Genomic DNA, 57,671 nt, shown 5'->3' on the forward strand with positions numbered 1-57,671 from the left:
ATCAGGATCGCGCGGTCCGCGCCGATCGCCAGCGCCGTGCGCAGCGTTTCCTGACATTGCGTCACGCCCGCCGACACAGCGATCACTTCCGTCGCCACGCCCGCTTCGCGCAGGCGCACGGCTTCTTCGACGGCGATTTCGTCGAATGGATTCATCGACATCTTCACATTCGCAATGTCGACGCCTGTGTTGTCCGACTTCACGCGGACCTTCACGTTGTAGTCAACCACTCTCTTGACTGGCACCAGGATTTTCATGCACACGCTCCAAAGTTACGAATACGTCAACCCGACGGACATTATAGCGACAGCGTCTGCGGCAGCCGCTCCGGGATTGCTTGGTGTTGAGGATATCGCTCCCCGACGGGATGACGGAAATAGCGAACGGTCGTGCTATTCTATATCTAAAAAAACCCGGACGCCAAGCCCGGGTTCCTACCGATTCTTCAGACAACACGGTCCAACGCACCGCCCATCGCCGCATAATGCGGCGCAACTCCGGATCACCAGGACGCGATCACCGCGCCGCCAAACTTGCTTTCGATGAACTGCTTCACTTCCGGCGAGTGGTAAGCCGCGATCAGCTTCGCCACCCACGGCTTGTTGCGGTCCGCCTCGCGGATCGCGATGACGTTCACGTACGGACCCTTCGGATCTTCGATCGCGATGGCGTCCTGCTTCGGCTTCAGACCCGCTTCCATCGCGAAGTTCGTGTTGATCGCAGCGGCATCGACGTCGCCGAGCGAGCGCGGAATCTGCGCCGCGTCGAGTTCGACGATCTTCAGCTTCTTCGGGTTCTCGACGATATCGAGCGGTGTCGCCTTCAGGCCCGCGTCGGCGCGCAGCTTGATCAAGCCCTGCTTCTGCAGCAACAGCAGCGCGCGGCCGCCGTTGGTCGGATCGTTCGGCACGGCGATCTTCGCGCCCGCCGGCAGTTCGGCCAGCGTCTTCACCTTCTTCGAATAGATACCCATCGGGAATGTGACCGTATCGGCGATCTTGATCAGCTTGTAGCCGCGATCCTTCACCTGCGCCTGCAGATACGGGTCGTGCTGGTAGCTGTTCGCGTCGAGGTCGCCGCCCGCGAGCGCCGCATTCGGCTGCACGTAATCCGAGAACTCGATGACCTTGATGTTCAGGCCGTTCTTCGCCGCGACCGACTTCACGACGTCCATCAGTTGCGCGTGCGGGCCGCCCGTCACGCCGACCTTGATCGATTCGTCGGCGAATGCGAGCGATGATGCGCCGATGAGCGATGCCGCGCCCAGCACGGCTGCGGCCTTCAGAATGAAACGACGTTGCATGACCAAACCTTTGTCTTATTGAATGTGATTATTTGTGGCTCAAACGACGCACGAGCCAATCCCCGAACGACTGCACCAGTTGCACGAAGACGATCAGGATCACGACGACCGTCACCATCACTTCCGGCAGAAAACGTTGATACCCGTAGCGGATGCCAAGGTCGCCCAGACCGCCGCCGCCAATCGCGCCCGCCATCGCCGAATAACCGACCAGCGAAACAAAGGTGATCGTCAGACCCGCGATGATGCCCGGCAGCGACTCCGGCAGCAGCACCTTGAACACGATCTGCGAGGTGGTCGCGCCCATTGCCTGCGCCGCTTCGATCAGCCCACGATCGACTTCACGCAACGCCGTCTCGACGAGCCGCGCGATGAACGGCGCGGCGGCGATCGTCAGCGGCACGACGGCCGCCGCCGTACCGATCGACGAACCGACCACGAGGCGCGTAAACGGAATCACCGCGACGAGCAGAATGATGAACGGTGTCGAGCGCACGGCATTGACGACCACGCCCATCGCGCGATTGGCGGCGATGTTCTGCAGCACGCCCTGGCGGTCGGTCAGATAGAGCAGCACGCCGAGCGGCAGGCCGACGGCCGCGCCGATCAGTCCCGAGATGCCGACCATGATCAGCGTCTCCCAGAACGACTGCACGAACATATCGAACATTTCACTCAACATACGACAACTCCTCGACCACCACGCCCTGTTCGCGCAGATACGTCAGCGCCTGCGCCACCTTCGTCGGCTCGCCGCCCGCGAGGACCGCGAGCGAGCCGAACGCCTGCCCCTGGATCTCGTCGATCTGGCCGTGCAGGATGTTGAAGTCCAGTTCGTAGCGGCGGATCGTCTCCGAGAGAATCGGCTGATCGACGCCCGAACCCGTGAACGCGAGCCGCAGCAAATGGCCGCTGCCCGTCTTCAGACGCTCGGCGACGCGCGCCTTCATCGCAGGCGGCAACTCCTGGGCGATCACGTCGCCGATCAGCGCGCGCGTGACTTCGTGGTGCGGTTGCAGGAACACGTCGATGACCTTGCCCTCTTCGACCACGCGGCCGTTGTCGAGCACGGCGACGCGGTCGCACACCTGCTTGATGACTTCCATCTGGTGCGTAATCAGCACGATGGTCAGCTTCAATTCGCGATTGATGCGCTTGAGCAGATCGAGAATCGCGCGCGTCGTTTCGGGGTCGAGCGCGGACGTTGCTTCGTCGGAGAGCAGGACTTTCGGCTTGCTCGCGAGTGCGCGGGCAATGCCGACGCGCTGCTTCTGCCCGCCGCTGATCTGCGACGGATAGCGATCCTTCTGCGCCGACAAGCCGACCAGATCGAGCAGCGGCAGCACATGCGTCTCGATCTCGGCGCGCTTCATGCCGGCCAGTTCGAGCGGCAGCGCGACGTTGTCGTACACCGTGCGCGACGACAGCAAATTGAAGTGCTGGAAGATCATGCCGATCTCGCGGCGCGCCTCGCGCAGCTGCGCGGCGGGCATGGTCGTGAGATCACGGTCGTCGATGACGACATTACCTTCCGTTGGGCGCGTCAGCAGGTTGATTGTGCGGACCAGCGTGCTCTTGCCGGCGCCGCTGCGTCCGATGATGCCGAACACCTCACCGCGAGGAATCGACAGATTGACGTTGTGCAGCGCTTCGATCCAGCCCCGTGGCCCCGGAAAACGCTGCGATAGGTTGCGTAGTTCGATCATGAAAAACGAAACGGCGGACTTGCCATCGAGCGTTGCACGCCCCGGGCACCGGCCGCCGTGACTTTTATTGGGATTTGAGCCGGCAATTTTACCGCAGCCGTGTCATATCCTTTAATAATCAATTCGTCATCTTTCATAACACAGTGGAATTAGAGGATGGCTCCGTTTCATCGGATGCGAACGGTCATGCGCATGCCGCTATGATCGAGCGCAATCTACAAACATCGGACGAATGCTCATGGAGACCTCCCAAACCGCCGCTTCCGCCGCGCGAAACCCGGAACGCACGCGGACGCTCACGCGCGACGGCCTCGAACTGCCGCTCTATCGCTGGCGCGCGGCGGGGCTGCGCTGCGCGACGGTCGCGCTGGTCCACGGTCTCGCCGAGCACGCGGGACGGTACGCGCCGCTCGCGCAGGCACTCAATGCGAATGGGATCGAACTGATCGCCATCGATCTGCGCGGACACGGCGATGCGCCGGGCCGGCGCGCGTGGATCGAACGCTTCGACGAGTATCTGCTCGACACTGACGCGCTCATCACCGAGGCCAACCGCAACGACGGCCCGCTGTTCCTGATGGGCCACAGCATGGGTGGCGCGATCGCAGCGCTTTACGCGATCGAAAAGCAGGCGGCGCAACGACGCCATTTGAACGGACTGATCCTGTCCAGTCCCGCGCTCGCGCCGGGGCGCGACGTGCCGCGCTGGATGCTGGCGCTGAGCCAGAAAATCAGCCGCGCATGGCCCACCTTCCCGGCGATGAAAATCGACGCGGCGCTGCTGTCGCGCGATCCGAGCGTGGTCGATGCGAACCGCAACGATCCCCTCGTGCATCACGGCGCGATTCCCGCGCGCACGGGCGCCGAACTGCTGCTCGCGATGCAGCGCATCGAACAGGGCCGCGCGGGCCTGCGCACGCCGCTTTTAATCTGGCACGGCACGGCCGACAAACTCACCGAGCCCAACGGCAGCCGAGACTTCGGCGCGCATGCCGGTTCGCCCGACAAGACGCTGACGCTCTACGAAGGCAGCTATCACGAGACGATGAACGATCTCGACCGTGAGCGCGTGATCGACGCGCTCGTCGCGTGGATTTTGAAACGTTCGGAATAAGTTGGCCTAGCGGCCCGACGTGTGCGGCCAGTCGGGCGGCCGTTTGTCGATGAACGCCTGCACGCCTTCGAGCGCCGACTCGTCCATCATGTTGCAGGCCATCGTCTGCCCGGCCAGTTGATACGCGGCTTCGATGCCCATTTCGAGCTGCCGGTAGAACAGGCCCTTGCCCGCTTCGACAGCCGCGCGCGGCTTCGCGCAAATGCTCTTCGCGAGCGCGGCGACTTCGGCATCGAGCATGTCGAGTGGCACCACGCGATTCACGAGGCCTTGCTGCTTCGCCGCCATTGCGTCGATGAAGTCGCCCGTCAGCAGCATTTCGAGCGCGGCCTTGCGCGACAGGTTGCGCGACAACGGCACCGACGGCGTCGCGCAAAACAGCCCGAGATTGACGCCCGACACAGCGAAGCGCGCGGTATCCGCGGCGACGGCGAGATCGCACATCGCGACGAGCTGACAGCCCGCTGCCGTCGCCGTGCCATGCACGCGCGCGATCACCGGCTGCGGCAGGCGCTGGATCAACAGCATCATCTTCGTGCAGCGCGCGAACAGCGACTGGTAGTAATCGAGCGACGGCGCCGCGCGCATTTCCTTCAGATCGTGCCCCGCGCAAAACGCGCGGCCCGCGCCCGCGATCACGACGACGCGCGTGTCGCTCTTCGCGATATCGGCGAGATGCGTCTGCATGTCGTCGAGCAGCGCCTCGGAGAGCGCATTGAACGCATCCGGACGGTTCAGCGTGAGACGCACGACGCCGCGCAGGTCATAAGCGTCTTGCGTGACTTCGATCAGTGGAGCCGCTGCATCTGCACTCATGATGTGATGGTCTCTCTTCCGATGCGCGCCGCCCGTCTTCAGATATCGGCAAGCGCCCGCACGTGGGCGACGACGCTGCGCCCCAGCGCCGACAGGTTGTAGCCGCCTTCCAGACAGCTGACGATGCGCCCTTTCGCGTACTTCGCCGCAACCTGGCGAATCTGCTCCGTGATCCACGCATAGTCGTCCTCGACGAGCGCCATGTTGCCGAGATCGTCCTCGCGATGCGCGTCGAAACCCGCCGATACGAACAGCATCTGCGGCTTGAATGCGTCGAGACGCGGCAGCCAGATCATGTCGACGGCCTCGCGCACGACCATGCCCTTCGAGCGTGCGGCAATCGGCACATTGCACATGTTCGGCGCCTGATTGTCGGCGCCCGTGAACGGATAAAACGGATGCTGGAAGATGCTGCACATCAGCACGCGCGAGTCGTTCGAAAACGCGGCCTCGGTGCCGTTGCCGTGATGCACGTCGAAATCGATGATCGCGACGCGTTCGAGGCCATGCACTTCGAGCGCGTGCCGCGCGGCAATCGCGACGTTGTTGAAAAAGCAGAAGCCCATCGCGCGCGCCGGCTCGGCGTGATGACCAGGCGGCCGCACGCTGCAAAACGCATTGTCGTAACGGCCTTCGATCACGGCATCCGTCGCCGCGACAGCCGCGCCCGCTGCACGCAACGCGGCGTTCCACGTATGCGGGTTCATCGATGTGTCGGGATCGATCTCCGCGTAGCCCTCACTCGGCGCGCGTTCGCGGAGGTAGTCGACGTGTGCCTTCGTATGCACGCGCAACAGCGCGGCTTCGTCGGCAAGCGGTGCGGACTCGCGCTCTATCAGCTCGCCAATGCGGCTCGCGATCAGCTGGTCTTCGATTGCCTGCAGCCGGGCCGGGCATTCGGGATGCCATTGACCCATCTCGTGTTGCAGACAGTCTGCGTGTGAAAAGAAACCGGTTGCCATGTGTTGATTTCGGGCAGCGCGCCTCGCGAAGTGCGAAAGCGCGTTGCATGTCTCCGTCCATTGACGCAAGCAGGTTGCGCGAATACTACGAAGTTACCACACGATGCGCCGAGACCGTGATGCCGCAACGCTTCTGCACAGTTTCGCGAACCCCGTCGGGTATACTGCCCCGTAACTTTTTTTGCCCGCCCACATCCCAGTTCACCATGACCGTCAAGCTTGCTCCGTCCGCACCATTTCGGCTACGCGCAACGACTGTAGCCGCCGCACTGTCCATCGCATGGTGCGCGTTCGCGGGAGTCGGCCCGGCTTCGGCGCAGACCGTCAGCAAGCCGCGCGTGCAGCTCGCGCAGGCGCAGCCCGAGCAACCGGCGCAAGGACAGACGTTCGAAGAAGAGATCGTGCCGCAGCGCTACGCGAACAACGCCGATGTCGATTCGTTCATCAACGACATGGCCGCGCGTCAGGGCTTCGATCCGGCGGCACTGCACGCGCTGTTCGCGCGCGTCAGCTATTCGGCAACGGCCGTGAAGCTCGTGACGCCGTCGCCAACACCGTCGATCAAGAACTGGCGCGTGTATCAGGGGCGCTTTCTCGACCCGGTGCGCATCAACGCGGGCGTGAAATTCTGGCGCGCGAACCAGGCGACGCTGCAACGCGCGTATGAGCAATATGGCGTGCCGCCCGAAGTGATCGTCGGCATTATTGGTGTCGAGACGATCTATGGGCGCTACATGGGCAACTTCCGCGTGCTCGACGCGCTGACCACGCTCTCGTTCGATTACCCGAACACGCCGAATCGCGCGGACCGGATGATGACGTTCCGCAAGAATCTCGAAGACTACCTGGTGTGGACGCGCGATTCTCAAATCGATCCGACCACCGTGCTCGGTTCGTACACGGGCGCGATCGGCATTCCGCAGTTTCTGCCGAGCAGCATCGTTCAATACGCGGTCGATTACGACGGCAACAAGCGAATCGATCTGCGCACGAGCCAGGCCGATGCGATCGGCAGCGTCGCGAACTATCTGAGTAAGAATGGCTGGGAAACGGGCCGCCCTGTCGTGTGGAATATCGCCACCGATACGGGCAGCCTCGGCATCGCGCAAGCGGCCGCGACGGGCGCGCCGGAGCCGCGCTGGTCGCTGCAGCAACTGCTGAAGGCGGGCATGCTGATGAACGAGCCGGGCCTCGATACGCGCACGGAAGCGGGCACGCCCGTGACCGTGGTCGATCTGCCTTCGCCGGGCCGGCCGACGGAGTACACGCTGGGCCTGAAGAACTTCTACGTGCTCACGCGCTATAACCGCAGCTTTTTCTATGCGCTGGCCGTGTATCAGCTTGGCGAGCGCGTGAAGGCGCAGATGGCCGCGACGGAAGCGGGCAATGCGTCGACGCCCGCCGAGTCGCAATAGCCGCGCTCGTCTTCTATCCATGCGAAAACGCCGGCTTCCGCCGGCGTTTTGCTTTTGCTGACATCGCCGCGCGCGGCGAGTTGCATCACGCGGGGAACACACCCGTCGACAGATAACGGTCGCCGCGATCGCAGACGATGAACACGATCGTCGCGTTCTCGACCTGGCGCGCGATGCGCAGCGCCACTTCGCACGCGCCCGCCGACGAAATACCGCAGAACACGCCTTCGACAGCCGCCATCCGGCGCGCCATCGCCTCCGACGCCGCCTGGCTCACGTTCTCGACGCGATCGACACGGCTGCGGTCGAAAATTTTCGGCAGATACGCTTCGGGCCATTTGCGGATGCCCGGAATGCGCGAGCCCTCTTCCGGCTGCGCGCCGATAATTTCGATTCCCGGATTCTGTTCTTTCAGATACTGCGACACGCCCATGATCGTACCCGTCGTGCCCATTGCCGATACGAAATGCGTAATGCCGCCTTCCGTGTCGCGCCAGATTTCGGGGCCCGTCGCTTCGTAATGCGCGAGCGGATTGTCCGGATTGGCAAACTGGTCGAGGATGATGCCCTTGCCTTCGCGCTGCATCTGCTCGGCGAGATCGCGTGCGTACTCCATGCCGCCCGTGACGGGCGTCAGCAGGATCTGCGCGCCATATGCGGCCATGCTCTGACGACGCTCCAGCGACAGGTCCTCGGGCATGATCAGGATCATCTTGTAGCCCTTGATCGCCGCCGCCATCGCGAGCGCGATGCCCGTATTGCCGCTCGTCGCTTCGACCAGCGTGTCGCCCGGTTTGATGCGTCCGCGCTGTTCCGCTTTCTTGATCATCGAAAGCGCCGGGCGGTCCTTCACCGAACCCGCCGGATTGTTGCCCTCCAGCTTGCCGAGCACGACGTTGTTGCGGCCGCGGATATCGTCGTCCACAAGGCGGACGAGCTGGATGAGGGGCGTATTGCCGATCGTGTCTTCAATCGTTTTGTAAGCCATATCGGTGCGTGCTGTGACGGTGCGCGAAGTCTTGAATCCGTCGATTCTAAACTACCGGGCGCACCACTGCCGGCAGCCCCTGATGCGCGCATGGATGCGTCAGCGCCAGTTTTCCATTGCGCAACGCGCCGGGAGAAGCGCAAAAAACCGCGGCAGGCTGGATCTGCCGCGGGAGCCAGTCATCTGAATGACGGCTGAAGGGAGGTCTGTGACAACCCCCGCCAGGAAAACGCCGAAGCGCAAGACGAACGCCCAACACGCGTCAGGCGCCCGTTTCATACGGTCAGATCAAAAGGCTATTTCTTGACCACCACTGCCGTGTCGTTCTTCGCAGCGGGCGCGGCCTTCGTGTGCGGCGCCGCAGCCTGTGCGCCAGCAGCAGCGACAGCCGTTGCACCAGCGCCCGACGTGCCGACAGCGAGGCCCTCGGCCTGCAGACGCTCGACGGTATGACCGCCGAGACCCTTGACCCGCTTGCTGAGATCCGCAGCGTCCTTGAACGGACCGTGCGCTGCGCGTTCGTCGAGAATGGCCTTCGCCTTCGCGGGACCAATGCCCTTGATGCCGCGCAGCGCGGATTCGTTAGCGGAATTGACATCGACCGACGCAAACGCCTGGCCGAAAGCGGCGAGCATGGCTGCCGTAACGAGGATTTTTTTGAACATGTGGAATCTCCCTGAAACACCGGCCGGTGACGATCACCAACCGGGAGACTCCAGTGTAGAGAGGTGTACGAACGATTTACACCTGGCCGAATAGCCAACGCACGTAACGGTCGACGCCTTCCTGCACGGTCAGGAACGGCGCGTCGTAGCCCGCTGCGCGCAGCTTCGTCTGGTCAGCCTGCGTGAAGCACTGATACTTGCCGCGCAGTGCGTCGGGGAACGGCACGTACTCGATCAGCCCACGCTGCACCAACTCCGGCAACGACAACGCGACCTCGCCGTCGAGCACGCGCAGCGTGTTGACGACCGTCGACGCGATATCGTTGAACGGCTGCGCGCGTCCGCTGCCCAGATTGAAGATGCCCGACTTCTCCGGATGATCGAAGAAATACAGGTTGACCTTCGCCACGTCTTCGACGGATACGAAATCGCGCGTCTGCTCGCCCGCTGCGTAGCCGTTGTACTCGCCGAACAGCTTGACTTTGCCTTCGGCGCGGAACTGGTTGAAGTTGTGGAACGCGACGGACGCCATGCGCCCTTTGTGCGCCTCGCGCTGTCCGTACACGTTGAAGTAGCGAAAGCCCGCGATCTGGCTTTTCGCCGTGGGCAGCACGCGCCGGATCACCTGGTCGAACAGGAACTTCGAGTAGCCGTACACGTTGAGCGGCGCTTCGACTTCGCGCTCTTCGACGAAGCGCGTCGATCCGCCATACGTCGCCGCCGACGACGCATACAGAAACTGCACGCCTTGCGCGAGACACGCATCGAGCACCGCACGGCTATAGCGGAAGTTGTTGTCCATCATGTAGCGGCCGTCGGTTTCCATCGTGTCCGAACAGGCGCCTTCGTGGAAAATCGCACGCACCTTGCCGAAGTCGCCGCGCGCAAAGCGCTCGACGAATTCGGTCTTGTCGAGATAGTCGTCGATTTCGCAGTCGACGAGATTCTTGAATTTGTCGGCGCGCGTCAGATTGTCGACGGCGATGATGCGGTCTTCGCCGCGCTCGTTGAGCGCCTTGACGATATTGCTGCCGATAAAACCAGCCGCGCCGGTGACGATGAGTGTCATGATCGTCCTGCAGTGAAGAGAGTCAACGGATGCGGAGATGAACCGCGCGCCGCGCGATCAAGCTGGCGCGCGCGGCATCAATGATGAAAGAGTTCGTCGTAGTCGACGGTGGCCGTGCCGAGCTTGGCGACCACGATTCCCGCTGCGCGATTCGCGAGCGACACGGCTTCGTCGAGCGGCAGGCCCGCGCCGAGCATCACGGCGAGCGTCGCGATCACGGTGTCGCCTGCGCCGGACACATCATACACTTCGCGAGCTACAGCCGCCGCGTGCAAGACGCCTTCGTCGGAGAAGAGCGTCATGCCCTCTTCCGAGCGCGTGAGCAGCAGCGCCGTCAACTCGAGCTCGGTGCGCAGCTTCGTCACGCGGGCGAGCAGATCGGCTTCGGATTTCCACTGCCCGACCACTTCGCGCAACTCCGCGCGGTTCGGCGTGATCAGCGTCGCGCCGCGATAGCGCTCCCAGTCGTCGCCCTTCGGATCGACCAGCACCTGCTTGCCCGCCGCGCGCGCCTTCGCGATCATCTGCGTGACGTGCGTGAGACCGCCTTTCGCGTAGTCCGACATCAGGATCACGTCGTGGATCGGCAACAACGCGTCGTAGCGAGCGAGGCCGGCGAGCAGCGCTTCGTGCGCGGGCGCCTTCTCAAAGTCGACGCGCAACAGCTGCTGCTGACGCGACAGCACGCGCAGCTTGATCGTCGTCGGCAGTTCGGGGTCGCGCTCGAGATACGGCGCGACACCGCTATCGCCGAGCAGTTGCACGACGCGCTCGCCCGGCTCGTCATGGCCGACCACGCACAGCAGGCCCGCCTGCGCACCGAGCGCCGCCGCGTTGCGCGCGACGTTCGCCGCGCCGCCCAGCCGGTCTTCCTGCTTTTGCACCAGCACCACAGGCACGGGCGCTTCCGGCGAAATACGATTGACGTCGCCGAACCAGTAACGGTCCAGCATCACGTCGCCGACGACCAGCACACGGGCCGCCGCCAGCCGTTCGCGCGCGATGATGCCCACTTCGGGCGCCAGCGTCGCGCCTTCAGGTACGGTCGGAGTCGGATGAATGTTCAGCGGGTCGTGCATACGGACGTCCAATCGAGTGATAGTCGATGCCGAGTTCGGACATCGCCTCGGGTTCATACAGATTGCGGCCGTCGAAAATCAACGGCGTCTTGAGCTCGGACTTCAAGTGCGTGAAATCCGGGCTCTTGAATTCCTTCCATTCAGTCACGATGACGAGCGCATCTGCGCCCGCAAGCGTCTCGTCCTGCGTGTTCGCGAAATGCAGGCGTGCTTGCTGGTCGGGTGTGCCGGCCAGATCGAGTGCGAAAACGCGCTTTGCCTCCGATGTCGCGACGGGATCGTACGCGCGCACCGTCGCGCCGCGCGCGAGCAGTTGCGCGATCACGCGGCGGCTGGGCGCCTCGCGCATGTCGTCGGTATTCGGCTTGAACGACAGGCCCCACACGGCGAACGTGCGGCTGCTGAGATCGTCGCCGAGCGTGTCCGTGATCTTGCGCACCAGCACTTCCTTCTGCTCGTGGTTCACCTCTTCGACGGCTTCGAGAATGCGCAGGTTGTGGCCCATCTCACTGCCCGTGCGGATCAGCGCCTGCACGTCCTTCGGGAAACACGAGCCGCCGTAACCGACGCCCGCGTAAAGGAAGTGATAGCCGATGCGCGGATCCGAGCCGATGCCGCGGCGCACTGCTTCGATGTCCGCGCCGACCTTGTCGGCCAGATTCGCCATCTCGTTCATGAACGAGATCCGCGTGGCGAGCATCGCGTTGGCCGCGTATTTCGTGAATTCGGCGGAGCGCACGTCCATGTAAAGCGTGCGTTCGTGATTGCGGTTGAACGGCGCGTACAGGCGGCGGATCTTCTCGCGCGCCTTGTCGCCGTCTTCGTCATTGTCGACACCGACGACGATGCGATCAGGACGCATGAAGTCGTCGACAGCTGCGCCTTCCTTCAGGAACTCCGGATTCGACACGATCGAAAAGCGATGCTGCGCGCTATCCGCCAGACCGCGCTTCCCCAGTTCTTCCGCGATCACTGCGCGCACGCGCTGCGCGGTGCCGACGGGCACCGTCGATTTGTCGACGATCACCTTGAAGCCGTTCATCGTGCGGCCGATGTTGCGTGCCGCTTCGAGCACGTATTGGAGGTCAGCGGAGCCGTCTTCGTCGGGCGGCGTGCCCACGGCGATGAACTGGATCTCGCCGTGCGCGACGCTCGCTTCGACATCGGTCGAAAACGTGATGCGCCCCGCTGCGCGCGAGCGCGCGATGATCTCCCGCAGACCCGGTTCGTGAATCGGCATGCCGCCGTTGTTGAGAATGTCGATCTTGCGTGGATCGACGTCCAGACAGAAAACGTCGTTGCCGACTTCGGCAAGACACGCGCCCGTGACGAGACCTACGTAACCCGTGCCGATAATGGTGATTTTCATACGCTTCCCGGTAGATGGTGCCGGTTCAATGTTCGGCGTTTCGATGCTGCGTGACGGCCTTGCCGCCTGCGTTCATGCGCGCCTGACATCAGCTCGACGCCGTGATCGGCTCGACGCGGCGCGGCGCATAGCTTTCCCAGCCGCTGCAGCCAGGACACTGCCAATAGAACAGCCGCGCCCGGAAGCCACAGTTCTGGCACGTGTACCGTGGCAGATTCTTGGTGCGCTGACGGATCAGCGTGCGCATCAGCTCCAGTTCGCTGCGGCGCGGCTCTTCGGCCACCGCCTGCTGCGCTTCGAGCAGGCGCGTCATGCCAGCGAGATTCGGTGACTTCTGCATCTGCGTGCGCGCGAGCGCGTGCGCCGCTTCGGGACCGCGCAGCGCCGACACGTGCTGATACGCGACGTCGAGCAGATCGTTCGACGGATAACGGTCCACCCACGACGTCAGCAGGTCGGCGCCGTCTTCCTGACGGCCAAGCGCTTCGTAGGCCTTCATCAGCTTTTCAGCGACGAGCGGCAGATACGCCGCATTCTGTTGCTCCACGTGCAGCCACTGCGCGATCGCCTTTTCGTGCTCGCCAGCCGCCGCGTCGACGTCGCCGAACAGGATCGTCGCGCGCACGTTCTGCGGATACGCCTTCAATGCGAGATCCAGCTGACAGCGGGCTTCGTCCGGCTTTTTCTGCTGCAGCGCTTCCTGCGCGAGTTCGCAATGGAAGTGGCCGATTTCCTTATCGAGCGACGCAGCGCCCATCGTTTCGAGCCGGCGCGCGGTGTCGATCGACTTGTTCCAGTCCTTCTCGATCTGATAGATCGTGAGCAGCGAGCGCTGCGCGCCAAGTGCGTAATCGCCCGATTGCAGCGCCTTGAACGTCTCTTCCGCGCGGTCCAGCAGGCCCGCCTTCAGGAAGTCCTGCCCGAGTTCGTACAGCGCGTGATCGCGCTCGTTGACGGGCAAGTCCGCGCGGCTCAGCAGGTTCTGATGCACGCGGATCGCGCGATCCGTTTCACCGCGGCGGCGGAACAGGTTGCCGAGCGCGAAGTGCAGTTCAATCGTTTCCGGATCGAGCTTGACGACTTCGATGAAGGCGTCGATGGCCTGGTCCGGCTGCTCGTTCAACAGAAAGTTTAGTCCGCGAAAATACGAACGCGGCAGGTTAGAGCTTTCGGACAACAGCGCCTTGAGGTCATAACGCGCGGCCACCCAGCCGAACGCGAACGCGACGGGTATGACGAGCAGCCACCAGAGGTCTAGATCCATGCGAATGTGCGGAGTGCGAAAGAGGCCGCGCGAGTGGCGCGCGGCGTGAAAGGGCTAGATGAGCGGCGGCATAGGCGGCTCTTCGACGACAGCGGGCGTTTCGCGCGCTACGCGCAGTTCGCGCTTGAGCCGGCCGTTTTCCATCCGCAGCCGGAACATCGCCGGCAGCGACGACACCAGACCGGCCAGCAGGCCCACGACGAAGAACGCGAGGCCGATCAGAATCAACGGCGCCTGCCACGAATACCCGGCGAGGAAATTCAGCGTAGCGCTTTGCGTATTGGACAGTGCAAGCACCAGCAGCAGCACGAACACCAGCACGCGAATCAGCCAGACGATAAATTTCATGTATTGATCTCTTGACGGCGGTTGCGGGATGACGCCGGCTTGATGACGCGTCGCGCCACGGTGTTTGCCCGCGCCGAAGTGACCCGTATTGTAAATGAAGCCTATGTCGACTGGCACAGCCGTGCGGATCACGATGCCTTACTGTCGTTTATCGGCTTGAAAAATGGTGCGCAATCGACGGGTTGCTGCCTTGAGCGTTGATAGAACGCACAAGGCTCCCCGCGCGGACGGGAGACCGGTCAACCATGTCCTCGTACGCTCGATGACGACGAGCAGCGTCCTGGCAACGGACGAAAAAAAAGCGCCCTAAGGCGCTTTTTCTGGTCAATGCCGTCTGACTGACGTAGCCACGGCGAGCTTCAACCTGAACTGCGAATACAACACAGAGCCGGCTTAAAGATCGTCGTCCGCGGATTCGGCTTTCAACGGCTCGCCCGCACGACGATCGACGCGCTCGCGCAACTCCTTGCCAGGCTTGAAATGCGGCACGTACTTCTCAGGCACCAACACTTTCTCGCCCGACTTCGGGTTGCGCCCGACGCGGGATGGACGGCGATTCAGGCCAAAGCTGCCGAAGCCGCGAATTTCGATGCGATGGCCGTTCGCCAGAGCGTCCGACATCGCATCGAGCATCGTCTTCACCGCGAAATCCGCATCCTTGAGGACAAGTTGCGGAAATCGCGTAGCCAGCTGGGCGACCAATTCTGATTTGGTCATACTGCAGCAGACCCCTTAAGGCTTACTGGTTCTGGCCGTCGAGCTTGGCCTTCAGCAGCGCGCCCAGGTTCGTCGTGCCGCTGGCTGCCGAGCTGGTGTCAGATGCCAGACCACGAATCGCTTCCTGTTGCTCAGCCGAATCCTTCGCCTTGATCGACAGGTTGATGCCACGCGACTTGCGGTCGATGTTGATGATCATCGCATTGACCTTGTCGCCTTCCTTCAGCACGTTGCGAGCGTCTTCCACACGGTCTTGTGCGATTTCCGAAGCGCGCAGGTAGCCTTCGACGTCAGCCGTCAGCTGAACCACTGCACCCTTCGCGTCAACCGTCTTGACCACGCCGTCAACGATCGAACCCTTGTCGTTCATTGCAACGAAGTTGCTGAACGGGTCGCCTTCGAGCTGCTTGATACCCAGCGAGATGCGTTCCTTCTCGACGTCGATGCCGAGAACGATCGCTTCCACTTCGTCGCCCTTCTTGTACTTGCGAACAGCTTCTTCGCCCGTTTCGCTCCACGACAGGTCCGACAGGTGAACCAGACCGTCGATGCCGCCAGGCAGACCGATGAAGACGCCGAAGTCGGTGATCGACTTGATTGCGCCTTGCAGCTTGTCGCCCTTCTTGAAGTTGCGGCTGAAGTCGTCCCACGGGTTCGGCTTGCATTGCTTCATGCCGAGGCTGATACGGCGGCGGTCTTCGTCGATTTCGAGAACCATGACTTCGACTTCGTCGCCCAGCTGAACAACCTTCGACGGTGCAACGTTCTTGTTCGTCCAGTCCATTTCCGACACGTGAACCAGGCCTTCGATGCCCGATTCGACTTCGACGAATGCGCCGTAGTCGGTGATGTTGGTGACCTTACCGAACAGGCGCGTGCCCGACGGGTAACGGCGCGAGATGCCTTCCCACGGATCGTCGCCGAGTTGCTTGATACCGAGCGAAACGCGGTTCTTCTCTTGATCGAACTTGAGGATCTTTGCCGTGACTTCCTGGCCAACCGACAGAACTTCGCTCGGGTGACGCACGCGACGCCATGCGATGTCGGTGATGTGCAGCAGGCCGTCGATACCGCCGAGGTCCACGAACGCGCCGTAGTCGGTGATGTTCTTGACCACGCCTTCGACGATCGCGCCTTCCTTCAGCGTTTCGAGCAGCTTTGCGCGCTCTTCGCCTTGCGTCGCTTCGATCACAGCGCGGCGCGACAGCACCACGTTGTTACGCTTACGGTCCAGCTTGATGACGCGGAATTCCAGCGTCTTGCCTTCGTACGGCGTCGTATCCTTCACGGGGCGCGTGTCGACCAGCGAGCCCGGCAGGAATGCGCGAATGCCGTTGACCATGACGGTCATGCCGCCCTTGACCTTGCCCGTGATAGTGCCCGTCACGAGTTCGTTGTTGTCGAGGGCCTTTTCCAGCGACAGCCACGAAGCCAGACGCTTCGCCTTGTCGCGCGACAGGATGGTGTCGCCGTAGCCGTTTTCCAGCGCGTCGATCGCGACGGAAACGAAGTCGCCCGCCTGCACTTCTACCTCGCCCGCGTCATTCAGGAACTCTTCGAGCGGGATGTAGGCTTCGGACTTGAGACCAGCGTTGACGACCACGAAGTTGTGGTCGACACGCACGACTTCGGCGGAGATCACTTCGCCAGCGCGCATGTCTTGCTTGGTCAGCGACTCTTCGAACAGAGCCGCAAAAGATTCGGTATTCGGGGTAGAGGTTTGCAGGTCGGACATAAAAATCTGAATTTGCATGGTTTTCGCAGCGTCAGGTGAACCATCACGGTTCATCACTACGGCAAAGGAGCGAAAGCCATACGGGGTTAAGGGTTAAACAATCGCTTCGTGTTGCTCACGAGGCACCTACACAACAACAAAAAACACTTCGATGCGAGATTCCGCGTTCAGCTTTGCGGAACCAGCGCCTTGTACCACTGCGTCACCTGCTCGACCGCCTGGTCGATCGATAATGCCGAAGTATCGAGGAGCTGTGCATCCGCTGCGGGCTTGAGCGGCGCGGCTGAACGCTTGCTGTCGCGCTCGTCGCGTTCACGCAAATCCCGGAGCAAGTCATCCATATTAGCAGAAAATCCTTTTTGGATCAATTGCTTATGCCGGCGGGCCGCGCGAGCCTCAACGCTGGCCGTCAAAAACACCTTCAGGACGGCGTCCGGGAAGATCACCGTGCCCATGTCGCGACCGTCCGCGACGAGCCCCGGCTGCTTGCGAAAGGCCCGCTGACGGGCCACCAGAGCGGCTCTAACGGGCGCATGAACGGCGATTGCCGACGCCCGGTTGCCGACTTTCTCGGCGCGGATGTCAGTCGATACGTCGACGCCGTCCAGCTGCGCAATGCCCTCGCGGAAGGTGATATGGAGCTCGCCGATCAGGCTTGCAAGAGCGTCGGAGTCGTCGGCGGCGATGTTGTAGCGCACGCTGGCGAGCGCGGCGAGCCGGTACAGCGCACCGCTATCCAGCAGGTGAAAGCCGAGTTCGGCGGCCACCACGGCGGCCACGGTGCCTTTGCCGGATGCGGTCGGGCCGTCGATCGTGATGACGGGCGTCTGGTGAAAGGGACGGGTCGGTTTCATCGAGAAAGTCGCCCGTCGGAACAGGCAGCGAATGTTGTCAAGACGGGTCAGGGTTGGGCGAGCGCAAGGAAGCGCTCGAAATAATCGGGGAACGTCTTGCCGACGCATTTCGGGTCGTTGATCCGCACGGGCACGCCGCCGAGGCTCACCAGCGAGAAGCACATCGCCATACGGTGATCGTCGTAAGTGTCGATGGCGGCGTTCGGCGTCAGCTTTTCAGGCGGTGTAACGACGAGGAAATCCTCGCCCTCCTGCACCTTCGCTCCCACTTTGCGTAGCTCGGTCGCCATCGCGGCGATGCGGTCGGTTTCCTTCACCCGCCAGCTCGCGATGTTGCGCAGCGTCGACGTGCCGTCGGCGAACAGCGCGGCGACGGCGATCGTCATTGCCGCGTCGGGAATCAGGTTGAAGTCCATATCGATGGGGTCGAGCTTGCCGTGGTCGTTGCCGACGCCGCGCACTTCGATCCAGTCATCGCCCATCGTGACGTTCGCGCCCATCTTCATCAGCGCCGTCGCGAAACCGACGTCGCCCTGGATGCTCGCGCGCCCCACGCCTTCGACGCGCAGCGGTCCGCCGCCCAGCGCGCCCGCCGCGAGGAAATACGAGGCCGACGACGCGTCGCCTTCGACCATGATCTTGCCCGGCGACTGGTAACGCACGCCGTTCGGAATCGTGAAGCGCTCCCAGCCGAGCCGCTCGACCTTGATACCGAAGCGCGCCATCAGCGCGATCGTGATCTCGATATACGGCTTCGAAATGAGCTCGCCCGCTACTTCGACGATCGTCTCGCCGCTTTCCGTTTTCACGAGCGGCAGGGTCATCAGGAGCGCCGTCAGGAACTGGCTCGACACATCGCCGCGCACACGGATGGGCGCATCGACGGAAATCTGCGCCGGACGGATGCGCAGCGGCGGAAAGCCTTCGTTCTCTTCGTAATCGATCTTCGCGCCGATCTGCCGCAGCCCGTCGACCAGATCGCCGATCGGCCGCTCGTGCATGCGCGGCACGCCGTGAATCCGGTAGTCGCCGCCGTTCACGGCAAGCGCTGCCGTCAGCGGCCGCACCGCCGTGCCCGCGTTGCCGAGGAACAGATCCGCGCGCGCCGCGGGGAGCGCGCCACGCGTGCCCGTCACGACGCAGGTGTCGCCGTCGCGCTTGACCTTCACGCCGAGCTTTTCGAGCGCGTCGAGCATCACGCGGGTGTCGTCGGAATCGAGCAGATTGGTAATCGTCGTCTCGCCCTCGGACAAGGCCGCGAGCAGCAGCACACGGTTCGAGATGCTCTTCGAGCCGGGCAGACGGACGGTGCCGGACGCGCGGGAAAAGGGTCCGAGATCGAGATGTTCCATGTGAATTCCAGTGTCCAGTTATTTCGACGCGTCGTCGGTTGCGGAGCGTTCGGGCGACGCTTTTTGCGTAGGCGTGGCACGTTCCTGCCATTCGCTGCGCGCCGCGCGCGAGCGGGCGAACACGGCTTCGAGCGTCGCGCCATCGCCGGCTTCGATTGCGGCACGCAGGCGCGCCAGCACCGCCGTATAGCCGTCGATCTCAGCGAGCAGCGCCGCGCGGTTCGCGACGCAGACGTCGCGCCACATTTCCGGGCTCGACGCGGCAATGCGCGTGAAGTCGCGGAACCCGCCCGCTGCGAAGGAGAACTTGAGCGCGGCATCGGATGAATTGAGAATTTGCTCAACCAGCGCGAACGACAACACGTGCGGCAAATGGCTGACCGACGCGAACACGCGGTCATGCTGATCCGGCGACATCGCGTGCACGCTGGCGCCCGTGGCGCGCCACATCGCGGCAATACGGTCGACGCAAGCCCGCGTGTTCTCCGGCAACGCGCACAGCACGACGTTGCGGTTCACGTACAGGTCGGGCAACGCGGCGTCGACGCCGCTCGATTCGCGGCCCGCAATCGGATGACCGGGCACGAACTGGCCGATGCGCTCGCCCAGCGCCGCGCGCGCAGCCGCGACGACGTCCGACTTCGTGCTGCCGGCGTCGGTGACGATCGTCGACGGGTCAAGAAACGGCGCAATGCGTTCCAGCAGAGGCTGCGTCTGCGCGACGGGCGCGGCGAGCAGCACGACGTCGGCGCCTTTCAGCGCGGTCCGCAGCGCGTCGTCGTCGGCGAGCGAGGCGCTCGCGTCGATCACGCCCAGTTCGAGCGCGCGCTCCGTCGATGCAGCCGACCGTCCCACGCCAATCACCCGCCGCTCGCCGCCCACGTCGCCGCGTTCGCGCAGCGCGCGCGCAAGCGATCCGCCGATCAGCCCGACGCCGAAAATCACCAGTTTGTCGAAAGAGAACGCTGCCACGTCAGTCACAGAAAAAACGCGCCTCGCTGCTTTCGAGGCGCGTGGATTACATTGATACGCTCAGGCCGTCGCCAGCGTCTTTTCGAGCGCCGCAATGAACGCCTCGTTTTCTTCCGGCAGGCCGATCGTCACGCGCAGCCATTGCGGCAGGCCATAGCTGCCCACCGGCCGCACGATCACGCCCTGCTTCAGCAATTCGAGATTCACGCGATTACCCGCGCCGTCGTCGTTACCGACGCGCACCAGCACGAAGTTGCCGTGCGACGGCACGTATTCGAGACCGAGCTTGTCGAACGCTTGCGTCAGACGGAGATAGCCCTGCGCATTCAGCTCGGCGCTCTTTTGCAGGAACGGCTTGTCGTTCAGCGCGGCGATCGCGGCCGCTTGCGCGAGCGTGTTCACATTGAACGGCTGACGCAGACGGTTCATCAGATCGGTCAGTTCCGGCTGCGCGATGGCAAAGCCGACACGCAGACCCGCGAGGCCGAACGCCTTCGAGAACGTGCGCGACACCAGCAGGTTCGGATAGCGGCGCACCCACGCGATCGAGTCATAGCGCTTGTCCGCGCCCAGATATTCCGTGTACGCCTCGTCGAGCACCACGGCAACGTGGCGCGGCACCTTCGACAGGAACGCCTCGATCGTCGCGCCGTCGATGAACGTGCCCGTCGGATTGTTCGGGTTCGCGACGAAAACGAGGCGCGTGTCGTCGCTGATCGCGGCGAGCATCGCGTCGAGATCGTGGCCGTACTCCACGGCGGGCACGACGATCGCGCGTGCGCCGAGGCCTTGCGTCGCCAGCGCATACACGGCAAACGAATACTGCGCGTAGACGACCGACTGGTTCTTCTCGACAAACGCATGCGCGGCCAGTTCGAGAATGTCGTTGCTGCCGTTGCCGAGCGTGATCCAGTCGGCGGGCACGTCGTATTGCGCCGAAAGCGCGGCCTTCAGTTCGAAGGCGTTCGCGTCCGGATAGCGGCCGAGTTCGCTCGCCGCCTGCGCCATCGCCGTTTTCGCGGACTCCGGCATGCCGAGCGGATTCTCGTTCGACGCGAGCTTCACGATACGCGCTTCGTCCAGCCCAAATTCGCGCGCGACTTCCGAAATCGGCTTGCCAGCCACATAAGGCGCGATCGCGCGAACGTAGGACGGACCGAAAGACGTTGTCATGTGTATCTCCGGATAATTCCTGGACTTGCTTATTGGTTGCGAAATAGTTGCGAAACGATGTCGGACGTATCAGCGGGCGCGCGGATACGAGCCGAGAATCTTCAGGAAGTCTGCTTTCTGGCCTAGATCGGCGAGCGCGGCTGTAACGGACGCGTCGTCGCGATGGCCTTCGACGTCGATGTAGAAGTAATACTCCCACGTGCCGACGCGGGCCGGACGCGACTCGAAACGCGTCATCGACACGCCGTGGCGGGCGAGCGGTTCGAGCAGCTTGAACATCGCGCCCGGCTCGTTCGCGACGGACACGATCAGCGACGTCTTGTCGTAGCCGCTCGCGCCCGTCGGCTGCTTGCCGATCATCACGAAGCGGGTGCGGTTGTGCGGGTCGTCCTGGATCAGCGCGTAAGCGACTTGAAGACCGTATTGCGTTGCCGCGCGGTCGCCCGCGATGGCCGCGATGGTCGGATCTTCCGCCGCCATGCGTGCGGCTTCGGCGTTACTCGACACAGCCTGGCGCTCGACATGCGGCGCGTGCGTGGCCAGCCAGCGCTGGCACTGCGCAAGCGCCTGCGCATGCGCGCACACGCGCGTCACACCGGCCAGCCCGCCGTTGAGCGTGAGCAGATTGTGATGGATCGGCAGCGCGAGTTCGCCGCCGATCAGCAGTTGCGTTTGCAGCAGCAGATCGAGCGTGCGCGACACCGCGCCTTCCGTCGAGTTTTCGATGGGCACGACGCCGAATTCCGCGCCGCCCGCTTCGACCGAGCGAAACACTTCGTCGATCGACGAACAAGGCAGCCCTTCGATCGACTGACCAAAGTACTCGTGCATCGCCTGTTCGCTATACGTGCCGGCCGGCCCGAGGTACGCGGCCGTGATGTTCTTCTCCAGCGCGCGGCTCGCGGCCATGATTTCGCGCCAGATCGCGCTGATATGCTCGCCGGCGAGCGGGCCTGCGCTCATATCCTGCAGACGCGCGATTACCTGCTGCTCGCGCTCCGGACGAAACACAGGCGCGTTGAAGTGCTTCTTGACCTCGCCGACTTCGAGTGCGACCGCCGCGCGCTGATTCAGCAGCGCGATGAGCTGCGCGTCGATCGCGTCGATGCGTTCGCGCAGCGGTTTGAGTTGAGAATTGAGTTCGTCGTCCATGCTTCTAAAGGACCGCTTCGAGTCCTGTATAGGGCCAGTTCGGAGAGGATGCGCGCGCTGCGACCGGAAAGATCACGCGCTGCGCTGTTCGAATTCCCTCATGTACTCGACAAGCGCTTTGACGCCTTCGAGCGGCACCGCGTTGTAAATCGACGCCCGCATGCCGCCGACGGACTTGTGGCCCTTCAGCTGCACCAGTCCGCGCGCTTTCGCGCCGGCCAGGAAATCTTCATTGCGCGACTCGTCGGCGAGGAAGAACGGTACGTTCATCCGCGACCGCGCGTTGCGCTCCACCTTGTTCAGATAGAAGCTCGATGAATCGATGGTGTCGTACAGCAGCTTCGCCTTCTCGACGTTGCGTGCCTCGATCGCCGTCAACCCGCCCTGCTTCTTCAACCACTTGAACACCAGCCCAGCGATGTAGATCGCGTACGTGGGCGGCGTGTTGTACATCGAATTGTTCAGCGCGACCGTCTTCCATTCGAATGCCGACGGACACATGGCCATCGAACGATCGAGGAGATCTTCGCGCACGATCACGACAGTCACGCCCGCCATGCCGATGTTCTTCTGCGCGCCGCCAAACAACACGCCATATTTGGCGATGTCCATCGGGCGCGACAGGATGTGCGACGACGCGTCGGCGACGAGCGGAATGTCGCCGAGATCGGGAATCTCGAAGGTCTCGACCCCGTGGATTGTTTCGTTCGTGCACAGGTGCACGTAGGCGGGATCGTCGGACAGGTTCCACTCGGCGCGCGCCGGAGCGCGCGTGAAACCGTCGGCCGTTTCACCGCTTGCGGCAATGTGCGCCGCGCCGTATTTCTGCGCTTCCTTGAACGACTTCTGCGACCAGGAGCCCGTCACGACGAAGTCTGCGCGCGCCTTGCGGCCCATCAGGTTCATCGGCACGATTGCGTTTTCGCCGAGCCCGCCGCCTTGCAGAAAGAGAATCTGATGACTGGCCGGCACCTGCAGCAAATCGCGCAGATCGGTCAGCGCCTCTTCATGGATCGCCATGAACTCTTTGCCGCGATGGCTCATTTCCATCACGCTCATGCCGCTGCCGCGCCAATCGAGCATTTCGTCGGCTGCCTGCTGCAGCACTTCTTCGGGCATGGCCGCAGGACCGGCGGAGAAATTGAAGACGCGCATCGTGAGAACCCTGGGAAGCAGGCACGCGGCATGAGAAAGAGCCGAAAACCGCGCCTGAAAGAAAATGGCCGTCTGCGCGCAAGCGCAAACGGCCATTATCGCATTGACGCTCGAAACCCGCCAAACCCCGGCGTTTCAAGGGAATTAACGCATTCCCTCTCACGCCACCCGTGACAGGCGCTCCGAGCGCCGTTCAGCCTCGTTCGACCTGCTGCTTACTTCGCCGGCTTGACGGAAGCGACTTCCTTGTCAGCCTGGTCGCGCGTTGCCTTGATCGATTGCGGCATGTACTTCTGCATCAGACCGTTCACGACGTCGCGGCCAACCTGGTCTTGCACCTGGATGAACTTGCGGCCCGTCGGGCTCTTGTAGAACGCGGTCAGATCGTTGATTTCCTGCGTGCTGTAGTACTTCGCGTAGGCGTCGTACTGAGCTTGCATGGCATCCTGCTTGAACGAATCCGTAGCGAAGACCTGGCCTGCCGAGTCAACCAGCTTCGGCACAGCATTCTTCTGCAGCGACGGGACGGAAGCCTGCTTTTGCTTGTCCGTCATCGTCTTGTTTTCCGACAGCGCGTCCGACAGGATGGCCGGGACGAGTTGCTTTGCCTGCATCTGCGCGCTGTTGCCGATTGCGCCGACCAGCTTCTGTGCGTCGATCGCGTCCAGCAGATTCTTGATGGCAGCCTGCTTCGCCGGGTCGACGGGGGCAGCGGCAGCCGGAGCAGCCGGAGCCGGCTGCTGGGTTTGCAGCGCTTGCGCCATCGCGAGGGTCGGGACGAAAGCGGCCAGAACCATCAACTGCTTGAAACGTTTTTGCATCACTACTCCCTAAGAGAAATTAACCTAACTGCTTCGCCACGCAGGCGGCGCATCGGCCCGATGCGCTCAACATGCCTGCGCTGCTTTACGCATTACTTGAGAAGCTTCGCTGCGAATCACGACGCTTCGCTTTCGTCACCGCCCGCTTCGTCCGCAGGCGCGTCGGCGTCGCCGTCCACGTCTGCTTCCGCTTCAGCAACCTGCTGCAGACCGGAAAGCTTGGTGCCTTCATCAAGGCTGATGAGTGTAACACCTTGCGTAGCGCGGCCCATTTCTCGAATTTCCGACACACGCGTGCGGATCAGCACGCCCGTATTGGTGATCAGCATGATCTGCGCTTCCGCGTCGACCAGCGTCGCGGCGACCACCTTGCCGTTACGCTCGGACGTCTGGATCGCGATCATGCCCTTTGTGCCGCGGCCGTGGCGCGTGTACTCCGTGATCGGGGTGCGCTTGCCGTAGCCGTTTTCCGTTGCCGTCAGCACCGACTCCTGTTCGTCGCCTGCGACGAGCAGCGCAATCACCTGCTGACCGTCTTCGAGCTGCATGCCGCGCACGCCGCGCGCTTCACGGCCCATCGGACGAACGTCGTTCTCGTCGAAGCGGACTGCCTTGCCCGAATCCGAGAACAGCATCACGTCGTGCTCGCCGTCGGTGATCGCCGCGCCGATCAAGTAATCACCGTCATCCAGGCCGACCGCGATGATGCCTTTCTTCAGCGGACGGCTGAATGCCTCGAGCGGCGTCTTCTTGACCGTGCCGAGCGCCGTCGCCATGAAAATGAACTTGTCCGCCGAGAATTCCTTGACGGGCAGCACGACGGTGATCTTCTCGCCGTCCAACAGCGGGAACATGTTGACGATCGGACGGCCGCGCGAATTGCGCGAGCCCTGCGGCACTTCGTAAACCTTCAGCCAGTAAACGCGGCCGCGGTTCGAGAAGCACAGGATGTGGTCATGCGTGTTCGCGATGAAGAGCGTGTCGATCCAGTCGTCTTCCTTCATCTGCGTCGCCTGCTTGCCGCGACCTCCGCGCTTCTGGGCGCGATATTCCGACAACGGCTGCGATTTCACGTAACCGGAGTGCGACATCGTCACGACCATGTCCTGCGGCGTGATGAGATCTTCCGTGTTCAGCTCGGTCGCGTTCATCTCGATGCGCGAGCGGCGTTCGTCACCAAATTCGCTCTTGATCGAGACCAGTTCGTCGAAGATGATCGAAGTTATGCGCTCGGGGCGCGCGAGGATATCCAGCAAATCGGCGATCTGCGCCATGACGTCACGGTACTCGCTGAGGATCTTGTCCTGCTCGAGGCCCGTCAGGCGTTGCAGCCGCATCTGCAGAATTTCCTGCGCCTGCGTGTCCGACAGACGGTAGAGCCCGTCGACCTGCATGCCGTACGCCGGATTCAGACCTTCCGGACGGTACGCGCTGCGGCCCCCCGACGAAGCATTGTCCGTCTCGGCGCGCTGCAGCATTTCGCGCACGATCGACGAATCCCACGGGCGGTCCATCAACTCCTGCTTCGCGATGGGCGGCGTCGGCGCGGCCTTGATGATCGCGATGAAATCGTCGATGTTGGCAAGCGCGACAGCGAGGCCTTCGAGCACGTGACCGCGCTCGCGCGCTTTGCGCAGCTCGTATACAGTGCGCCGCGTCAACACTTCGCGACGGTGCGACAGGAAATGCGACAGCATTTCCTTCAGGTTCAGCAGCTTCGGCTGGCCGTCGACCAGCGCGACCATGTTCATGCCGAACGTGTCCTGGAGCTGCGTCGCCTTGTACAGATTGTTGAGAATGACCTCAGGCACTTCGCCGCGCTTCAGTTCGATCACAACGCGCATGCCGCTCTTGTCGGATTCGTCGCGAATGTCCGAGATGCCTTCCAGCTTTTTCTCATTCACCAGCTCGGCGATCCGCTCGAGCAGCGAACGCTTGTTCACCTGATACGGCAGTTCGTCGACGATGATCGCCATGCGCTGGCCGCGATCGATCTCTTCGAAGTGCGTGGTCGCGCGCATCACGACCCGCCCGCGCCCCGTGCGGTAACCGTCGCGCACGCCGGCGACGCCGTAGATGATGCCCGCCGTCGGGAAGTCCGGCGCCGGCACGATCTCGATCAGCTCGTCGATCGTTGCTTCCGGATTCTTCAGCAGGTGATGGCAGGCGTCGACGATTTCGGTCAGATTGTGCGGCGGAATGTTCGTCGCCATGCCGACAGCAATGCCCGACGAGCCGTTGATCAGCAGGTTCGGGATGCGCGCGGGCAGAATGGTCGGCTCGTTTTCGCTGCCGTCGTAGTTCGGCTGGAAGTCGACCGTTTCCTTGTCGATGTCGGCGAGCAGTTCGTGGCCGATCTTCGCCATGCGGATTTCGGTGTAACGCATCGCCGCGGCGTTGTCGCCGTCGACTGACCCGAAATTGCCTTGTCCGTCGACGAGCATGTAGCGCAGCGAAAAGTTCTGCGCCATGCGGACAATCGTGTCGTATACAGCCGAGTCGCCGTGCGGATGGTACTTACCGATCACATCGCCGACGATACGCGCCGATTTCTTGTACGCCCGGTTCCAGTCGTTGTTCAGTTCGTGCATGGCGTACAGCACGCGCCGGTGAACCGGCTTCAGACCATCGCGGACATCGGGAAGCGCGCGCCCTACAATCACGCTCATCGCGTACTCGATATACGAGCGGCGCATTTCCTCCTCTAGGGAGATTGGTAGAGTCTCTTTGGCGAATTGATCCATTGTCCGTATCGTTTACGCGCGAAGACGATGAGGGAAACGCGTTCTTCACCTCACCGCTTGGGCCTACCCCTATGCATCTGCGAGCGCAGCGCATCACGCGATTCTACCATGCGCCGCATCCGCTCCCGGCGACATGCGTATACCTATTAGTGGGACGCGCGAAAACGGCACCTGGAAGCGCCTCGCGAGCGTGGTGACCGGGCCCGGAAAATGCTCCCTGTCAAGCCGCCCGAAACGGCCTCCGGCGGGCTCTTGACGAACTTGCCACCTTCTGTTGCGCATGCACCACATTCGACCGGGCGTATGAATAGGGGGCGGATTTTTTTATCGTCGGAAGGGAACGATATGGCAAAATGCCAACGCACAAAGTTAGACACTGCTCGAAGTCTACGCACAGCGTCTTTTGTTCCGCACCGATGTTATACTTCGAGCAATGTATGACTGGTCTTTGTCAACAGGCTCGCAGTAAACCTGCGGTAATCTCAATTTCGAGAGGAGAAATATGAATAAACTTTCAAAGCTCGCGTTCATTGCAGCTACCGCAGTTATGGCTGCATCCGCTATGGCACAGTCGGTGCCGGCGTCGCGACAAGCCACCAACGACAACTGGGTGAACGGCACCGGCGAATACGTGTGGATGAACGGCACGAATGAGCTTTGCTGGCGCGACGCGTTCTGGACGCCGGCAACGGCTAACGCAAAGTGCGATGGCGCACTGGTCGCACAAGCACCGACGCCGCCGGCACCTCCGGCACCGGTTGCTCCGGCTATCACCAGCCAGAAGATCACTTATCAAGCTGACACGCTGTTCGACTTCGACAAGGCAATCCTGAAGCCGGCTGGCAAGGAAAAGCTGGACGATCTCGCATCGAAGATTCAAGGCCTGAACCTGGAAGTCGTCGTGGCCACTGGCTACACCGACCGCATCGGTTCGGACAAGTACAACGACCGTCTGTCGCTGCGTCGTGCACAAGCTGTCAAGGCATACCTGGTCAGCAAGGGCATCGAAGCCAACCGTATCTACACGGAAGGCAAGGGCAAGCGCAACCCGGTTACGACGGGCTGCAACCAGAAGAACCGCAAGCAACTCATCGCCTGCCTCGCACCGGATCGTCGCGTGGAAGTCGAAGTTGTCGGTACTTCGAAGCAGTAAGCTACAAAACACCGCAGTATCCAAAGCCCCGCTTCGGCGGGGCTTTTTTTATGCTCCGCCTGCGCGGCGTCAACCACCGCGCGAGACGAGACACGACAAGCGCGACCGGGCGCTTTTTGCCGCCCCATGCGCAGCCCTATATACTCAGGGTTTCTCCGATCCACCCGCCTTCCCGCCCTCGAGGCCGCATCCGTCATGACCAATGCCGATCCCCACGAACTGCAGAAATTCAGCGATCTCGCGCATCGCTGGTGGGACCCGAACGCCGAGTTCAAACCGTTGCACGAACTGAATCCGGTGCGGCTTAACTGGATCGACTCGCACGCGCATCTCGCGGGCAAGCGCGTGCTCGATATCGGCTGCGGCGGCGGGATTCTGTCGGAGTCGATGGCGACTTTGGGCGCCGATGTGAAGGGAATCGATCTTTCCAATCAGGCTTTGGGCGTCGCCGATCTTCACAGCCTTGAAAGTGGTGTAACGGTAAGTTACGAGGAGATCGCCGCGGAGGCGCTGGCAGCCCGCGAACCCACCTCGTTCGATGTCGTCACGTGCATGGAAATGCTCGAGCACGTGCCCGATCCGTCGAAGGTCGTGGAAGCGTGCAAGACGCTCGTCAAGCCGGGCGGCTGGGTGTTCTTTTCGACGCTCAATCGCAATGTGAAGTCGTACCTGCTTGCGGTGGTCGGCGCGGAGTACATCGCGCGCATGCTGCCGAAGGGCACGCACGACTACGCCCGCTTCATCCGTCCGTCGGAGCTTGCCGGCTTCGCGCGCGCGGCGGATCTGCACACCGTCGAAATCAAGGGCATCACCTACAACCCGCTCACGCGCCATTTCGGCGTGTCGAACGATACCGACGTCAACTACATGCTCGCGTGCCGTCGCGAAGCCTGATCCAGCGCCTACTTCAATGAGCGATCCCACGCCCCTGCCACAGCGCGAAGACGACGAAGCATCGGTCGGTCTTTGCCAGGGCATTCTGTTCGACCTCGACGGTACGCTTGCCGACACCGCGCCCGACCTCGCCGCAGCCGTCAACAAGATGCGCCATGAGCGCGGCCTCGAGATGGTGCCGCTGGAAAAGTTGCGCCCGCTCGCGTCAGCGGGTGCGCGCGGCCTGCTCGGAGGCGCGTTCGGCATCGGCCCCGACCATCACGACTACGCGTCCATGCGCGACGAGTTCTTGGCGAATTACGAAGCGGATCTATGCATCGAAACGCTGCTGTTCCCAGGCATTGGTGACATTCTCGATGACCTCGACGCGCGCGGCGTGCGCTGGGGCATCGTGACGAACAAGGTCGCGCGGCTGACGGAACCGCTCGTCGCCCAGCTTGGGCTGGGCGCGCGTGCGGGCTGCGTCGTCAGCGGCGACACGACGCCGCATTCGAAGCCCCATCCCGCGCCGCTGCTGCACGCCGCGAAGGAGCTGGACCTGCAGCCGGAGCGGATCGTCTATGTCGGCGACGATCTGCGCGACGTGCAAGCGGGCTTTGCGGCCGGCATGGTGACGGTCGCGGCGGCGTACGGCTATTGCGGCAACGACATTCCGCCTACGCAATGGCACGCCCAGCATGTCGTCAAGACGACGGGCGAACTGCATAACCTGCTGCGGGACATCAGTTGACGGACTCATCCGCTACGTCCGGGCGGGCGCGTTCGTTTCGCCGTGACTCGCGAGCGCCGCTACTGTAAAATGATTATGTGAGCCACCTGTGTGGCTCATTCCTTCTGCGGGGGCGACCTGGTTTCGACAGGGGTTGCGAAGCGGCTAGGGCATGTCGAGGCCCCGTAACCTCGTAAATCAGCGGGAAAAACGTAACTGCAAACGACGAAACGTTCGCACTGGCAGCCTAAGGGCCGCCGTCCTCTGCCTAGTTCACTGACGGGCTAGTGTCGCAAGACCGGTAGCAATACCGACAGAGGTCATATACGTCAGTTAAGCCTTGGCGGCGTCACGACGTCCGGGTCGAAAATCTAGTGAATCGCTGTAGCGCAGCGTGTTCGTCCGCGTCGCTCCGGTTAAATCAAAAGACAGAACTAAACATGTAGAACTAGTCGTAGAGGACTTCTGGACGCGGGTTCGATTCCCGCCGCCTCCACCAATATTCAATACGGTGCAGCACGCCGCAGTACGAAAACCCGCACAGCGAAGCGCTCTGCGGGTTTTTTGTTGCCATCGGCCGCGCGGCGAATACGACGGGCGCCGGCTAGGCCACCCTATACCGCGTGTCCCAAGCGCGGGTTTTCGCGCATCCGACATTCGTTCGCGCCCCGTTTTCGACCTTTTCTGATAGTCACTGCGGCTGACCCGACGTCAAATGAACGGCCGTCTCCAAGTCCGACGGCACGCCCTATCCGCCCAGTACAACTAACCAAACGGGAGATGCACAAAATGATCCACACAGACGACCCCATCATGGCCCGCCTCGGTGACGCCACCGACCACGGCGGCAAGATCGTCGAGGCAACGCAGGATCTGACGGATGAAGGTATCGCCATTGCGCTCGACGGTCACCTGGTCGCATGTCCGCGCTGCGGCGGCAAATATCCGATCATCGCTAGCGGACGACGCCGGCACAACGGCAAGCGCATCGCCTACATCGGCGACATCACGACCTGTGGCGCGACGCTCGTCCGCGCGTAACCACGCGCGATACACCCCTTCGCGGCAAAAATAAAGCCCGCGGCAGCATCACGCTGCGCGGGCCACGCGCCGGTCGCACTACGTCGGCAGAGCCAGAACCGTCACGCTGCAGCGCGCACGTACACCTCTTCCGTTTCCTGAATGAACTTGCTGTTGCAGAACTCCCGCTCCGCTTTAGCGCGCGCATGTCGCCCCATCGCGGGTAACTGGCCGCGGTTCGCCAGCATCGCGTGCAGGCGCCCGGTCATCGCCTGCGTGTCGCGCGGCTCGACGATCCAGCCGTCGACGCCATCGTCGACGTTCTCAGGCAAGCTCGCGTACCGCGTGACGAGTACCGGCCGCCCCATCGCCATCATCTCGCGGCACGCGAACGAACTGCTTTCCACCGCGTACGACACCATGAAGCCGGCATCGAACGTCGCGACATAGTCGCGCACATCGTCCGTGAAGCCGCTGATCAGCAGGTGCTCGTTCATGTTCAGCGCTTCGATGACCTTGCGCTGCTCGTCATTCGGCTCCGTGCCGACAACAACCATCACGACCTGTTTGCGCAGATCCTCAGGCAACGCGGCGACGGCCGTCACCATGTCCATCGTCCCCTTGTACCAGTCGAACCCGGTAATCGTGCCGACCACCAGCTTTCCGGCATGCTTCGCACCGAGAAGCGCATCGCGCCTGCGCTCAGCCGCTGCGTCATCGAAAGGCGCATAAAAATGGATGTCGACGCCATTGGGAATCACCGATAACCCGCAATCCGCATACACCGACCCTTCGAGCAATTGCGCCGCCGGCTTCGACACGGCGATCACGTGATGCGTCGCGCGCCGCGCCTTGAGTTTCGTCATGAAGTCGCGCTTGACGCGGATCGTGTTGTGCTTGGTGTACACGCAATACGGCCGCTTGAACGAGGCGAACAGCGTCGCCAGCAGCACGAGCCGATGATCGGGCGAGCCGTTCACATGAACCACGTCGAAGCGCTCACGCTCGAGCAGCGCGCGCAGTTCGCGGATCGCGCCGACAAAGCGCCCGAGTTCCTTGAGCTTGGCGGGAAACTCCATCGGCAGCGCGCGGATATTGGCAACGCCGTTTGCATGCTGCAACAGCCTGCTGGTTTTCGGCGCACCGACGAAGACTTCGTGACGCGCGGCCAGGCCTCGCGCAATAGAAACGACGTACGTGACGTGACCGCCTCCCCGACCTTTATGGAAGTTGGTCAATAGTATTTTCATTCTCGGCATTCCCCGTATGCGAGGGCTTGAATTCGCCGCTCGGCTCGCGTCCAACAGTGCAGGCCGGCGCAATGCAATTTGCATTGCCTCTTGATAGATCAGGGGAATTATACCGTCCGGGGTCGCGCCCTTTTTGGCTTCCGGGACAGCCAAAGCGTGGTCAGATCAGAACGAACAGATATGAAAAGTCCCGCTCTCAAACGAGACGGGCCCTCCTGAACGTATGCGACGGGCGCTTTTCGACAAGCAAGCGATGGAATAACAAGGCGCGCCAGCCGTTTATTCGATGCGCGCACATTCAAAGCATTTAAGGCGCGCACCCACCGAACGATTGCATAAACTCCATACACAACACGTCAGAACAGGAGCCGCATCATGCGCAAGACTCTCCTTCTCATCGCCGCGCTCGCCGTGCAACAGGCCGCCTTCGCAGCGCCGCCGAAAACCATGGACGGACGTTTCGTCGACGCACAGGGACGCACGCTCTACACCTTCGACAAGGACACGACACCGGGCAAGAGCGCCTGCTCGGGCGGTTGCGCGGCGGCATGGCCCGCCGCCGCCGCCGAAGCCAGCGACAAGCCCTCGGGCGACTGGACCTTGATCGACGGCGCGGACGGCCAGAAGCAGTGGGCGTACAAAGGCAAGCCGCTCTACCGTTTCGCGAAGGACGAGAAGCCCGGCGACATGAAGGGGGACGGTTTCAAGGACATGTGGCACACAGCGAAGCCGTAATCCAGCCAGCCGTTTCAATGACGCACGCGACGCCGCAAGGCGCCACGTGCGTTGTGCCATTTACTGATCCTCAGGGCACTTGAGGTTGCAGCCGTTCGGATCGCCGTTGTCACCGCGCTTGCGCAGTTTCGTAGGCTTGTCGCTCTGATATTTCTTCGACGGTGCCGATGCGCCGAACGGCATCTGCGGATGCTCGTTCAGCTTGAACTCTTCGGTCAGGATACCGCCCGGCACGCCCGGCGAATTCTGCGCAAAAGCAACGGACATCGTGGCAAACAAGGCGCTGGCCGTGAGGGCGGCAGCGCAAGCGGGAACGAAATATTTCATATCGAATCGATGCGGCAGACAACGCCGCGCAACTGAGGCGGAATGACGAAAGCGTAGAGATTATCGCAAAGCGCCGCGCCGCGCAGCGTCTGTAAGCTTCTTTCGTTGTTACGGACGCTTACCCTGCACGCTTCGGCGGCCCGAGCCGCTTCAACGTCTCAGGCCCCGCTCTCCTCCAGACCTGCTTCCAGTTCGAGCAGTTTCCCGCAATCGCCGGGATCGTAGCCTTCCAGATGCGCAACGCTCTGCCGGAACGCATTGCCGCGCATCACCGACATCACCGTTGTCAGCGGCTCGCGCTCCAGCCGCGCGCGATCGCAGGCAAAGTAATAATCCTCGTCGACGACCGGGATGAAGTCGAGCCCGAAGTGATGCGCAGCCGGTTCGACGCCGAAGCCGACGTCCGCCATCCCGCTTGCGACGAAAGCCGCGATCGCCGAATGCGTCAGTTCCGTCGACGCATAGCCGTTGACGCGATCCGGATCGACACCGACGCGCCGCAGCGCAAGATCGATCAACATGCGCGTGCCGGAACCATGCTGCCGGTTGACGAAGCGGATGTCGTCGCGCGCGAGGTCGGTCAAGCCGCCTATCCCCTTCGGATTCCCCTTCGCGAGAAACAGCCCCTGCTTGCGCCGTGTCAGATGCACGAGCACATGTCGCTGCGGATCGAGCCACTGACGATACTTGTCCGCGCACACCGCGCGAAACTCGCCGCGCGGCAAATGGAAGCCCGCCAGATCGCACTCGCCGCGTGCAAGCGCCGTGATCGCCTCAGCGCTGTCGCGATATTTGATGTCGAGGGGGACTTCGTCGGCGACGAGCGCCGTCACGAGCGCCGCCACCGCATAGCCATGCGATGCATGAATGCGCACGTCTTCGGCGGGCGGCGCCAGCCAGCGGTTCAGATCGGCGGCGACCTCGCTTGCCAGCGCCTGCATGTTGCCGTCCAGACGCTCGCCGCAAAGTCGTTGCGCGCGCAACACTGCCCGCCCGAGTTCCGAGAGTGCCGAGCCGCGGCCACGCTCTTTCTCGATGAGCGCGCCGCCCAGCTGAGTCTCGATGGCGCGCAGCAAACCCCACGCATGACGGTAGGACAAACCCTTAAGCGCAGCAGCCTGCGCGATGCTGCCTGTCTGGTTCACAAGGGACAGTAGCGGCATAGCGTCAGTCAGGCTGGACGTTTGGCCGTTGCTGTCCCGCACAATGAGCTGCGCCTGGCATTCGATTCGAATCATATATGTTCTAGCAGTTCCTATTGCGAAAGCCGATCCACCCGCCTATCGTTCGCATTGATATATCAAACAAGCAAAGCATAGATGCACGGGTTATGAATAACAAGTGCATATATCGACTTTGGAGGAGCCCCACTGTGGATCGACCGAACGCCATTGCGCCAGACGAACTCGTGCAACGTCACGCACGACCCGGCATGTCGCTGGTTGCGCTACTGCACGCCATTCAGGACGACGTCGGCTTCGTGCCGCCCGACACCGTCGCGCCGCTCGCGCGGACGATGAACCTGTCACGGGCGGAAGTCCATGGCGTCATCACTTACTACCACCACTTCCGCCAGTCGCCGGCCGCGCCCGTCACAGTGCAACTGTGCCGCGCGGAAGCATGCCGCAGCATGGGTACGGAAGCGCTCGCGCAACATATCGAGGCGCGCACGGGTTGCCGCTTCGACGCGCACAAGCACGACGCACACAACCACGACCATGACCACGCCTGCGATGGCGCAGTCGGTCTCGAATCGGTGTATTGCCTCGGTCAATGCGCGCTGTCGCCCGCAATGATGATCAACGGCGAACTGCACGCCAAAGTAACGCCGCAGAAGTTCGACGCCCTGCTCGCAGCGGCAATGAAACGTGTGGAGGAAACGGTATGACGCGCATCTACGTTCCCCGCGATTCCTCGGCGCTGGCGCTCGGCGCCGACGCGCTCGCCACGGCCATCGCCGATGAAGCGAAAGCGCGCGGCATCGATATCGAACTCGTGCGCAATGGCTCGCGCGGTCTGCTGTATCTCGAACCGCTCGTCGAAGTCGAGACGTCCGCAGGCCGCATCGGTTATGCAAATGTCGAAGTGGAAGACGTGGCATCGCTGTTCGACGCGGGCTTTATCGAAGGCAAGGCGACGCACACGAAACACGTCGGCGTCGTCGACGAGATTCCGTACCTGAAGAAGCAGCAGCGCCTGACGTTCGCGCGCATCGGCATCACCGACCCGCTTTCGACCGACGACTACATCGCCAATGGCGGCATCGTCGGCCTGTATAACGCGCTCGCGATGTCCGGTGACGCAGCCGTCGACGCACTGATCGAATCCGGCCTGCGCGGGCGCGGCGGCGCGGCCTTCCCGGCCGGTATCAAGTGGCGCACGGTGCGCGCCGCGAAGGCCAATCAGAAATACATCGTCTGCAACGCGGACGAAGGCGATTCGGGCACCTTCTCCGACCGCCTCGTGATGGAAAGCGATCCGTTCGTGCTGATCGAAGGGATGATCATCGCCGGCATCGTGGCGGGTGCGACGGTTGGCCATATCTACGTGCGCAGCGAATATCCGCATTCGATTGCCACGCTCGAAGCCGCGATCGTCAAGGCACGCGCAGCCGGCTGGCTCGGCGACAGCGTGCTCGGCTCGCAGCATCGCTTCGAGCTGTTCGTCGCGAAGGGCGCGGGCGCGTATGTGTGCGGCGAGGAAACGGCGCTGCTCGAATCGCTCGAAGGCAAGCGCGGCATCGTGCGCGCGAAGCCGCCGCTGCCTGCACTCGAAGGCCTGTTCGGCAAGCCGACTGTGATCAACAACGTGATCACGCTCGCGACTGTGCCTATCATCTTCGCGAAGGGCGCGGCGTTCTATAAGGACTTCGGCATGGGCCGCTCGCGCGGCACGCTGCCGTTCCAGGTGGCGGGCAACGTGAAGCGCGGCGGTCTCGTGGAACTCGCGTTCGGCTGCACGCTGCGCGAGTTGATGTTCGACTACGGCGGCGGCACGGCAAGTGGCCGTCCGGCGCGCGCGGTGCAGGTGGGCGGCCCGCTCGGCACCTATCTGCCCGAGAGCCAGTGGGACATCCCGCTCGACTATGAGGAATACGCGAAGGTCGGCGCTGTCGTCGGTCACGGCGGTCTGGTGATTCACGACGACACGTCGAATCTCGCCGATCTCGCGCAATACGCGATGCACTTCTGCGCGCTCGAATCGTGCGGCAAGTGCACGCCGTGCCGGATCGGCTCGACGCGCGGCGTCGAAGTGATCCAGCGCATTCGCAACGGCGACACGTCGACGAAGCAGGTGCAATTGCTGCGCGATCTGTGCGACACGATGGTGTCGGGTTCGCTGTGTGCGATGGGCGGCATGACGCCGTTCCCTGTCGTCTCCGCCCTCGACCATTTCCCCGAAGACTTCGGTCTCGAAACCGCCATTCCGAAAGCGGCAGCCTGACCAAGGAGCCCAACATGTCCGATCCGATCACCTTCAAATCCGGCGGCTGCGGCTCCGGCAACTGCGCCTGCAAGGCGGGCGCGCTGCGCAACGAACGCGGCCCGATGGACGATACCGACTACGGCACGCCGCTGCGTCATTCCGACGTCGACGTGACGCTCGAAATCGACGGCCAGATGATTTCGGTGCCCGCGGGCACGTCGGTGATGCGCGCCGCCGCCGAGGCAGGCGTCAACATCCCGAAGCTGTGCGCAACCGATTCGCTGGAACCGTTCGGCTCGTGCCGCCTGTGTCTCGTGGAGATCGAAGGACGGCGCGGCTATCCCGCGTCGTGCACGACGCCCGTCGAAGCGGGCATGAAGGTCCGCACGCAAACGGACCGTCTGCAAGGACTGCGCCGCAACGTGATGGAGCTGTACATCTCCGATCACCCGCTCGACTGTCTCACCTGCCCCGCCAACGGCAACTGCGAGCTGCAGGACATGGCGGGCGTCACGGGCCTGCGCGAAGTGCGCTATGGCTTCGACGGCGCGAATCACCTGAAGGACAAGAAAGACGAGTCGAACCCGTACTTCACCTACGACCCGTCGAAGTGCATCGTCTGCAATCGCTGCGTGCGCGCGTGTGAAGAGACGCAGGGCACGTTCGCGCTGACCATCACCGGCCGCGGCTTCGAATCGCGCGTCGCCGCGAGCGAAAGCCAGCCGTTCATGGACTCGGAATGCGTGTCGTGCGGCGCGTGTGTCGCAGCTTGCCCGACGGCGACGCTGTCGGAAAAGAGCATCGTGATGCTGGGCCAGGCGGAGCATTCCGTCGTGACGACCTGCGCGTATTGCGGCGTCGGTTGCTCGTTCAAGGCCGAGATGAAGGGCAACACCGTCGTGCGGATGGTGCCGCACAAGAACGGCCAGGCGAACGAAGGCCATGCGTGCGTGAAGGGCCGCTTCGCATGGGGCTACGCGACGCACAAGGACCGCATCAAGAAACCGATGATCCGCGCGAAGATCACCGATCCGTGGCGCGAAGTCAGTTGGGAAGAAGCGCTGAGCTATGCGGCGTCGGAGTTCCGCCGCATCCAGGAAAAGTATGGCCGCGATTCGATCGGCGGCATCACGTCGTCGCGCTGCACGAACGAAGAAACGTATCTGGTGCAGAAGCTGGTGCGCGCCGCGTTCGGCAACAACAACGTCGACACCTGCGCGCGCGTTTGCCACTCGCCGACGGGCTACGGTCTGAAGACGACGCTCGGCGAATCGGCGGGCACGCAGACCTTCGCTTCCGTCGATAAATCCGACGTGATCATCGTGATCGGCGCGAATCCGACCGATGGCCACCCGGTGTTCGGCTCGCGTCTGAAGCGCCGCGTGCGCGAAGGCGCGAAGCTGATCGTCGTCGATCCGCGCCGCATCGACATCGTCGATACGGCACACGTGAAGGCCACGCATCACCTGCAATTGCGTCCGGGCACCAACGTCGCGATTGTCACCTCGCTCGCGCACGTGCTCGTGTCGGAAGGCCTGCTAAATGAGGCGTTCATCGCCGAGCGCTGCGAGACGCGCGCATTCCAGCACTGGCGCGATTTCGTCGCGCTGCCGGAGAACTCGCCGGAAATGATGGAAAGCGTGACGGGCGTGCCGGCGCAGCAAGTGCGCGAAGCCGCTCGCCTGTATGCGACGGGCGGCAATGCGGCGATCTACTACGGCCTCGGCGTGACGGAACATGCACAGGGCTCGACGACCGTGATGGGCATCGCGAACCTTGCGATGGCGACGGGCAATATCGGCCGCGAAGGCGTCGGCGTGAATCCGCTGCGCGGCCAGAACAACGTGCAGGGCTCGTGCGACATGGGCTCGTTCCCGCACGAACTGCCGGGCTATCGCCATATCAGCGACACGGTGACGCGCACGTTGTTTGAAGGCGAATGGGGCGTGACGCTGCAGCCGGAACCGGGCCTGCGCATCCCGAACATGTTCGATGCGGCACTGCACGGCAGCTTCATGGGCCTGTATTGCCAGGGCGAAGACATCGTGCAGTCCGACCCGAACACGCAACACGTGGGCGCGGCGCTGTCGTCGATGGAATGCATCGTCGTGCAGGACATCTTCCTGAACGAAACCGCGAAGTACGCGCACGTGCTGCTGCCGGGCTCGACCTTCCTCGAAAAGGACGGCACGTTCACCAACGCCGAGCGCCGCATCTCGCGCGTGCGCAAGGTGATGCCGCCGCTCGCCGGCTACTCGGACTGGGAAGTGACGATCCTGCTCGCCCGTGCGCTTGGCTACGAGATGAACTACACGCATCCGTCGCAGATCATGGACGAGATCGCACGCCTCACGCCGACTTTCCACGGCGTGTCGTATGCGAAGCTCGACAAGCTGGGTAGCATCCAGTGGCCGTGCAACGAGAACGCGCCGGAAGGCACGCCGACGATGCACATCGACGAGTTCGTGCGCGGCAAGGGCAAGTTCGTGATCACGAAGTACGTCGCGACGCCGGAAAAGGTCAACCAGAAGTTCCCGCTGATCCTGACGACGGGCCGTATTCTGTCGCAGTACAACGTCGGTGCGCAGACGCGCCGCACGGAGAACTCGCTCTGGCACGACGAGGACCGTCTGGAGATTCATCCGCACGACGCCGAAGACCGTGGCATCAAGGACGACGACTGGGTCGGCATCGAGTCGCGCGCGGGCTACACCGTGTTGCGCGCGAAGGTGGCGGACCGGATGCAGCCGGGCGTGGTCTACACGACGTTCCACTTCCCCGAATCTGGCGCGAACGTGATTACGACGGACAGCTCCGACTGGGCGACGAACTGCCCCGAGTACAAGGTGACGGCCGTGCAGGTGATGCCCGTCGAGCAGCCGTCGCAATGGCAGAAGGAGTACTCGCGCTTCAACAACGAGCAGCTCGAGCATCTCAGCAAGCGTGAGATGGCCACAACGTCAGGCAAATGAGGCAACGCAATGGACGCACATAACCTGGTCGACATGGCAAACCGCATCGGCGATTTCTTCGAGTCGATGCCGGACCGCGACGAAGCGATCGACAATATTGCCGATCATATCCGGCGGTTCTGGGAACCGCGTATGCGGCGCTCGATTCTGGCTACGCTGCATGCGAATCCTGAGGGCGTCGAGCTGGAACTGCACGAGATGGTTCGTGAGGCGCTGGTCAGGCATCGCGAGGATTTGACGCCGAAGGAGGCTGCGCCGGCTTAAGGCGCTTCATTTGCCGGGCGTCGGCCGGCGTTCACGCAATAGCAACAGCACTTGGGCGTTCGTGTCGGAAGCGATGCGGACGCTTTTTTTGGGGTTGTCGTTGTTTTGGGTTTGCTGTTGCTGTCGCTGGCATCCGCGCTATGCCTTCGTACTTCACGCGTTGCCCCTGTGCGGGGCGACGCTTGAAGCACGCTAACGAATCGCGGATGCCAGCGCCAAGTCCGGCAACGCCTTCGCAACAAACACCGCTACCCGGATGCCAGCGCAAAAGCAAAAAAACATCCCAGCACCTGCAACGAACTTGTGCATTGGTGCGTCACGGCGCCGCCGGCTCAGACGGCGCACCTTTCGCGAACCACGCTTCGCAATGCCGCAACAGCCCGTTCAGATCGGAGCCAGGCCGGCCGCGCGCGCAAACATAACCGTCAGGCCGCACCAGATAGAACGAAGGCCGCGTGCGTCCGAACGATTCGCTGAGCGACGGCCCGCCGCCCTCGCCGCTCACATCCGACACGCGCCACACGCGCACCGCACCCGGCAGCAGATCTTCGACGGCGGCGGCGAAACGGTCCAGATCGGCAGCGCGCACGGGCTTGCGATGCAATGACAGTATTTTGCCGTTGCCCATTCCCGGTTCCTCCGGCGGATCGACGAGCAGAAACAGCGAGAAGAACGCCGGGTCGTGCAGATCGAAAATGCAGCCGATGCCGGGCACGCGTCCCAACGGTCCATCGACGACATGCACGAGCGCATCGGGCGCGCGTTCGCCTGCGCGCGGCCCGCCGTCGAGTATGCGTTCGAGCGTCAGCGGCGAGCGCCGGTATTGGATAGACAGTTCGCTGACGGTGAGACGCGCGGCATCACGCAACGGCCCTAGCGCGGCGAGCACGGGCATCACGCGCTCGCGCAGCAGCTTGAGCGGCCCGTGGTCCGCTTCCGCCATGTGCGTGACGAAACTCGTCTGCCGCAGCACGTCGCGTTCAATCGGATGACGTTCGAGATGGTACGTGTCGAGCAGCCGGTCGGGCGCGTCGCCCTTCAGCACACGCGCGATTTTCCAGCCGAGATTGAACGCTTCCTGAATGCCCGTATTCATCCCCTGCGCGCCCGCGGGACTGTGCACATGCGCAGAGTCGCCCGCGAGGAACACGCGCTGCGCGCGCAGTTGCTCGACCATGCGGCTATTCAGATGAAAATAGCCGGACCACGACAGGCTGCTCAGTTCGACGGGATGATGAATACGGCTCTTCGCAATCAGCCGGCATTCGTCGAGCGTAGGCGCGGGAATCGACGCAAGCGGCGCCGGGTCGCCGCTCGACGCTGCCTCGGCCGGCTCGCGCGCCGGCATCGCGGGATGATCGGCAATCAGCCGATGCCGGCCCTTGCCCATCGGAAAGAGCGCCGCCAGCCCCGCGCCCGACGCGAAGATATGAAACTCGTCGTCGGACCAGCCGGTATCCGCTTCGACGTCGGCGAGCAGGAAGGTCTGCTCGAAGGTCTTACCCGCGAAGCTCATGCCGAGCCGGTGACGGATCGCGCTGTGTGCGCCGTCGGCGGCGATCATGTACGACGGGTGCAGCGTCTCGATACGGCCGTCCGCGCGTTGCAGTGTCGCGTTGATGCCCGCCGAGCCCTGCGCGAACATCGTCAGCTCGACGCCACGTTCGACGTGCACGCCGAACGTCGCGAGATGCTCCGTCAGCAGGCGCTCAGTGACAGACTGATCGAGAAACAGCAGATACGGATAGCGCGTTTGCAGCGGATCGAAATCGAGCCGCGTCAGCCGATGCCCGTTCGAATACAGATTAGCGGTACGCGCGCGATGACCGAGTTCGAGAAACCGTTCGACGAGGCGATGTTGCTCCAGCAGTTCGAGCGTGCGCGCCTGAATGCCGATCGCGCGCGAATGCGGATCCGCTTGCTGCGCCTTGTCGATGAGCCGTACGGGCACCTGGGCACGCGCAAGACTCATGGCTGCCGCCAGCCCCGTCGGCCCCGCGCCGACGATCAGCACGGGCGGCACGTCGAAGGAAGCACCCGTCATGCAGACCTCCGCAGTCGGACATGCTCATTAGTGTACGCCGAGCATTCCGCTAGCTGCGGTGTGGCCGACGACGCGGCGCATCAAACCCGCATCAGCCATGCGACTTATCGCTCAGTGCGCGTGCGGCGCGCGATCGAGCGAACAGCGGTGCTGCGTCGTGCCCATGTCGACCTGCAGCGTCGCGTGGTGCATGTCGAACTCCGCGCGCAGCGTGCCGACGATCCCGTCGATCACCATGTCGCCCGGATGGCCGTCCGGAATCACGAGATGCGCGGACAGCGCGTTACCCGTCGTCGACAGCGCCCATACGTGCAGGTCGTGCACGTCGGTGACACCGGGCTGCGCGGCGAGATACTCGCGAATTTTCTGCACGTCGACGCCGGGCGGCACGCCGTTGAGCGCGAGCTTGATGGAATCGCGCAGCAGGCCCCACGTGCCGTACACGATCACCGCGACCACGACGATGCTCATCACCGGGTCGAGCCATGTCCAGCCGCTGAAAAGAATGGCGAGGCCGCTAACGGCAACCGCGGCCGACACGGCCGCGTCGGCAGCCATATGCAGAAACGCGCCGCGAATGTTCAGGTCGTCTTCCTGGCCGCGCATGAAAAGCCATGCCGAGAAACCGTTCACGACCATGCCGACGAGCGCGACGATGAACACGTCGAGACCCGCGACGGGCGACGGATGAAACAGCCTGCCGACCGCTTCCGCGACGATCACACCGCACGCGAACAGCAGCAGCCCCGCATTGAGCAGGCTCGCGAGAATCGACGAGCCGCCGAGGCCGAACGTGTAGCGCGCGGACGGGCGGCGCGTCGCGAGCCAGGTTGCGCCCCAGGCGAGCAGCAGTCCGAGTACGTCGGAGAGATTGTGTCCGGCGTCGGCGAGCAGCGCGGTCGAATTGGCGAGCACGCCGTAGATCGCCTGCACGACGACGATCGTGACATTCAGCACGACGGCGAGCGCGAACGCGCGTCCGTGGCCTGACGCGGGCGCGTGATGGTGGTGATGCCCACCGTGCCCATGATGATGCGCGTGCGACCCCTTGTTGCCCGCTTCGTGCGGTTCGTGGTCGTGCGCCGCGTGATCGCACGCGTCCGTGTGCACATGCGCGTCGGACTTCGGCTGATGCTGCGGCGTCGTGCCGTTGGTCTGATGAGCGGTGTATTTCATGCGTGATCCTGCGTGAGGTCGGCGGCGGATTCGCTGACGGGTTCGGCGACGTGCTCGAGCATGTCGGTCAGCATGCCGCTGATGTGGCCGTCGGCGGCGACGTAGAAAACCTGCTTGCCCTGCCGCTCCGCGCGAACGATGCGCGCCGCCCGCAACAGCCGCAGATGATGGCTGACGAGCGAAGGCGACAGATTCAGCGATTCGGCGATCGCGCCCACCGCGCGCCGCTCGTCGACGCAAGCGAGCACGATGCGCAGGCGCGTCGGGTCGCCCAGCAGGCGGAACAAATCGGCGATCTGCACGACACGGTCGTCGGTATTCAGAGAGAGCACGGTAGACATTGAGGGCACCCGTATCGACGCAACGTCGATACGTACATTTGAACATGTGTTCATATGTTATTGAGCAACACTATCCGCGTCAAGTCGGGGGGCATGCGCCGAGTATGGGAAAATGCGCGTTTTCCTGCCTCACACCCTCGCCTGCGTCATGCATCCAGTATTCGACCGCGCCTACAGCGCGCATCGCGACGGACGGCTCGACGACGCCGAGCGCGACTATCGCGCCACGCTTGAACTCGATCCCGTCCACGTCGATGCGCTGCATCTGCTTGGCGTGCTGCGCCATCAGCAAGGCCAGCACGAAGAAGCGGCCGACCTCGTGCGCCGCGCCGCGGATTTGCGCCCGCAGGACGCCGCGCTGCAACTCAACCTCGGCAACGCGCTGAAGGCGCTCGGCCGGCTCGACCAGGCAATCGAACGCTTTCGCAATGCGCTGACCCTCGCGCCGACGTTTCCGATGGCGCATTACAACCTCGGCAATGCGTACGCGCTCGCCGGGCGCCACGAAGACGCGGTCGACGCGTTCCAGAAGTCACTGCGCCTGCAGCCGCTGGACGCGTCGTCACACGTCAATCTCGGCAATGCGCTGCACGCGCTCGGCCGGCACCGCGAAGCCGTCGATTCGTTCCGGCGCGCGCTCGAACTGCGGCCCGGCCATGCGGGCGCGCACAACAACATCGGCATGGCGCTCAATGCGCTCGGCTCGGCCAGGGAGGCGATCGCGCATTTTCGCGCGGCGTTCAAGATCGAACCGCGCTTTGTTGCCGCGCGCTTCAACCTGGGCAATACGCTCGACGCGACGGGACAGCATCACGAAGCCGTCGCCGAATTCGAAGCCGTCCTCACGCTGCAGACGAACCTGCCGCCCGCGCTGTTCGGCCTCGGCAACGCGCTCGCCTCGCTCGGCCGTCACGAAGAAGCCCGGCCGCGCTTCGAGCGCGCCGTGGGTCTCGACCCGAACTTCGCGCTCGCCTGGCTGAGTCTCGGCGCCGCGCATCACGCGCTCGGCGCGTACGACGCCGCCCTGCGCGCCTTCGACCAGGCGCTGCGCCTGCGGCCCGATCAAGCCATCGCGCACATGAACCGCGGCGTGACGCTGCTCACGCGCGGCGATTTCAAGCGCGGCCTGCCCGAATACGAATGGCGGCTGGAAAACACGGCGCTGCCGCCGGACACGGCGCTGCTGCCGCGCTGGAACGGCGAGCCGATTGCCGGGCGCACGTTGTTCGTGCACGCCGAACAGGGTTTCGGCGACACGCTGCAATTCGTCCGCTTCGTCGAGGTGGTGGCGCAGCGCGCCGCGCGTGTCGTGCTCGAAGTGCAGCCGCAGCTGCTGTCGCTGCTCGAACCGACGGCGCAGCAATGGCGTGTCACGCTCATCGCGCAAGGCGCGCCGCGGCCCCGCGCCGACCTGCAATGCCCGCTGTTGAGCCTGCCGCTCGCGCTCGGCACCGAACTGGACACGATTCCGGCGCGTACGCCGTATCTGAATGCGCCCGCCGCGTCGCGGCGCACCTGGCGAGGCTCGCTCGGCGGACAGGCGAAGCGCAAGATTGGCCTTGCGTGGTCGGGACGCGCGCAGCGTCAGGAAAACCGCTCGCTGCCGCTGGCCGCGCTCGAACCGCTGTTCGCGCTCGACGGCATCGACTGGATCGTGCTGCAGCCCGCGCTCAGCGACGACGAACGCGCCGCGCTCGACGCGCATCCGCACGCGAAGAACATTCATCGCTTCGATGAGCGCATCCGCGACTTCGCCGATACGGCGGCGATCATCGAGCGGCTCGACGGCGTGGTGTCGGTCGACACGGCAATCGCGCACCTGGCGGGCGCGCTCGACCAGCCGCTCTGGCTGATGCTGCCGTTCGCCGCCGACTGGCGCTGGTTCACGCGCGACGCGCGCAGCCCGTGGTATCCGTCCGCGCGGCTCGTGCGGCAGCCACGGCCCGGCGCGTGGGGGGAAGTCGTCGACGAGGTTGCGGCGGCGCTACGCAGTTGAGCGCTGCTTTGCCGAAGCCGTCGATCAAATAAAAAACCCCCGCACGCATGCGGGGGTTTTGTTTTTGGCACTGGCAGCGACCGCTTACGCCGTCCGATATTGATTGCGCGCTTCCGGCGTGCGATACAACACGAGCGTCGCGATCAGGCCGCAGACGGCCGCTACGCTCATCCACAGGCCGGGCGCCGCCTTGTTGCCCGTCGAGTGGATCAGGTACGTCGCGATGGCGGGCGTGAAGCCGCCGATCGTCGTAGCCAGGCTGTACGCCAGCGAGAAGCCCGCCGTGCGCACGTCGACCGGCATCACTTCCGTCAGCGCGACGACCATCCCGCCGTTGTAGCAGCCGTACAGGAACGACAGCCACAGCTCGACCATCAAGAGGCGCGCGAACGACGGATCGGCGACGAGCCATTGCACAGCCGGATACGACGTCAGGATCGTGAGGATCGTGAACGTCAGCAGCACGGGACGGCGGCCGATGCGGTCCGAGATCGCGCCCGACACCGGCAGCCAGACCAGGTTCGATACGCCGATGCAAACGGTGACGATCAACGTGTCGATCGACGAAAGTTTCAGCACTTCCTTGCCGAAGGTCGGCGTGTACGCGGTGATCATGTAGAACGACACCGTCGTCATGATGACCATGCCCATGCCGCCCAGCACGACGCCCCAGTTCTGCAGCATCGACGAGAAAATCTCGCCGACCGACGGACGGTGCTTCTTCGCGAGGAACTCGTCCGTCTCCTTCAGCGAGCGGCGAATGATGAACAGGAACGGCACGATCAGACAGCCGATCAGGAACGGCACGCGCCAGCCCCATGCCGTCATCTGGTCGGCGGGTAGCATGCGGTTCAGGACCACGCCGATCAGCGCGGCGAACACGACGGCCACCTGCTGGCTGCCCGATTGCCACGAACAATAGAAGCCCTTGTTGCCCTTGGTCGCGATCTCCGACAGATACACCGACACGCCGCCCAGTTCCACGCCCGCCGAGAAGCCTTGCAGCAGCCGCCCGATCAGCACGAGCACGGGCGCGAGCACGCCGATCGTCGCGTAGCCCGGGATCGACGCGACGGTGAGCGTGCCGAGCGCCATCAGCGCGAGCGTCAGGATCAGGCCCTTGCGGCGGCCGTGATGGTCGATGTACGCGCCGAGCACGATCGCGCCGAGCGGACGCATCAGGAAGCCCGCGCCGAACACCGACAGCGACAGCATCAGCGATGCGAATTCATTGCCGCTCGGAAAATACGTCTTCGCGATCGCAGCGGCGTAGTAGCCGTAGACCATGAAGTCGTACATTTCCAGGAAATTGCCGCTGACGACGCGGAATACGGTACGGACCTTGGATTCGTCCGTCGCTACTTGAGCATGGGATGCAATTGCCATGACTTTCTCGAAATGAGCCCGCTGCCTGCAAGAACAGACAGCGTTGGGCAGTTCAAACGATCCGCCGGGACAGCGCGGATGCCCCTCCGGCTCGGCCGGGTCGCGTCTGCGCCCGTCGGGGCGCAGCGCTTTGCGTGGGCGCGGTATTCTCATGCGGCAAATGCTGTCGAGATATCAGGGTAAACGTGATATTTCGCTTACGACATGGGCCTGCCGTGATAATAACGTTACTCTGAAGGGCGTGCATTTAATACAATTTTCTTACAATCGCGCTATTCCAAGAAAATTCTTCCGATGCGGTTTTCGACCGGCAAGCCGCGCCAGGTGACGCCGGGCGACATGCGCCGTATCGTGACTCTCTGTGACTCTCTTGCCGCCTGCTGACGGCCAATCCGTTCCTTTCTACCGCGCACTACCGCCGCAATGTCCGATTCCGCTTCGCTGCCCGCTCTTTCGTCCCTCACGCTTCGCCCCGCGACCGAGGCCGACGCCGATCTCCTCGCTGCCATCCATAGCGCGAGCTGGCAGGCGACCTATCGCGGGCTGCTGCCGGATGCATTTCTCGACGGCGAGGTCGCGCAGGAGCGCGCGTCGTACTGGCGTGCGCGGATGTCGGCGCCGGGCGCCGAACGGCGGACCGTGCTGGTCGCCGAGCGTGCAGGCGAGCCGATCGGCTTCGTGTGCGTCGAACGTCAGCCGGATTCGCCGTGGGGCGTGCTGCTCGACAATCTGCATGCGCTGCCCGCGCACCAGGGAATCGGCGCAGGCAAGCTGCTGATGCGCGCCGCGCAGGACTGGGCGCGCGAGCAAGGCGAGGCGCAGCTGTATCTGTATGTGCTGGAAGGCAATGCGTCCGCGATCGCGTTCTACGAACGGCAAGGCTGGCAGTTTTCGGGCGCCGAGCCCGATCATATGGGCGGCGTCGACATCACTGCATTGAGATATGTCTATCGTCTGAATCGCGAATCGACACATTATTAAGATAACTAAATATTTAAGATTTATCTGATCGTTGAATCGACAACCGTCTGCCACGATACCGCGACCCAACGCCTCGACCGGGCCGTGAACGTGCGTTGCGTTCACATCTGCTGTCGTCCGCCGCTTCGAGGCCAAACAACACGAACAAGAACGAGGCGAAGACCGTGTCGACATCCCCACTCACACTAGTAGTCGGCGAAATCAGAATGCCGCGCCTTCGCCCTCTTGAGCTGGTGTCCCGCTCGCTCGGCCGAGAATGGTCGCTGCTGCCGCCCAACGTCAGCTTCCGCACGGAACTGAAGGCGCTGTACGCCGCGATGCTACGCACCTTTTGCCTGAGTGCCGACGCTATCCGCACCATGTGCCGTTGGGACCCGGACAGTCTGCGAAAGCCCTCCGCTACCATGGCCACGCTGGCGCCTGCCGCCACGCCCAGCCCGATTCCACTGGGCATGCGTCATCCGACGCGCACGCCGGCTCGTGAGAGCCGTCAATGGAACACGCTTGCGGGCGGCGCATGCGCAATCGGTGGCGTGGCCGCGATTGCGTGGCTGATGGCGAACCATCCGCGACAGCCTGCGTCGCCGACGCTCGCCGACGCGCCCGAGGTGACGCTCAACGCCGCTGCGAATCATGATGGAAACGTGCACAGCCGTTCCGGCAATATCGAACGCCCGGCGGATGCGCCCGTCGCGTGGAATCGCACGCGCGGTGATCTGACGGCGCGCAAACCGGACGAGAGCACGACGATCGACACGTCGGGCAGTGATGCCGGACATGTTTTCTCCACGCGTACCGGGCCAGCAACGACGCATGCTTCCGCTTCGCCTGCTACTGGCCACGAAACGCCTGCTACTCAAGCTTCGCGAATCACCACGGAGCGCGCGTCGCCCATCGCTCCGCGCGCTGCCGATGTCTATGCAAGCGTCCCGCCAAAGAGCGCGAAGCCGTCCGGGATCGATCATGCTGCGCGAGACGTACGCAAAGCTAACTCGACGAAGCGCGAGCGCAATGAGTTTGCCAGTACGAGCGCGCGTCGCGTGCCACATGCGGCGGCCCGCGCGCCGGACATCACGCCGCGTCACGACTTGCATGCATCGTCGGAAGCACGGCTTTCGACGGGACATCGCGCGCGTCACTTGCCTTCTGTCGCGGGCGACTATTCGCCGCTCGCGCCGTCGGCGCGCCTGAATGGCGACTATGATTCCGTCACGATGTCGGCGGGCACGCATGTACGGAACGTCGCGCCGGTCACGATCCGCCAGGACCGCGTGAACACCAACAGCACCGAGTGGATGAACCACATGTCACAGCGGCGCGTCACCGAAGTCCCCGATAGCTTTTCGAAGTAAGTCCGCGAGCGGCGACCCATCCGAATCAGTGTCAAACAAATAGGGCTGAGTCCAGCAAAATCCTGGACTCAGCCCTTTTCTCCTTCCCGCCAAACCACAACGCTGCGTTTCCATTGCCGCAAGGCAAACGCCTCACCGATTCCCCGGCAGCCCAGCCTCCGCCTGACGCTGCAACTGCAGCACCTGCTGCTGCAACTGACGCAATTCCGCCTGTGCCTTATCCTTTTCGTCACGCAACGCGAGCGTTTCGTCCTGCGTTTGCCGCTGATAGTCGGCGACCTTCGCTTCCTGGGCGCGCGCCACTTCGATATCCGCTTGCAGCCGTTGCGCGCGCGCCTGCGACTCGCCGATCACCCGCTCGATCGATGCCTTCTGCGCCTGCAACTGAGCCCGGCGTATCTCGACGTCAGCGAGTTGCGCCGTTTGCCGCGCGAAGCCGGTATAGATGGATTCGGCCCGCGCCTGGTCGGATGTCCTGATGACGCGCCAGAAATGCTTGTCCTGAAACAGCGCGACGTAGTACGTCATGCGCTGCGCGTGGAAGAACAGCGAAGCGCCATAACCACCGTTGTACGTGGTGCGCATTTCCGTCAGCCCGCCGTCGTGGATCAGTTGCATCAGATCGGCGACATCGCCTTGTACGCTACCGCTTGCGTCGACATTCGCATCGAGGCCGGGTGCACTGCCCGTATCGTCGGCGGACTCGGCATCGCTTTGGGTGTCCGACGCGTCGGCGGGTGTGCCTTTCGCCGCGCCCGCGCGCACGACGCCCGCTCCTGCCGCCGACTTGCTGGCCGCCAGCGCGACGCCGCCATGCATGAGCGCGCAAGCAAGCGTGAGCAATACCGTGCGGCGCAGATCGAAGGGGTACTTCATACGTCGATACTCCGTGCGTATCCAGAAACAGCCTCGGATTATCGCGTGGAATATGCCGTTTCTGACGCGCTGTGACAGAACTTTAAATCGAGATGAACGGACAACTAAGCAATTCGACGCGCAAACGCAAAAGATCGTAAAAACAACCGTTGTTTTCCAAGCGCATGGGTTTGCAACCAGGTGCCGCGCAGACTTGCGACAGATAGAAATGAAAACGCGAGCGAGCCATCAGCGGCCCGCTCGCGTCAAATCGAAAAACGCAGAAAACGCAGCAATCAGAAGCGCGTTTCGCGCGCGACCCGCAGGAACGTATCGAGCAACGGCGTGCAATCGAGCAGTTCGGGACCGCCCGCGCGGTGGAACTCGGGGTGCCACTGCACGCCCATCACGAACGGCGCGCGCCGGTAGCGCACGGCTTCGATGATGCCGTCCGTCCCCGACACCGCCTCGATGTTCAGATCGCGTCCCAGCTGGTTGACCGCCTGGTGGTGGATCGAATTGACGATCGCCTCGCGCCGGCCCGGGAACATGTTGACGAGCGTCGAGCCTTCGGGGAAATGAATCGAATGTCGATGCTGGTCGTAATGCTCGTTGACGTGGATGCCCGCCGTCGGCACATCCGTCGCGATGTCCTGATACAGCGTGCCGCCGAACGCGACGTTGATCAGCTGGCAGCCGCGGCACACGCCGAGCACGGGCTTGCCCGACTCGACGAACTCGTGCAGCAGCTCGAGTTCGTACATGTCGCGCACGCGATCGCCGGGCCATTCGGGACGCGTCGCCACCTCAGCGTACGACTGCGGCGACACGTCGGCGCCGCCTTGCAGCAGCAGACCGTCCAGATGCTTCGCGTAGTCGCGCAGGCGGATGTTGCTCGGGTGCAGCATCCCCTGATGGCCGACCGTAGGAATCATGAAGACGAGCACGTCGCGCGACATCACCCAGTGCGCGATCGACTCTTCCAGATACTGCAGCGTCTTCCCGCGCAACCCTCTCGCGCCCGGCTCCGGGTGGAAGATTCGCGCCGACACGCCAATGCGCAACGTCCGCTGTGTGATCCTGCGGCCCGCGCGGTCGAAAATCTGCCGCGCGTGCGCCGCAATGATTCGCCCGAACACGGACCACGCCGAATCGTTGTGCTTCAGATAAGCAGGCGGTCCCGGCGGATAGGCGCTCGCGGGTGGCGGATTGGATGCGCTGAAATCCGGTGCCGAGCCGAAGCCCGGCGGCGGAGAGCCGTCTTTTTTGGCCGACGCGCCGAGCGTGCCGTCCGGCTCGCCGCCCGTAGGCGCCTTAACCGGCGCGCCCGTAGCACCGGACGTCGCGCCTGACTCAGCGCTCGCGGCTGGCGGGTTCGCCGACGCCGCCGTTGCCGCCGCCCGTTCCGCGTTCGACACGACGGACTGCACCCGCGCTGCCGCTTCCTGCTGCGCGCTAGCCTGCGCGGCGCTCGTGCGTGCCTGCTCGGCCTCGCGTCGCTGCGCGGCGGCGGCGTTCTCGGGCGTCACATTGGAGGCGCTTTCGGGGGAATCGGTGGAAGCCGCTTCTTTGGCTTCCCGTGCGGGAGTGGGCGTGGGTGTTGGGGCCGAGGGAGTCGACGAAGGGGCCGGTGACGATGGTGACCCGGCTGCGCCGGATTGGCTCGTCGAAGGAGAAGGTGTGCCGGGTGTGCCGGCGTTATCGGAGTTGTTCTCGCTCATGACTGTTTGACAGACGCGTCTTCGCGCGCGAACGATTAGACATGTCTCATTATCCGCCTCGCGCCCCACCGGGGCAAACCAGCACACAATTCGTCACATCAGGACACAACATGCAACCTTGCGCGAACGTGTCTCAATCGGCGCGATGCGGGCGCACCACATCATGGATCGGGCTGCTCATCGAAGGTTTCGCGCAGCGCGATCTGCATCGTCGCGTGAATCCGCACGCACCAGCGCCACAACAGCGTCAGCAGCAGCGCGGCGACGACCAGCACGGCGACGAGCAGGCCCGTCGGCGGCAGAATCGTGCTCGACAGCGCCGCGACGAGCAGAAACACGCCTAGCATCGAAACGACAGGCACGAGGTCCGAAATGGCGTAGCGGATCGCGCTCGTGAAGCGCCCTGCCTTCGCCGGCTGCACGCTGATTTCGGCCAGCAACAGCGCAAGCGACTTGGTCTTCCGGTAGACGGCGACGAGAAACGGCAGCGAGACGAGCAGCGCCGCGCTCCATAGCACGACGCGCTGCATCGGCTCGGACGGCAGCCATTTCTCGATAAATCCACTCCCGTAAGGCGCGCCATAAGACGCGCCCAGAAAAATCGCCGCGACGATCGCGAGATTGACCGCGATCTGCAGAATGATCCGACGCGTGAGGCCGAACACGGTCGGCTCGCCCGAAGCAGGCCGCAGACTGCCGAGCCACTGCCCGTACATGCCGAACACGTTGGCGACCGTGCGCGGCATCGCGCGGCCAAGGCGTTGCGTGAGCGGGTCGGCGGCGCGGATCAGGTAGGGCGTGAAGAGCGTCGTCAGCGCGGAGACGGCTACGGCAATCGGATAGAGGAACGCGCTCGTCACCTTCAGCGTGAGGCCGAGCGACGCGATGATGAACGAGAACTCGCCGATCTGCGACACCGTCATGCCGACGCGCATCGCCGTGCGCCCGTCCTTGCCCGCGAGGAAGGTGCCGAGCCCGCACGAGACGATCTTGCCGAGAATCACGGCAACCGTGATGACGGCGATCGGCCACGCGTAGTCGACCAGCACGGCCGGGTTGAGCATCAGCCCGATGGTCACGAAGAAGATCGCCGAGAACGCGTCGCGCAGCGGCGCGATCAGATGCTCGATGCGGTGCAGGTGGCGCGACTCGGCCATGATCGCGCCGATCAGGAACGCGCCGAGCGCGATGCTGTAGTCGAGCTTGACGACCAGCAGGCAGAACGCGAAGCAGAAGCCGAGCACGGAGACGAGCAGCATCTCGTCGCTCTGCGACTTCGCGACGTAGTTGAGCGCGCGTGGCACGACCAGAATGCCGACCACCAGTGACACCGTCATGAACAGCATCAGCTTGCCGAGCGTGACGAACGCGACGCCCGCCGACAGCTCGCCCGTCTGCGCAATACCCGACAGCAGCACCAGCATCGCAATGGCGAGAATGTCCTCGACGATCAGAATGCCGAACACCAGTTGCGCGAAGCTCTCACGCTTGAGGCCGAGTTCGGAGAGCGCCTTGACGATGATGGTGGTCGACGAAATAGCGAGGATCGCGCCGAGAAACAGCGAATCCATCGAACTCCAGCCGAACGCGCTGCCGATCTCGTAGCCGATCCACAGCATCAGCACGATCTCCGACAGCGCGGCGACGATGGCCGTCGCGCCGACCTTGAACAGCTTGCGCAGGCTGAACTCGAGACCCAGCGAAAACATCAGGAACACGACGCCGAGTTCGCCGAGCGTCTGGATGGTCTGCTCGTCGTGGATCAGCTGGAACGGCGGCGTGTACGGCCCGATGATCACGCCCGCCGCGATATAGCCGAGCACCACCGGCTGTTTCAGGCGATGGAACAGCACGGTAACGACGCCGGCGAGCGCCATTACGACTGCCAGATCCTGAATGAAGCCGATGCCGTGGTGCATAGTCTTGTTCCTTACAAAAAGTAATCCAGAACGCGATGGTAACGCACGAACGGTTAAAAACCATTTAGCGCAGCACGAAGAAAGGATACAAACAGCGGCTTTCGGCGAAACTCGCGCGGCGTCGCGCGGTCTTGATGCATTCGCGCCGATCGCGCCCGACGCGTCACAATACGGTTCTCGACTGCCGACCTTCGATCTCAACGCCATGACCAACGCCACGTCACCCGCCGCGTCACCCGATTCAACGCCCTTCCCGCCGCTCGCCCAGCTCGCCGCCGATCTCGCCGCCGGCCGTACCACCAGCCGCGCGCTCGTCGAAGCGGCGCTCGAACGCATCGCCGATCCCGCCGGCCAGGGCGCGGCCGTCTTCATGCAGGTCGACGCCGACAACGCCCGCGCCACCGCCGACGCGCACGACCGCCTGCGCGCAGCCGGCACCGTCCTGTCGCCGCTCGCGGGCATTCCCGTGTCGGTGAAGGACCTGTTCGACATCGAAGGCCAGGTGACGCGCGCCGGCTCGAAGGTGCTCGCGAACGCCGCGCCCGCCACGTCCGACGCCCCCGCCGTCGCGCGACTCAAGCGCGCGGGCGCCGTGATCGTCGGACGCACGAACATGAGCGAATTCGCGTTCTCCGGCCTCGGCCTCAACCCGCACTACGGCAACCCGCTGTCGCCGTACCGGCGCGGCGTGAAGGGCGACGAACGGGTGTCGGGCGGATCGTCGTCGGGCGCGGCGGCGTCGGTGGCGGACGGCATGGCGGCCGTCGCGCTCGGCAGCGACACGGGCGGCTCGCTGCGCATTCCTGCCGCGCTATGCGGCCTGACAGGCTTCAAGCCGACCGCCGACCGCGTGCCGAAGCAAGGCGGCGTGCCGCTTTCGCCGACGCTCGACGCCTTCGGCCCGATCGGCGCGACGGTCGCGTGCTGCGCGCTGGTCGACCGGATTCTCGCCGGGCTCGAGCCTGTCGTTCCGTCTGCGCGTCGGCTGGAAGGCGTGCGCCTCGGCGTGCTGAACCATTACGTGACGGACGATGTCGAGCCGGAAGTCGCGCAGGCCTACGACACCGCGCTCAAGCATCTGGAGGCGGCGGGCGCAATCGTCAGCGACGTGCGCTTCGCGCCGCTCGACCGGCTCGCCACGATCAACCGCTTCGGCTTTTCGCCGATCGAAGCCTACGCGTGGCACCGGCCGCTCCTGGAAGCGCAACGCGACGCGTACGATCCGCGCGTGCTCACGCGCATCCTGAAGGGCCAGCCGGCGACAGCCGCCGACTATCTCGACCTGCTCGCCGAACGCGCCGCCATGCTGGCCGAAGCGCGCACGATGTGGCAGCGCTTCGACGCCGTCGTCGCGCCGACGGTGCCGATCGTGCCGCCGCGCGTCGCCGGCCTGGTCGATGACGACGAGGCGTTCTTCCGCGCCAACGGCCTCGTGCTGCGCAACCCGAGCGCTTTCAATTTTCTCGACGCGTGCGCGATCTCGCTGCCCTGTCATCCACGCGGCGGCGCGCCTGTCGGGCTAATGCTGGCCGCCGCGCCGCACGCGGACGACGCGCTGCTGGGAATAGGACGGGCCGTCGAAGCGGTATTGAATACGATTCGCTGAGATTTGTTGACATGGGCGGCGTCACTTGCGGAGGCCCCGGCATGTGCCGTGTGCTTCGGCTAGAATCGCCGCACCTTTTACCGAACTTCCACCGCTAGCAGGATCATGATTATCGATAACGTTACATTGCGCCGCGAGCGCAGTCTGCTCGTTCTACTCGGTCTCGTCTGTCTCGCGCTCGTGGGGGGCGCGCTATACCTGCAGTTCGTCGAGCACGAAGATCCTTGCCCGTTGTGCATCATCCAGCGCTATTTCTATCTGCTGATCGCGATCTTCGCGTTTCTCGGCGCGCGGCTCCGCGGCTGGACGGGCGTCAGGCTGCTCGAACTGCTCGCGCTTTTGTCGGCGCTTGGCGGGCTGCTGACGGCCGCCCGACATGTGTATGTGCAGTCGCATCCGAACTTCAGCTGCGGGTTCGATGCGTTGCAGCCGATCGTCGACGGTCTGCCGCCCGCTCACTGGCTGCCGGGCGTGTTCAAGGTCGCGGGTCTGTGCGAAACGCCGTATCCGCCGATTCTCGGTATTTCTTTGCCTGGCTGGTCGCTGATCGGGTTCGTCGTTGCGTTTGTCGCGCTGGCGCTCAGTCTGTGGCGTAATCGCCGCGCGCGGTAAGAAAGGGTTACCGAGGGTTTTCTGGGGAACGCGGGTTCAAGTGGTCAACGGTTCCGTTGGTGTGTTGGCCCGCGGCTGGCCTTTTTGCCGGCATTTGCCTTTTCTTCGCTGGCATCCGCGCTATGCCTTCGTGCTTCAAGCGTCGCCCCTGTGCGGGGCGGCACCTACTTTTCTTTGCCGCCGCAAAGAAAAGTAGGCAAAAGAAAGCGGCTCACCCCGCCAACTCTTCTTCCTGCCTGCGGGCCCCCAACGGCCCCGTCCTTCATGCGGTAACGCGCTATCGCCTGCCCGTTGCCAACGCTTCGATCAGATGCCTCACCCGCTCCAGACGCCCGCACAACGGCTGGCGACAGCGAATGGTTTCTGCCGCCCAGGTGGCAAACTGTGTGTAGGTTGTCGCACCGCACAGGTTAGTGCTCTTACCAGTAACACCAGCCTTGCTTCCCAGTCCGGAGTGAGGCGCGTATGGCGCGAAAGCCGACACACAGTTTGCCACCTGGGCGGCGGAGGACTATCTGGCACGGCGTGCTGCGACGCGGGTACATGAAGCGGGTGAGGCGTACAGAGAGAGCGTTGGCAACGCACGCGAACAGGTGCGTTGCCGCGTGAAGCGTGGGACCGGCTGGGGGCCCTCAGGCAAAAACTAGAACTGGCGGTGTTAGCCGCTTTCTTTTGCCTACTTTTCTTTGCGGCGGCAAAGAAAAGTAGGTGCCGCCCCGCACAGGGGCGACGCTTGAAGCACGAAGGCATAGCGCGGATGCCAGCGCAAAGGCTAAAAGCACCAAACGCCATGCGCAGCAAACACCACAACGCGGGATGCCATCAAAAACCCAAACCATACCCCCGCCCCCACCGCAAAGCCAAAAATCCGACCAGCATCTTGCGCTGCAAAAACCAAATCCCGGCTACCCGCAAACGTCGATGCTGTAGGCATACCGCCACACCACCGCCTGTTCGGCACAAACCCTGCGCACATCGAAGCACCGCCCAGCAAGGCTCCGCGCGAAATTCGCGCCCTCGCAGCGCACCACGCCTCCCTCCCTCATGACCGCCGCCGAATAACCCCCATTCGCGCGGGGAAATATTTTTGGGACAAAGTGGTGTTATGTTCGACCATGGATGGCGATCTACGTGCGCGAGGCCAGCTACGGCGCGGCCCCAAGCGTAACGCGCGCCCGGTCCGCAATGTCTTCAGGATTCGCCGTGACAACGCAAACCATCCGCTTCTATCACCAGGGAACCGTCCGCGAGCTCAGCGGCGTGCCCGCTTCGCGCACCGTGCTCCAGCACCTGCGCGAAGATCTGCATTGCACGGGTACGAAGGAAGGTTGCGCGGAAGGCGATTGCGGCGCTTGCACGGTCGTCGTCGGTGAACTTGATTCGCGCGGGCAACTGACGCTCAAAGCCGTCAATGCGTGTATCCAGTTCCTGCCGACCCTCGACGGCAAGGCGCTGTTCACGGTCGAAGACCTGCGTGCCGCAAGCGGCGCGCTGCACCCGGTTCAGGAAGCGCTGGTCGACTGCCACGGCTCGCAGTGCGGGTTCTGCACGCCGGGCTTCGCGATGTCGATGTGGGCGCTGTACGAGAACCAGCCCGCGGGCGCTGGCCTGCCGACACGCGACGAAATCAACACCGCCCTCTCCGGCAATCTGTGCCGCTGCACCGGCTACCGGCCGATCGTCGAAGCGTCGCAGAAGATGTTCGACGAGCAGCAGTATCCGCGCGTCGCGCTCGACCGCGCCGCTGTCGTCAATGCCCTGCAATCGATCCAGCGCAACGACACCTTCGAATACCGCGCGCCCGACACACGCGGCACCGACTACGGCACGCCGGCTTTCTTCGCCCCCGTCACGCTCGACGCATTCGCCGCGCTGCGCGCGCAGCACCCGCATGCGCGGCTGCTGGCGGGCAGCACCGACGTCGGCCTGTGGGTCACGAAGCAGTTCCGCGATCTCGGCGACATCCTGTATATCGGCAACGTCGCCGAACTGAAAACGGTCGAACGCGATGCGCAGACGCTGACGATCGGCGCGGCGGTGTCGCTCGAAGACGCGTATGCCGCGCTGACAGCCGACTATCCCGAACTCGCCGAACTGTGGACGCGCTTCGCGTCGCTCCCCATCCGCAATGCAGGCACGCTCGGCGGCAACGTCGCGAA

The 57,671-nt window shown here is 63.5% G+C and carries 51 protein-coding genes and 1 other RNA gene (1 of these 52 running past the window's edge); 19 read left to right on the forward strand and 33 right to left on the reverse strand.

Going from position 1 to position 57,671, the window contains the following annotated elements:
* The 4 genes from SB822_RS41980 to SB822_RS41995 form a co-directional block, all read right to left on the reverse strand.
* Positions 1–257: electron transfer flavoprotein subunit beta/FixA family protein (locus tag SB822_RS41980; protein WP_410857454.1), on the reverse strand; the 257-nt coding region annotated here is incomplete at its 3' end.
* A 245-nt stretch (positions 258–502) separates the two neighbouring features.
* Entirely contained in the window at positions 503–1,303 is an 801-nt protein-coding gene (locus SB822_RS41985; RefSeq protein WP_079500201.1) for a MetQ/NlpA family ABC transporter substrate-binding protein, read from the reverse strand.
* 28 nt (positions 1,304–1,331) lie between these two features.
* The gene (locus SB822_RS41990) at positions 1,332–1,985 is read right to left on the reverse strand and encodes a methionine ABC transporter permease (protein WP_079500036.1); all 654 of its coding nucleotides are present in this window, start codon (positions 1,983–1,985) and stop codon (positions 1,332–1,334) included.
* Positions 1,975–3,009 carry a methionine ABC transporter ATP-binding protein gene (locus SB822_RS41995; protein ID WP_086917922.1) on the reverse strand — a complete coding sequence of 345 codons (1,035 nt, stop codon included), beginning with the start codon at positions 3,007–3,009 and terminating at the stop codon, positions 1,975–1,977. Before SB822_RS41995 ends, SB822_RS41990 begins: the two co-directional genes overlap by 11 nt.
* A 238-nt stretch (positions 3,010–3,247) precedes the next feature.
* Here SB822_RS41995 and SB822_RS42000 point away from each other — a divergent pair, with 238 nt between their 5' ends.
* Positions 3,248–4,123, forward strand: a complete 876-nt coding sequence (locus SB822_RS42000; protein WP_090838147.1) for an alpha/beta hydrolase — start codon at positions 3,248–3,250, stop codon at positions 4,121–4,123.
* A gap of 6 nt (positions 4,124–4,129) precedes the next feature.
* Here SB822_RS42000 and SB822_RS42005 read toward each other — a convergent pair whose 3' ends face one another.
* On the reverse strand, positions 4,130–4,939 hold the full coding sequence (locus tag SB822_RS42005) for an enoyl-CoA hydratase (RefSeq protein ID WP_090838110.1): 810 nt from the start codon (positions 4,937–4,939) through the stop codon (positions 4,130–4,132).
* A gap of 38 nt (positions 4,940–4,977) precedes the next feature.
* Complete coding sequence (locus tag SB822_RS42010; RefSeq protein WP_007576463.1) at positions 4,978–5,901, reverse strand: histone deacetylase family protein; 924 nt, start codon at positions 5,899–5,901, stop codon at positions 4,978–4,980.
* Between the two features lie 206 nt (positions 5,902–6,107).
* Between SB822_RS42010 and mltB the strand changes: the two genes are divergently transcribed.
* A complete protein-coding gene (gene mltB / locus SB822_RS42015; protein ID WP_090838112.1) occupies positions 6,108–7,316 on the forward strand; it encodes a lytic murein transglycosylase B in 1,209 nt (402 codons plus the stop codon).
* A gap of 85 nt (positions 7,317–7,401) precedes the next feature.
* On the opposite strand, the gene cysM is transcribed toward mltB, so the two are convergent.
* The 7 genes from cysM to SB822_RS42050 form a co-directional block, all read right to left on the reverse strand.
* The gene (cysM, locus tag SB822_RS42020) at positions 7,402–8,304 is read right to left on the reverse strand and encodes a cysteine synthase CysM (protein ID WP_079484598.1); all 903 of its coding nucleotides are present in this window, start codon (positions 8,302–8,304) and stop codon (positions 7,402–7,404) included.
* 296 nt (positions 8,305–8,600) lie between these two features.
* Entirely contained in the window at positions 8,601–8,969 is a 369-nt protein-coding gene (locus SB822_RS42025; RefSeq protein WP_007576458.1) for a ComEA family DNA-binding protein, read from the reverse strand.
* Between the two features lie 76 nt (positions 8,970–9,045).
* Positions 9,046–10,038, reverse strand: coding sequence for an ADP-glyceromanno-heptose 6-epimerase (gene rfaD / locus SB822_RS42030; RefSeq protein WP_090838114.1), 993 nt, complete (start codon positions 10,036–10,038; stop codon positions 9,046–9,048).
* Positions 10,039–10,115: 77 nt separating this feature from the next.
* Entirely contained in the window at positions 10,116–11,117 is a 1,002-nt protein-coding gene (rfaE1, locus tag SB822_RS42035) for a D-glycero-beta-D-manno-heptose-7-phosphate kinase (protein ID WP_090838116.1), read from the reverse strand.
* Positions 11,074–12,486: a UDP-glucose dehydrogenase family protein gene (locus SB822_RS42040; RefSeq protein WP_090838118.1), complete on the reverse strand. Its 1,413-nt coding sequence runs from the start codon at positions 12,484–12,486 to the stop codon at positions 11,074–11,076. The genes rfaE1 and SB822_RS42040 overlap by 44 nt, the downstream gene beginning before the upstream one ends.
* A gap of 88 nt (positions 12,487–12,574) precedes the next feature.
* Complete coding sequence (lapB, locus tag SB822_RS42045) at positions 12,575–13,750, reverse strand: lipopolysaccharide assembly protein LapB (RefSeq protein WP_090838120.1); 1,176 nt, start codon at positions 13,748–13,750, stop codon at positions 12,575–12,577.
* A gap of 54 nt (positions 13,751–13,804) precedes the next feature.
* Positions 13,805–14,098, reverse strand: coding sequence for a lipopolysaccharide assembly LapA domain-containing protein (locus SB822_RS42050; RefSeq protein ID WP_007576449.1), 294 nt, complete (start codon positions 14,096–14,098; stop codon positions 13,805–13,807).
* 39 nt (positions 14,099–14,137) lie between these two features.
* On the opposite strand from SB822_RS42050, the gene SB822_RS42055 reads away from it, so the two are divergent.
* Positions 14,138–14,299 carry a hypothetical protein gene (locus SB822_RS42055; protein ID WP_158660485.1) on the forward strand — a complete coding sequence of 54 codons (162 nt, stop codon included), beginning with the start codon at positions 14,138–14,140 and terminating at the stop codon, positions 14,297–14,299.
* A 192-nt stretch (positions 14,300–14,491) separates the two neighbouring features.
* Here the strand turns inward: SB822_RS42055 and SB822_RS42060 are convergent, their stop codons facing one another.
* The 10 genes from SB822_RS42060 to gyrA form a co-directional block, all read right to left on the reverse strand.
* Positions 14,492–14,815: an integration host factor subunit beta gene (locus SB822_RS42060; RefSeq protein WP_007576447.1), complete on the reverse strand. Its 324-nt coding sequence runs from the start codon at positions 14,813–14,815 to the stop codon at positions 14,492–14,494.
* A gap of 22 nt (positions 14,816–14,837) precedes the next feature.
* Positions 14,838–16,568 carry a 30S ribosomal protein S1 gene (gene rpsA / locus SB822_RS42065; protein ID WP_007737502.1) on the reverse strand — a complete coding sequence of 577 codons (1,731 nt, stop codon included), beginning with the start codon at positions 16,566–16,568 and terminating at the stop codon, positions 14,838–14,840.
* A gap of 149 nt (positions 16,569–16,717) precedes the next feature.
* A complete protein-coding gene (gene cmk, locus SB822_RS42070; RefSeq protein WP_079484580.1) occupies positions 16,718–17,404 on the reverse strand; it encodes a (d)CMP kinase in 687 nt (228 codons plus the stop codon).
* Positions 17,405–17,451: 47 nt separating this feature from the next.
* Positions 17,452–18,756 carry a 3-phosphoshikimate 1-carboxyvinyltransferase gene (aroA, locus tag SB822_RS42075; protein WP_007576440.1) on the reverse strand — a complete coding sequence of 435 codons (1,305 nt, stop codon included), beginning with the start codon at positions 18,754–18,756 and terminating at the stop codon, positions 17,452–17,454.
* Positions 18,757–18,774: 18 nt separating this feature from the next.
* A complete protein-coding gene (locus SB822_RS42080) occupies positions 18,775–19,737 on the reverse strand; it encodes a prephenate dehydrogenase (RefSeq protein WP_103153666.1) in 963 nt (320 codons plus the stop codon).
* 51 nt (positions 19,738–19,788) lie between these two features.
* On the reverse strand, positions 19,789–20,901 hold the full coding sequence (hisC, locus tag SB822_RS42085) for a histidinol-phosphate transaminase (RefSeq protein ID WP_090838121.1): 1,113 nt from the start codon (positions 20,899–20,901) through the stop codon (positions 19,789–19,791).
* A 69-nt stretch (positions 20,902–20,970) separates the two neighbouring features.
* On the reverse strand, positions 20,971–22,053 hold the full coding sequence (pheA, locus tag SB822_RS42090; protein WP_007576436.1) for a prephenate dehydratase: 1,083 nt from the start codon (positions 22,051–22,053) through the stop codon (positions 20,971–20,973).
* 72 nt (positions 22,054–22,125) lie between these two features.
* On the reverse strand, positions 22,126–23,208 hold the full coding sequence (gene serC / locus SB822_RS42095) for a 3-phosphoserine/phosphohydroxythreonine transaminase (RefSeq protein ID WP_090838123.1): 1,083 nt from the start codon (positions 23,206–23,208) through the stop codon (positions 22,126–22,128).
* Between the two features lie 215 nt (positions 23,209–23,423).
* Positions 23,424–24,029: a DUF2059 domain-containing protein gene (locus tag SB822_RS42100; protein WP_007576434.1), complete on the reverse strand. Its 606-nt coding sequence runs from the start codon at positions 24,027–24,029 to the stop codon at positions 23,424–23,426.
* 116 nt (positions 24,030–24,145) lie between these two features.
* Positions 24,146–26,773, reverse strand: coding sequence for a DNA gyrase subunit A (gene gyrA / locus SB822_RS42105; protein WP_007576433.1), 2,628 nt, complete (start codon positions 26,771–26,773; stop codon positions 24,146–24,148).
* Between the two features lie 502 nt (positions 26,774–27,275).
* Between gyrA and ompA the strand changes: the two genes are divergently transcribed.
* From ompA to SB822_RS42130, 5 genes are all read left to right on the forward strand, one after another.
* Positions 27,276–27,926: an outer membrane protein OmpA gene (ompA, locus tag SB822_RS42110; protein ID WP_007576432.1), complete on the forward strand. Its 651-nt coding sequence runs from the start codon at positions 27,276–27,278 to the stop codon at positions 27,924–27,926.
* Positions 27,927–28,121: 195 nt separating this feature from the next.
* A complete protein-coding gene (ubiG, locus tag SB822_RS42115; protein ID WP_007576431.1) occupies positions 28,122–28,820 on the forward strand; it encodes a bifunctional 2-polyprenyl-6-hydroxyphenol methylase/3-demethylubiquinol 3-O-methyltransferase UbiG in 699 nt (232 codons plus the stop codon).
* Positions 28,821–28,836: 16 nt separating this feature from the next.
* The gene (locus tag SB822_RS42120) at positions 28,837–29,550 is read left to right on the forward strand and encodes an HAD family hydrolase (RefSeq protein WP_007576429.1); all 714 of its coding nucleotides are present in this window, start codon (positions 28,837–28,839) and stop codon (positions 29,548–29,550) included.
* 108 nt (positions 29,551–29,658) lie between these two features.
* Positions 29,659–30,028, forward strand: a transfer-messenger RNA (tmRNA) gene (gene ssrA / locus SB822_RS42125).
* Positions 30,029–30,318: 290 nt separating this feature from the next.
* Complete coding sequence (locus tag SB822_RS42130) at positions 30,319–30,570, forward strand: PAAR domain-containing protein (RefSeq protein ID WP_079489334.1); 252 nt, start codon at positions 30,319–30,321, stop codon at positions 30,568–30,570.
* A 101-nt stretch (positions 30,571–30,671) separates the two neighbouring features.
* Here the strand turns inward: SB822_RS42130 and SB822_RS42135 are convergent, their stop codons facing one another.
* Complete coding sequence (locus SB822_RS42135) at positions 30,672–31,799, reverse strand: glycosyltransferase family 4 protein (RefSeq protein WP_090838125.1); 1,128 nt, start codon at positions 31,797–31,799, stop codon at positions 30,672–30,674.
* A 375-nt stretch (positions 31,800–32,174) separates the two neighbouring features.
* Here SB822_RS42135 and SB822_RS42140 point away from each other — a divergent pair, with 375 nt between their 5' ends.
* Positions 32,175–32,534, forward strand: a complete 360-nt coding sequence (locus tag SB822_RS42140) for a hypothetical protein (RefSeq protein ID WP_090838127.1) — start codon at positions 32,175–32,177, stop codon at positions 32,532–32,534.
* 60 nt (positions 32,535–32,594) lie between these two features.
* On the opposite strand, the gene SB822_RS42145 is transcribed toward SB822_RS42140, so the two are convergent.
* Both SB822_RS42145 and SB822_RS42150 read right to left on the reverse strand, forming a co-directional pair.
* Complete coding sequence (locus SB822_RS42145) at positions 32,595–32,861, reverse strand: hypothetical protein (protein ID WP_079484565.1); 267 nt, start codon at positions 32,859–32,861, stop codon at positions 32,595–32,597.
* 158 nt (positions 32,862–33,019) lie between these two features.
* Positions 33,020–34,099: a substrate-binding domain-containing protein gene (locus tag SB822_RS42150; RefSeq protein WP_007745725.1), complete on the reverse strand. Its 1,080-nt coding sequence runs from the start codon at positions 34,097–34,099 to the stop codon at positions 33,020–33,022.
* Positions 34,100–34,191: 92 nt separating this feature from the next.
* On the opposite strand from SB822_RS42150, the gene SB822_RS42155 reads away from it, so the two are divergent.
* The 4 genes from SB822_RS42155 to SB822_RS42170 are packed head-to-tail and all read left to right on the forward strand — an operon-like array spanning position 34,192 to position 39,523.
* The gene (locus SB822_RS42155; protein ID WP_409373090.1) at positions 34,192–34,749 is read left to right on the forward strand and encodes an NAD(P)H-dependent oxidoreductase subunit E; all 558 of its coding nucleotides are present in this window, start codon (positions 34,192–34,194) and stop codon (positions 34,747–34,749) included.
* The gene (locus SB822_RS42160; protein WP_090838129.1) at positions 34,746–36,305 is read left to right on the forward strand and encodes a formate dehydrogenase beta subunit; all 1,560 of its coding nucleotides are present in this window, start codon (positions 34,746–34,748) and stop codon (positions 36,303–36,305) included. The genes SB822_RS42155 and SB822_RS42160 overlap by 4 nt, the downstream gene beginning before the upstream one ends.
* Before the next feature lie 14 nt (positions 36,306–36,319).
* Positions 36,320–39,259, forward strand: coding sequence for a formate dehydrogenase subunit alpha (gene fdhF, locus SB822_RS42165; RefSeq protein ID WP_007576513.1), 2,940 nt, complete (start codon positions 36,320–36,322; stop codon positions 39,257–39,259).
* A gap of 9 nt (positions 39,260–39,268) precedes the next feature.
* On the forward strand, positions 39,269–39,523 hold the full coding sequence (locus SB822_RS42170; RefSeq protein WP_007576511.1) for a formate dehydrogenase subunit delta: 255 nt from the start codon (positions 39,269–39,271) through the stop codon (positions 39,521–39,523).
* A 316-nt stretch (positions 39,524–39,839) separates the two neighbouring features.
* Here SB822_RS42170 and SB822_RS42175 read toward each other — a convergent pair whose 3' ends face one another.
* From SB822_RS42175 to SB822_RS42185, 3 genes are all read right to left on the reverse strand, one after another.
* Entirely contained in the window at positions 39,840–41,567 is a 1,728-nt protein-coding gene (locus SB822_RS42175; protein ID WP_090838131.1) for an FAD-dependent monooxygenase, read from the reverse strand.
* Positions 41,568–41,678: 111 nt separating this feature from the next.
* Positions 41,679–42,743, reverse strand: coding sequence for a cation diffusion facilitator family transporter (locus SB822_RS42180; RefSeq protein WP_007576507.1), 1,065 nt, complete (start codon positions 42,741–42,743; stop codon positions 41,679–41,681).
* Complete coding sequence (locus SB822_RS42185) at positions 42,740–43,084, reverse strand: ArsR/SmtB family transcription factor (RefSeq protein WP_007576505.1); 345 nt, start codon at positions 43,082–43,084, stop codon at positions 42,740–42,742. Before SB822_RS42185 ends, SB822_RS42180 begins: the two co-directional genes overlap by 4 nt.
* A 148-nt stretch (positions 43,085–43,232) precedes the next feature.
* On the opposite strand from SB822_RS42185, the gene SB822_RS42190 reads away from it, so the two are divergent.
* Positions 43,233–45,080 (forward strand): tetratricopeptide repeat protein, encoded by a 1,848-nt coding sequence (locus SB822_RS42190; protein WP_090838133.1) that lies wholly within the window; start codon positions 43,233–43,235, stop codon positions 45,078–45,080.
* Between the two features lie 84 nt (positions 45,081–45,164).
* Here the strand turns inward: SB822_RS42190 and SB822_RS42195 are convergent, their stop codons facing one another.
* Complete coding sequence (locus SB822_RS42195; protein WP_007576501.1) at positions 45,165–46,466, reverse strand: MFS transporter; 1,302 nt, start codon at positions 46,464–46,466, stop codon at positions 45,165–45,167.
* A 423-nt stretch (positions 46,467–46,889) separates the two neighbouring features.
* Between SB822_RS42195 and SB822_RS42200 the strand changes: the two genes are divergently transcribed.
* Positions 46,890–47,447: a GNAT family N-acetyltransferase gene (locus SB822_RS42200; protein WP_086916310.1), complete on the forward strand. Its 558-nt coding sequence runs from the start codon at positions 46,890–46,892 to the stop codon at positions 47,445–47,447.
* A 164-nt stretch (positions 47,448–47,611) separates the two neighbouring features.
* Positions 47,612–48,799 carry a hypothetical protein gene (locus tag SB822_RS42205; RefSeq protein ID WP_410857455.1) on the forward strand — a complete coding sequence of 396 codons (1,188 nt, stop codon included), beginning with the start codon at positions 47,612–47,614 and terminating at the stop codon, positions 48,797–48,799.
* Between the two features lie 132 nt (positions 48,800–48,931).
* On the opposite strand, the gene SB822_RS42210 is transcribed toward SB822_RS42205, so the two are convergent.
* From SB822_RS42210 to SB822_RS42220, 3 genes are all read right to left on the reverse strand, one after another.
* Positions 48,932–49,675 carry a DUF2968 domain-containing protein gene (locus tag SB822_RS42210; RefSeq protein ID WP_090838137.1) on the reverse strand — a complete coding sequence of 248 codons (744 nt, stop codon included), beginning with the start codon at positions 49,673–49,675 and terminating at the stop codon, positions 48,932–48,934.
* Positions 49,676–49,950: 275 nt separating this feature from the next.
* Positions 49,951–51,375, reverse strand: a complete 1,425-nt coding sequence (locus tag SB822_RS42215) for a gamma-glutamyl-gamma-aminobutyrate hydrolase family protein (RefSeq protein WP_090838139.1) — start codon at positions 51,373–51,375, stop codon at positions 49,951–49,953.
* A gap of 161 nt (positions 51,376–51,536) precedes the next feature.
* Positions 51,537–53,294, reverse strand: coding sequence for a cation:proton antiporter (locus tag SB822_RS42220; RefSeq protein WP_007576491.1), 1,758 nt, complete (start codon positions 53,292–53,294; stop codon positions 51,537–51,539).
* Positions 53,295–53,499: 205 nt separating this feature from the next.
* Here SB822_RS42220 and SB822_RS42225 point away from each other — a divergent pair, with 205 nt between their 5' ends.
* The 3 genes from SB822_RS42225 to xdhA all read left to right on the forward strand — a co-directional run.
* Complete coding sequence (locus SB822_RS42225) at positions 53,500–54,900, forward strand: amidase (RefSeq protein WP_090838141.1); 1,401 nt, start codon at positions 53,500–53,502, stop codon at positions 54,898–54,900.
* Positions 54,901–55,005: 105 nt separating this feature from the next.
* Positions 55,006–55,512, forward strand: coding sequence for a disulfide bond formation protein B (locus SB822_RS42230; protein WP_007576489.1), 507 nt, complete (start codon positions 55,006–55,008; stop codon positions 55,510–55,512).
* Between the two features lie 1,203 nt (positions 55,513–56,715).
* Positions 56,716–57,671, forward strand: partial view of a xanthine dehydrogenase small subunit gene (gene xdhA, locus SB822_RS42235; RefSeq protein ID WP_090838149.1) — the 5' portion only. 580 nt of this gene lie beyond the right edge of the window; the window shows 956 of its 1,536 coding nt (coding positions 1–956); it begins with the start codon at positions 56,716–56,718; its stop codon lies off the right edge, out of view.

Origin of the sequence: Paraburkholderia sp. SIMBA_054 (assembly GCF_046534875.1) — a bacterium.
GTDB lineage: Bacteria > Pseudomonadota > Gammaproteobacteria > Burkholderiales > Burkholderiaceae > Paraburkholderia > Paraburkholderia hospita.

Coding starts and splice junctions, on each gene's coding strand:
- cysM (WP_079484598.1), bottom strand. CDS start 8,304: ATGGCTTACAAAACGATTGAAGACACGATCGGCAATACGCCCCTCATC.
- pheA (WP_007576436.1), bottom strand. CDS start 22,053: ATGGACGACGAACTCAATTCTCAACTCAAACCGCTGCGCGAACGCATC.
- mltB (WP_090838112.1), top strand. CDS start 6,108: ATGACCGTCAAGCTTGCTCCGTCCGCACCATTTCGGCTACGCGCAACG.
- serC (WP_090838123.1), bottom strand. CDS start 23,208: ATGCGCGTCTTCAATTTCTCCGCCGGTCCTGCGGCCATGCCCGAAGAA.
- SB822_RS41990 (WP_079500036.1), bottom strand. CDS start 1,985: ATGTTGAGTGAAATGTTCGATATGTTCGTGCAGTCGTTCTGGGAGACG.
- SB822_RS42180 (WP_007576507.1), bottom strand. CDS start 42,743: ATGAAATACACCGCTCATCAGACCAACGGCACGACGCCGCAGCATCAG.
- SB822_RS42040 (WP_090838118.1), bottom strand. CDS start 12,486: ATGAAAATCACCATTATCGGCACGGGTTACGTAGGTCTCGTCACGGGC.
- lapB (WP_090838120.1), bottom strand. CDS start 13,750: ATGGATCTAGACCTCTGGTGGCTGCTCGTCATACCCGTCGCGTTCGCG.
- aroA (WP_007576440.1), bottom strand. CDS start 18,756: ATGGAACATCTCGATCTCGGACCCTTTTCCCGCGCGTCCGGCACCGTC.
- cmk (WP_079484580.1), bottom strand. CDS start 17,404: ATGAAACCGACCCGTCCCTTTCACCAGACGCCCGTCATCACGATCGAC.
- SB822_RS42010 (WP_007576463.1), bottom strand. CDS start 5,901: ATGGCAACCGGTTTCTTTTCACACGCAGACTGTCTGCAACACGAGATG.
- SB822_RS42195 (WP_007576501.1), bottom strand. CDS start 46,466: ATGGCAATTGCATCCCATGCTCAAGTAGCGACGGACGAATCCAAGGTC.
- rpsA (WP_007737502.1), bottom strand. CDS start 16,568: ATGCAAATTCAGATTTTTATGTCCGACCTGCAAACCTCTACCCCGAAT.
- SB822_RS42140 (WP_090838127.1), top strand. CDS start 32,175: ATGCGCAAGACTCTCCTTCTCATCGCCGCGCTCGCCGTGCAACAGGCC.
- SB822_RS42185 (WP_007576505.1), bottom strand. CDS start 43,084: ATGTCTACCGTGCTCTCTCTGAATACCGACGACCGTGTCGTGCAGATC.
- SB822_RS42050 (WP_007576449.1), bottom strand. CDS start 14,098: ATGAAATTTATCGTCTGGCTGATTCGCGTGCTGGTGTTCGTGCTGCTG.
- SB822_RS41995 (WP_086917922.1), bottom strand. CDS start 3,009: ATGATCGAACTACGCAACCTATCGCAGCGTTTTCCGGGGCCACGGGGC.
- SB822_RS42170 (WP_007576511.1), top strand. CDS start 39,269: ATGGACGCACATAACCTGGTCGACATGGCAAACCGCATCGGCGATTTC.
- ompA (WP_007576432.1), top strand. CDS start 27,276: ATGAATAAACTTTCAAAGCTCGCGTTCATTGCAGCTACCGCAGTTATG.
- SB822_RS41985 (WP_079500201.1), bottom strand. CDS start 1,303: ATGCAACGTCGTTTCATTCTGAAGGCCGCAGCCGTGCTGGGCGCGGCA.
- SB822_RS42200 (WP_086916310.1), top strand. CDS start 46,890: ATGTCCGATTCCGCTTCGCTGCCCGCTCTTTCGTCCCTCACGCTTCGC.
- SB822_RS42175 (WP_090838131.1), bottom strand. CDS start 41,567: ATGACGGGTGCTTCCTTCGACGTGCCGCCCGTGCTGATCGTCGGCGCG.
- SB822_RS42025 (WP_007576458.1), bottom strand. CDS start 8,969: ATGTTCAAAAAAATCCTCGTTACGGCAGCCATGCTCGCCGCTTTCGGC.
- SB822_RS42135 (WP_090838125.1), bottom strand. CDS start 31,799: ATGAAAATACTATTGACCAACTTCCATAAAGGTCGGGGAGGCGGTCAC.
- SB822_RS42220 (WP_007576491.1), bottom strand. CDS start 53,294: ATGCACCACGGCATCGGCTTCATTCAGGATCTGGCAGTCGTAATGGCG.
- SB822_RS42190 (WP_090838133.1), top strand. CDS start 43,233: ATGCATCCAGTATTCGACCGCGCCTACAGCGCGCATCGCGACGGACGG.
- SB822_RS42120 (WP_007576429.1), top strand. CDS start 28,837: ATGAGCGATCCCACGCCCCTGCCACAGCGCGAAGACGACGAAGCATCG.
- SB822_RS42145 (WP_079484565.1), bottom strand. CDS start 32,861: ATGAAATATTTCGTTCCCGCTTGCGCTGCCGCCCTCACGGCCAGCGCC.
- SB822_RS42160 (WP_090838129.1), top strand. CDS start 34,746: ATGACGCGCATCTACGTTCCCCGCGATTCCTCGGCGCTGGCGCTCGGC.
- SB822_RS42230 (WP_007576489.1), top strand. CDS start 55,006: ATGATTATCGATAACGTTACATTGCGCCGCGAGCGCAGTCTGCTCGTT.
- SB822_RS42155 (WP_409373090.1), top strand. CDS start 34,192: ATGAATAACAAGTGCATATATCGACTTTGGAGGAGCCCCACTGTGGAT.
- SB822_RS42130 (WP_079489334.1), top strand. CDS start 30,319: ATGATCCACACAGACGACCCCATCATGGCCCGCCTCGGTGACGCCACC.
- SB822_RS42225 (WP_090838141.1), top strand. CDS start 53,500: ATGACCAACGCCACGTCACCCGCCGCGTCACCCGATTCAACGCCCTTC.
- hisC (WP_090838121.1), bottom strand. CDS start 20,901: ATGACAACGTCTTTCGGTCCGTCCTACGTTCGCGCGATCGCGCCTTAT.
- SB822_RS42150 (WP_007745725.1), bottom strand. CDS start 34,099: ATGATTCGAATCGAATGCCAGGCGCAGCTCATTGTGCGGGACAGCAAC.
- SB822_RS42100 (WP_007576434.1), bottom strand. CDS start 24,029: ATGCAAAAACGTTTCAAGCAGTTGATGGTTCTGGCCGCTTTCGTCCCG.
- SB822_RS42000 (WP_090838147.1), top strand. CDS start 3,248: ATGGAGACCTCCCAAACCGCCGCTTCCGCCGCGCGAAACCCGGAACGC.
- SB822_RS42210 (WP_090838137.1), bottom strand. CDS start 49,675: ATGAAGTACCCCTTCGATCTGCGCCGCACGGTATTGCTCACGCTTGCT.
- ubiG (WP_007576431.1), top strand. CDS start 28,122: ATGACCAATGCCGATCCCCACGAACTGCAGAAATTCAGCGATCTCGCG.
- SB822_RS42005 (WP_090838110.1), bottom strand. CDS start 4,939: ATGAGTGCAGATGCAGCGGCTCCACTGATCGAAGTCACGCAAGACGCT.
- SB822_RS42060 (WP_007576447.1), bottom strand. CDS start 14,815: ATGACCAAATCAGAATTGGTCGCCCAGCTGGCTACGCGATTTCCGCAA.
- rfaD (WP_090838114.1), bottom strand. CDS start 10,038: ATGACACTCATCGTCACCGGCGCGGCTGGTTTTATCGGCAGCAATATC.
- rfaE1 (WP_090838116.1), bottom strand. CDS start 11,117: ATGCACGACCCGCTGAACATTCATCCGACTCCGACCGTACCTGAAGGC.
- SB822_RS42215 (WP_090838139.1), bottom strand. CDS start 51,375: ATGAGCGAGAACAACTCCGATAACGCCGGCACACCCGGCACACCTTCT.
- fdhF (WP_007576513.1), top strand. CDS start 36,320: ATGTCCGATCCGATCACCTTCAAATCCGGCGGCTGCGGCTCCGGCAAC.
- gyrA (WP_007576433.1), bottom strand. CDS start 26,773: ATGGATCAATTCGCCAAAGAGACTCTACCAATCTCCCTAGAGGAGGAA.